At 61.6% G+C, this 56,385-nt stretch carries 55 protein-coding genes (2 of these 55 only partly in view); 28 read left to right on the forward strand and 27 right to left on the reverse strand.

The features are described from left to right. Positions 1–925: the 5' portion of a Rieske 2Fe-2S domain-containing protein gene (locus KI237_RS14370; protein ID WP_212800376.1), read on the reverse strand. The gene continues 161 nt to the left of window position 1, outside the view; only the first 925 of its 1,086 coding nucleotides appear in the window; the start codon lies at positions 923–925; its stop codon lies off the left edge, out of view. A 17-nt stretch (positions 926–942) separates the two neighbouring features. On the opposite strand from KI237_RS14370, the gene KI237_RS14375 reads away from it, so the two are divergent. The 4 genes from KI237_RS14375 to KI237_RS14390 all read left to right on the forward strand — a co-directional run bounded on the left by KI237_RS14375 (position 943) and on the right by KI237_RS14390 (position 3,306). Next, positions 943–1,230, forward strand: coding sequence for a hypothetical protein (locus KI237_RS14375; protein ID WP_212800377.1), 288 nt, complete (start codon positions 943–945; stop codon positions 1,228–1,230). Then, positions 1,205–1,630 carry a GlcG/HbpS family heme-binding protein gene (locus KI237_RS14380; RefSeq protein ID WP_212800378.1) on the forward strand — a complete coding sequence of 142 codons (426 nt, stop codon included), beginning with the start codon at positions 1,205–1,207 and terminating at the stop codon, positions 1,628–1,630. The genes KI237_RS14375 and KI237_RS14380 overlap by 26 nt, the downstream gene beginning before the upstream one ends. Positions 1,631–1,812: 182 nt before the next feature. Beyond that, positions 1,813–2,649: an AraC family transcriptional regulator gene (locus KI237_RS14385; protein WP_212800379.1), complete on the forward strand. Its 837-nt coding sequence runs from the start codon at positions 1,813–1,815 to the stop codon at positions 2,647–2,649. Positions 2,650–2,703: 54 nt separating this feature from the next. After that, a complete protein-coding gene (locus KI237_RS14390) occupies positions 2,704–3,306 on the forward strand; it encodes a LysE family translocator (protein ID WP_212800380.1) in 603 nt (200 codons plus the stop codon). 136 nt (positions 3,307–3,442) lie between these two features. On the opposite strand, the gene KI237_RS14395 is transcribed toward KI237_RS14390, so the two are convergent. Then, complete coding sequence (locus KI237_RS14395; protein ID WP_212800381.1) at positions 3,443–4,390, reverse strand: class I SAM-dependent methyltransferase; 948 nt, start codon at positions 4,388–4,390, stop codon at positions 3,443–3,445. A gap of 107 nt (positions 4,391–4,497) precedes the next feature. Continuing rightward, complete coding sequence (locus KI237_RS14400; protein ID WP_212800606.1) at positions 4,498–5,181, reverse strand: murein L,D-transpeptidase catalytic domain family protein; 684 nt, start codon at positions 5,179–5,181, stop codon at positions 4,498–4,500. Positions 5,182–5,343: 162 nt separating this feature from the next. Here KI237_RS14400 and KI237_RS14405 point away from each other — a divergent pair, with 162 nt between their 5' ends. Then, on the forward strand, positions 5,344–6,906 hold the full coding sequence (locus KI237_RS14405; protein ID WP_212800382.1) for a L,D-transpeptidase family protein: 1,563 nt from the start codon (positions 5,344–5,346) through the stop codon (positions 6,904–6,906). Positions 6,907–6,908: 2 nt separating this feature from the next. Here KI237_RS14405 and KI237_RS14410 read toward each other — a convergent pair whose 3' ends face one another. Next, the gene (locus KI237_RS14410) at positions 6,909–7,538 is read right to left on the reverse strand and encodes an NAD(P)H-dependent oxidoreductase (protein WP_212800383.1); all 630 of its coding nucleotides are present in this window, start codon (positions 7,536–7,538) and stop codon (positions 6,909–6,911) included. Positions 7,539–7,634: 96 nt separating this feature from the next. On the opposite strand from KI237_RS14410, the gene KI237_RS14415 reads away from it, so the two are divergent. The 4 genes from KI237_RS14415 to KI237_RS14430 all read left to right on the forward strand — a co-directional run bounded on the left by KI237_RS14415 (position 7,635) and on the right by KI237_RS14430 (position 12,443). Further along, on the forward strand, positions 7,635–8,258 hold the full coding sequence (locus KI237_RS14415; RefSeq protein ID WP_212800384.1) for a TetR/AcrR family transcriptional regulator: 624 nt from the start codon (positions 7,635–7,637) through the stop codon (positions 8,256–8,258). Between the two features lie 606 nt (positions 8,259–8,864). Further along, positions 8,865–11,426: a nitrite reductase large subunit NirB gene (nirB, locus tag KI237_RS14420; protein ID WP_212800385.1), complete on the forward strand. Its 2,562-nt coding sequence runs from the start codon at positions 8,865–8,867 to the stop codon at positions 11,424–11,426. Continuing rightward, positions 11,426–11,812: a nitrite reductase small subunit NirD gene (gene nirD, locus KI237_RS14425; RefSeq protein WP_212800386.1), complete on the forward strand. Its 387-nt coding sequence runs from the start codon at positions 11,426–11,428 to the stop codon at positions 11,810–11,812. The genes nirB and nirD overlap by 1 nt, the downstream gene beginning before the upstream one ends. Before the next feature lie 190 nt (positions 11,813–12,002). Then, positions 12,003–12,443: a CBS domain-containing protein gene (locus KI237_RS14430; protein WP_212800387.1), complete on the forward strand. Its 441-nt coding sequence runs from the start codon at positions 12,003–12,005 to the stop codon at positions 12,441–12,443. A 16-nt stretch (positions 12,444–12,459) separates the two neighbouring features. On the opposite strand, the gene KI237_RS14435 is transcribed toward KI237_RS14430, so the two are convergent. The 4 genes from KI237_RS14435 to KI237_RS14450 are packed head-to-tail and all read right to left on the reverse strand — an operon-like array spanning position 12,460 to position 17,082. Then, positions 12,460–12,927 carry a response regulator gene (locus tag KI237_RS14435; protein ID WP_212800388.1) on the reverse strand — a complete coding sequence of 156 codons (468 nt, stop codon included), beginning with the start codon at positions 12,925–12,927 and terminating at the stop codon, positions 12,460–12,462. Next, complete coding sequence (locus tag KI237_RS14440) at positions 12,924–15,236, reverse strand: ATP-binding protein (protein ID WP_212800389.1); 2,313 nt, start codon at positions 15,234–15,236, stop codon at positions 12,924–12,926. Before KI237_RS14440 ends, KI237_RS14435 begins: the two co-directional genes overlap by 4 nt. Then, the gene (locus KI237_RS14445) at positions 15,233–15,901 is read right to left on the reverse strand and encodes a response regulator (RefSeq protein ID WP_212800390.1); all 669 of its coding nucleotides are present in this window, start codon (positions 15,899–15,901) and stop codon (positions 15,233–15,235) included. Before KI237_RS14445 ends, KI237_RS14440 begins: the two co-directional genes overlap by 4 nt. Next, a complete protein-coding gene (locus KI237_RS14450) occupies positions 15,898–17,082 on the reverse strand; it encodes a sensor histidine kinase (protein ID WP_212800391.1) in 1,185 nt (394 codons plus the stop codon). The genes KI237_RS14445 and KI237_RS14450 overlap by 4 nt, the downstream gene beginning before the upstream one ends. A 173-nt stretch (positions 17,083–17,255) precedes the next feature. Here KI237_RS14450 and KI237_RS14455 point away from each other — a divergent pair, with 173 nt between their 5' ends. The 4 genes from KI237_RS14455 (at position 17,256) to KI237_RS14470 (ending at position 21,949) form a co-directional block, all read left to right on the forward strand. Next, positions 17,256–17,777, forward strand: a complete 522-nt coding sequence (locus KI237_RS14455) for an SgcJ/EcaC family oxidoreductase (RefSeq protein WP_212800392.1) — start codon at positions 17,256–17,258, stop codon at positions 17,775–17,777. A 227-nt stretch (positions 17,778–18,004) separates the two neighbouring features. Further along, positions 18,005–18,514, forward strand: coding sequence for a sigma-70 family RNA polymerase sigma factor (locus KI237_RS14460; RefSeq protein ID WP_212800393.1), 510 nt, complete (start codon positions 18,005–18,007; stop codon positions 18,512–18,514). After that, on the forward strand, positions 18,514–19,458 hold the full coding sequence (locus KI237_RS14465; RefSeq protein WP_212800394.1) for a FecR domain-containing protein: 945 nt from the start codon (positions 18,514–18,516) through the stop codon (positions 19,456–19,458). Before KI237_RS14460 ends, KI237_RS14465 begins: the two co-directional genes overlap by 1 nt. Positions 19,459–19,525: 67 nt before the next feature. After that, positions 19,526–21,949: a TonB-dependent receptor gene (locus tag KI237_RS14470; RefSeq protein ID WP_212800395.1), complete on the forward strand. Its 2,424-nt coding sequence runs from the start codon at positions 19,526–19,528 to the stop codon at positions 21,947–21,949. 36 nt (positions 21,950–21,985) lie between these two features. Here KI237_RS14470 and KI237_RS14475 read toward each other — a convergent pair whose 3' ends face one another. From KI237_RS14475 to KI237_RS14485, 3 genes are all read right to left on the reverse strand, one after another. Then, on the reverse strand, positions 21,986–22,387 hold the full coding sequence (locus KI237_RS14475; RefSeq protein WP_212800396.1) for a hypothetical protein: 402 nt from the start codon (positions 22,385–22,387) through the stop codon (positions 21,986–21,988). 249 nt (positions 22,388–22,636) lie between these two features. Continuing rightward, positions 22,637–23,116, reverse strand: coding sequence for a nuclear transport factor 2 family protein (locus tag KI237_RS14480; protein WP_212800397.1), 480 nt, complete (start codon positions 23,114–23,116; stop codon positions 22,637–22,639). 45 nt (positions 23,117–23,161) lie between these two features. Then, positions 23,162–23,725 carry a TetR/AcrR family transcriptional regulator gene (locus tag KI237_RS14485; RefSeq protein ID WP_212800398.1) on the reverse strand — a complete coding sequence of 188 codons (564 nt, stop codon included), beginning with the start codon at positions 23,723–23,725 and terminating at the stop codon, positions 23,162–23,164. Positions 23,726–23,845: 120 nt separating this feature from the next. Here KI237_RS14485 and pssA point away from each other — a divergent pair, with 120 nt between their 5' ends. The 11 genes from pssA (at position 23,846) to KI237_RS14540 (ending at position 35,859) form a co-directional block, all read left to right on the forward strand. After that, entirely contained in the window at positions 23,846–25,189 is a 1,344-nt protein-coding gene (gene pssA, locus KI237_RS14490; RefSeq protein WP_212800399.1) for a CDP-diacylglycerol--serine O-phosphatidyltransferase, read from the forward strand. Between the two features lie 11 nt (positions 25,190–25,200). Continuing rightward, on the forward strand, positions 25,201–26,217 hold the full coding sequence (locus KI237_RS14495; RefSeq protein ID WP_212800400.1) for an AraC family transcriptional regulator: 1,017 nt from the start codon (positions 25,201–25,203) through the stop codon (positions 26,215–26,217). A gap of 254 nt (positions 26,218–26,471) precedes the next feature. Further along, positions 26,472–27,443 carry an NAD-dependent epimerase gene (locus tag KI237_RS14500; protein WP_212800401.1) on the forward strand — a complete coding sequence of 324 codons (972 nt, stop codon included), beginning with the start codon at positions 26,472–26,474 and terminating at the stop codon, positions 27,441–27,443. A 32-nt stretch (positions 27,444–27,475) separates the two neighbouring features. Further along, on the forward strand, positions 27,476–28,219 hold the full coding sequence (locus tag KI237_RS14505) for a glycosyltransferase family 2 protein (protein ID WP_212800402.1): 744 nt from the start codon (positions 27,476–27,478) through the stop codon (positions 28,217–28,219). A 1-nt stretch (position 28,220) separates the two neighbouring features. Continuing rightward, entirely contained in the window at positions 28,221–28,514 is a 294-nt protein-coding gene (locus KI237_RS14510; protein ID WP_003202020.1) for a lipid-A-disaccharide synthase N-terminal domain-containing protein, read from the forward strand. 67 nt (positions 28,515–28,581) lie between these two features. Next, positions 28,582–30,039 (forward strand): ArnT family glycosyltransferase, encoded by a 1,458-nt coding sequence (locus KI237_RS14515; protein ID WP_249410753.1) that lies wholly within the window; start codon positions 28,582–28,584, stop codon positions 30,037–30,039. Between the two features lie 250 nt (positions 30,040–30,289). Next, the gene (locus tag KI237_RS14520; RefSeq protein WP_212800403.1) at positions 30,290–31,954 is read left to right on the forward strand and encodes an AMP-binding protein; all 1,665 of its coding nucleotides are present in this window, start codon (positions 30,290–30,292) and stop codon (positions 31,952–31,954) included. Positions 31,955–31,970: 16 nt separating this feature from the next. Beyond that, positions 31,971–32,732 carry an SDR family NAD(P)-dependent oxidoreductase gene (locus KI237_RS14525; protein ID WP_212800404.1) on the forward strand — a complete coding sequence of 254 codons (762 nt, stop codon included), beginning with the start codon at positions 31,971–31,973 and terminating at the stop codon, positions 32,730–32,732. Positions 32,733–32,744: 12 nt separating this feature from the next. Next, positions 32,745–33,935 (forward strand): acetyl-CoA C-acyltransferase, encoded by a 1,191-nt coding sequence (locus KI237_RS14530; RefSeq protein ID WP_212800405.1) that lies wholly within the window; start codon positions 32,745–32,747, stop codon positions 33,933–33,935. Positions 33,936–33,944: 9 nt separating this feature from the next. After that, a complete protein-coding gene (locus tag KI237_RS14535; RefSeq protein ID WP_212800406.1) occupies positions 33,945–35,072 on the forward strand; it encodes an acyl-CoA dehydrogenase in 1,128 nt (375 codons plus the stop codon). Positions 35,073–35,085: 13 nt separating this feature from the next. After that, the gene (locus KI237_RS14540; RefSeq protein ID WP_212800407.1) at positions 35,086–35,859 is read left to right on the forward strand and encodes an enoyl-CoA hydratase; all 774 of its coding nucleotides are present in this window, start codon (positions 35,086–35,088) and stop codon (positions 35,857–35,859) included. Between the two features lie 525 nt (positions 35,860–36,384). Here the strand turns inward: KI237_RS14540 and KI237_RS14545 are convergent. The 11 genes from KI237_RS14545 to KI237_RS14595 all read right to left on the reverse strand — a co-directional run bounded on the left by KI237_RS14545 (position 36,385) and on the right by KI237_RS14595 (position 47,179). Then, complete coding sequence (locus KI237_RS14545; RefSeq protein ID WP_212800408.1) at positions 36,385–37,536, reverse strand: acyl-CoA dehydrogenase family protein; 1,152 nt, start codon at positions 37,534–37,536, stop codon at positions 36,385–36,387. Between the two features lie 3 nt (positions 37,537–37,539). Then, a complete protein-coding gene (locus KI237_RS14550) occupies positions 37,540–38,646 on the reverse strand; it encodes an enoyl-CoA hydratase/isomerase family protein (protein ID WP_212800409.1) in 1,107 nt (368 codons plus the stop codon). Positions 38,647–38,780: 134 nt separating this feature from the next. Further along, entirely contained in the window at positions 38,781–39,488 is a 708-nt protein-coding gene (locus KI237_RS14555) for an HPP family protein (protein ID WP_212800410.1), read from the reverse strand. A gap of 176 nt (positions 39,489–39,664) precedes the next feature. Beyond that, entirely contained in the window at positions 39,665–41,044 is a 1,380-nt protein-coding gene (locus KI237_RS14560) for a UDP-glucose dehydrogenase family protein (RefSeq protein ID WP_212800411.1), read from the reverse strand. Between the two features lie 93 nt (positions 41,045–41,137). Beyond that, positions 41,138–41,872, reverse strand: coding sequence for a metal-dependent hydrolase (locus tag KI237_RS14565; RefSeq protein WP_212800412.1), 735 nt, complete (start codon positions 41,870–41,872; stop codon positions 41,138–41,140). A 3-nt stretch (positions 41,873–41,875) separates the two neighbouring features. Then, complete coding sequence (locus KI237_RS14570; protein WP_212800413.1) at positions 41,876–42,772, reverse strand: fatty acid desaturase family protein; 897 nt, start codon at positions 42,770–42,772, stop codon at positions 41,876–41,878. Beyond that, on the reverse strand, positions 42,769–43,410 hold the full coding sequence (locus KI237_RS14575) for a hypothetical protein (RefSeq protein ID WP_249410733.1): 642 nt from the start codon (positions 43,408–43,410) through the stop codon (positions 42,769–42,771). The genes KI237_RS14570 and KI237_RS14575 overlap by 4 nt, the downstream gene beginning before the upstream one ends. Positions 43,411–43,651: 241 nt before the next feature. Then, complete coding sequence (locus tag KI237_RS14580) at positions 43,652–44,572, reverse strand: LysR family transcriptional regulator (protein ID WP_212800415.1); 921 nt, start codon at positions 44,570–44,572, stop codon at positions 43,652–43,654. Positions 44,573–44,746: 174 nt separating this feature from the next. Continuing rightward, positions 44,747–45,307 (reverse strand): hypothetical protein, encoded by a 561-nt coding sequence (locus KI237_RS14585; protein ID WP_212800416.1) that lies wholly within the window; start codon positions 45,305–45,307, stop codon positions 44,747–44,749. Positions 45,308–45,347: 40 nt separating this feature from the next. Further along, positions 45,348–46,139: a putative hydro-lyase gene (locus KI237_RS14590; protein WP_212800417.1), complete on the reverse strand. Its 792-nt coding sequence runs from the start codon at positions 46,137–46,139 to the stop codon at positions 45,348–45,350. A 92-nt stretch (positions 46,140–46,231) separates the two neighbouring features. Then, on the reverse strand, positions 46,232–47,179 hold the full coding sequence (locus KI237_RS14595) for a LysR family transcriptional regulator (protein ID WP_212800418.1): 948 nt from the start codon (positions 47,177–47,179) through the stop codon (positions 46,232–46,234). A 253-nt stretch (positions 47,180–47,432) separates the two neighbouring features. Between KI237_RS14595 and KI237_RS14600 the strand changes: the two genes are divergently transcribed. From KI237_RS14600 to KI237_RS14610, 3 genes are all read left to right on the forward strand, one after another. Beyond that, positions 47,433–48,716 carry an MFS transporter gene (locus KI237_RS14600; RefSeq protein ID WP_212800419.1) on the forward strand — a complete coding sequence of 428 codons (1,284 nt, stop codon included), beginning with the start codon at positions 47,433–47,435 and terminating at the stop codon, positions 48,714–48,716. A 120-nt stretch (positions 48,717–48,836) separates the two neighbouring features. Next, on the forward strand, positions 48,837–50,075 hold the full coding sequence (locus KI237_RS14605) for an OprD family porin (protein WP_249410734.1): 1,239 nt from the start codon (positions 48,837–48,839) through the stop codon (positions 50,073–50,075). Positions 50,076–50,318: 243 nt separating this feature from the next. Continuing rightward, a complete protein-coding gene (locus KI237_RS14610; protein ID WP_212800420.1) occupies positions 50,319–50,891 on the forward strand; it encodes a histidine phosphatase family protein in 573 nt (190 codons plus the stop codon). Here the strand turns inward: KI237_RS14610 and KI237_RS14615 are convergent. Continuing rightward, on the reverse strand, positions 50,866–51,561 hold the full coding sequence (locus KI237_RS14615; protein ID WP_212800421.1) for a class I SAM-dependent methyltransferase: 696 nt from the start codon (positions 51,559–51,561) through the stop codon (positions 50,866–50,868). The two genes, KI237_RS14610 and KI237_RS14615, sit on opposite strands and share 26 nt — an antisense overlap. Before the next feature lie 63 nt (positions 51,562–51,624). Then, on the reverse strand, positions 51,625–52,254 hold the full coding sequence (locus KI237_RS14620; protein WP_212800422.1) for a LysE family translocator: 630 nt from the start codon (positions 52,252–52,254) through the stop codon (positions 51,625–51,627). A gap of 155 nt (positions 52,255–52,409) precedes the next feature. Between KI237_RS14620 and KI237_RS14625 the strand changes: the two genes are divergently transcribed. Further along, positions 52,410–53,792, forward strand: a complete 1,383-nt coding sequence (locus KI237_RS14625) for an XAC2610-related protein (RefSeq protein ID WP_212800423.1) — start codon at positions 52,410–52,412, stop codon at positions 53,790–53,792. Between the two features lie 154 nt (positions 53,793–53,946). Here KI237_RS14625 and KI237_RS14630 read toward each other — a convergent pair whose 3' ends face one another. The 3 genes from KI237_RS14630 to KI237_RS14640 form a co-directional block, all read right to left on the reverse strand. After that, positions 53,947–55,512, reverse strand: coding sequence for a M10 family metallopeptidase C-terminal domain-containing protein (locus KI237_RS14630; RefSeq protein WP_212800424.1), 1,566 nt, complete (start codon positions 55,510–55,512; stop codon positions 53,947–53,949). Between the two features lie 179 nt (positions 55,513–55,691). Then, positions 55,692–56,216, reverse strand: coding sequence for a hypothetical protein (locus KI237_RS14635; RefSeq protein ID WP_212800425.1), 525 nt, complete (start codon positions 56,214–56,216; stop codon positions 55,692–55,694). Positions 56,217–56,338: 122 nt separating this feature from the next. Continuing rightward, positions 56,339–56,385, reverse strand: partial view of a TerC family protein gene (locus KI237_RS14640; protein ID WP_212800426.1) — the final stretch only. 1,501 nt of this gene lie beyond the right edge of the window; the window shows 47 of its 1,548 coding nt (coding positions 1,502–1,548); the start codon falls outside the window, past its right edge — the gene reads right to left on this strand; its stop codon occupies positions 56,339–56,341.

Genomic DNA, 56,385 nt, shown 5'->3' on the forward strand with positions numbered 1-56,385 from the left:
AATTGCGCTGTTGGCGTTCGAGCATTTCCAGGTCTTCACTGAAAATCTTGCCTTGGCCTTCGCGAATCGACGCAGTGAGGGCTTCATCCTGCGGTTGGAAGTGCCGGGCCATGCCCCAGAAGTACCAGATCGAAGTCTCGGTCTCCGGCGTGATGAAATCCACCACGATGCTCGACGCCTTGAATTGCGGTGCGGCGTGATAACCGCCGTTGCCGGCATGGGCTACGCCGACTTCGATCAGTACATGGCTGGGCGGGGTGAAACGGCAGATCTGCCAGCGATCCACCGGCACGTCATCGGCCAGGTTATTGCCGCGTAATGCCATGCGCCAGAACGGCGGGGCCATGATGTTTTCCATGTGCCGGGCAGTGACCACTTCATCACCGTCGACCGTGGTTACCGGCGGTGCCTCGTCGATTTCCTTCTGGCCGATGCTTGAGGCGTGAACGTAGGTTTCGTGGGTCAGGTCCATCAGGTTGTCGATCATCAGGCGATAGTCGCACTGGATATGGAACAGGCCGCCACCGTAGGCCCATTCATCGCTTTCGGCCCATTCCAGATGATGGATCAGCGCCGGGTCGGCCAGCGCCTGGTCACCGGCCCACACCCAGATGAACCCATGCCGTTCCTGCACCGCATAGGTCTTGTTGCAAGGAAAGCCTCGTACCCGTTGCCCCGGCATCTCGACGGTCTTGCCGTCGCAGCCCATCACCAAACCGTGATAGCCGCACACCAGGTTGCCGTTTTCGACATAGCCCAAGGAGAGCGGGGCGCCGCGATGGGGGCAGAAGTCTTCCACCGCCGCGACCTTGCCTTCATGCCCCCGGTAAAAAACCATCTTTTCACCACAGATCTGGCGACCCAGGGGCTTGTCGACGATTTCATCGGGGGTGCAGGCAACGTACCAGGCATTTTTGGGGTACATGAGGGATCTCCAGGCGGATGTTGTTCTTGTCTGTGGATCCATTAACACTCTTAACTAATTTCGTTGTCAACGGTTTTGCGGTGAAAATGGATGGTTGGTTGCATCAATGGATCCATTGGCGGGCTGTTGGTGCACGCTCAGAACCGATAGGGCGCCGACACCCGGGCTTCAATGAACCGCAGCAGGTGCGCTATGGTTCGCAGAGCGAAGTATTCCTCGACCTGCTGGGGCGGGTGCCTGATTGTCTCGGGCTTGCTGTTGCACAACACGGAGTGATCCATGAAAACCAAAGCGGTACTCACTGAGCAGGATGTTGCGCAGTTGCTGGTGGCGGCCAAGGAGCTGGCGCACCAGCGTCAATGGGCGGTGTCGGTCTGCGTGGTGGACGACGGTGGTCATCCCCTTGGGCTGTTGCGCCTGGACGAGGCCTCGCCGCTATCGGCCTATATCGCCACCGAAAAAGCGCGCACGGCCGCCATGGGACGGCGCGACAGCAAGGTCTTCGAGGACATGATCAATGGCGGTCGTTACGCGTTTCTCAGCGCTCCGCACCTGCAAGGCATGCTTGAAGGCGGCGTGACCATTCGTCATGACGGCCAGTGCATTGGTGCCATCGGGGTGTCTGGGGTCAAGGCTGAGCAGGATGCTGAATTGGCTCGTTTGGCGGTGGAGACGGTATTGCCGGCGATCACTCCGGATGCCTGAGGCGGCCACAAACCTGTGGGAGCGAGCTTGCTCGCGACAGCGGTGGAGCGTCACAGATGCATCTACAGACCTTACACCACCGCGAGCAGACCCGGACTCCACAAGGTTTGCACAAATCTTCCAGATACTCAGCTCATCAGCAGTTAATCTGCCAAGAGCACATTCACCAAGCAGGATAGGGCATGACCACGCGCAACTGGATCGATCTCAAGCAGGACGCCACGTCCGGTATCGAGACCGTGCGCGCACATTTCGAGGGGCATGCCTATGATCCCCACTGGCATGACAGCTATCTGGTGGGCGTGACCGAGCAAGGCGTGCAGCAGTTTCATTGCCGCCGCCAGCAGCACAACAGCACGCCGGGCAAAGTGTTCCTGCTTGAGCCCGGCGAGCTGCATGACGGCAACGCCCCTCACGACCACGGGTTTACCTACCGCACGTTGTACCTGGAGCCTCAATGGCTGGAGCGTGAATTGCGTTCCTTGTTTGACGTGGCGCCGGACAACGCGCAACTAGGGTTTGCCGCGACGCTGACGGACGATGCGCGGCTGGCGAGTGCCACGGCCATGGCCTTCCAGAGCCTGCACGAGCAGGAGATCCGCATCGTGCGCCAGACGGCCCTCGATACGCTGTTGGCCAACCTGACCCAACACCTGCACTGGCGGGCGCGCATCAACCCGGATCCGCGGCTGCCATTGGTGGCGCAGCAGGCCCGGGATTATCTGCACAGTCACTTAAGCGATGACGTCGGACTGGATGACTTGGCGCAAGTCACCGGTGTGGATCGTTTCCGCCTGACCCGGGCGTTCAAGGCGGCTTTCGGCCTGGCACCCCATGCCTATCTGATCCAGTTGCGCCTGGCTCGCGCCCGGCGCCTGCTGGCGCGTGGCGAGAGTGCCGTGGCGGTGGCGGCCATGCTCGGTTTTGCCGACCAAAGCCACTTGGGCCGCTGGTTCCAGCGCGCCTATCGCCTGAGCCCGGCGGACTATCGCAAGCGCTGCTCAATTGTTCCAGACTGACCACGGCTTCATGGGGATGATCAAGCGATCGATCAATCACCGAGATGTTGCTCCATGGACCAGTTACTGCCGTTTGCCTTGTTCGCGTTTGTCGCCTCCATCACCCCGGGCCCGACCAATATCCTGGTCTTGAGCCATAGCTCGCGCTTCGGCCTGGCAACCACCGTGCCGATCATCCTCGGTGCCTGCGCGGCGGCGGCCTTGCTGGTGCTGTTGGTCGGCACCGGGTTGGGAGACGTGCTGGTGCGCCATGCCACGATTCAGACGCTGCTCTCATGGGCGGGCATTGCCTGGTTGAGCTGGATGGCCTGGCAGATTTTCAGCGCACCGGCCGAGGCCATCGACCCGGACCGACCGGTCGAAGGCCCGCGGCTGGGCCTGGCGGGGGCTGCCGGGTTGCAGTTGGTGAACCCGAAAACCTGGATGATGGCGTTGGCGGTGGTCAGCGTTTTCGCGGGGACGGAGGCCGACCGCACCGTGCGGGTCCTCTGGCTGTCCCTGGCATTCTTTGCCATTTCGATCCCGTGCATGACCGTCTGGGCCTACCTTGGCCGCGGCGCTGCACGGTTCTGCCGTTCCGCCGTGGCGATGGGACGGTTCAATCGGGTCATGGCGGTGATGCTGCTGGTATCGGCGTGGTTGACCTTGGTGGTCTGACGTCGGGATCGTTGTAGGAGCTGCCGAAGGTTGCGATCTTTTGATTTTGATTTTGATCTTTCGCTCTAGACTCAATTGGCGTTGGAAAGATCGCAGCCTCGTTGCACTCGACAGCTCCTACACAGGCCAGGCCAGGTCAGTGCTCAGGGGCTGACTTGAAGACCAGGGCCTTGAGGCCACACGCCAGATCGATATCTGGAAATTCCGGCGGATTTTCCAGGCGTTTCTCGAAGACCAGCCCCGGCGCTTGCTGGGTAACGCCGTCGATGAGGAAATCCGCGCCGGTGGCCGGGTCGTTGCTGCAGGCCAGGACGGTACCGTGCGCCATCAGCAGTTCCGGCAGGCGGCGCAGCACCCGCTGATAGTCCTTGGTCAGCAGGAAGCTGCCTTTCTGGAAGGTCGGCGGATCGATGATCACCAGGTCGTACGGGCCACTGTTGATCACCTTGCCCCAGGACTTGAACAAGTCGTGGCCGAGGAAGCTCACCTGGCTCAGGTCGTGGCCATTCAATCGATGGTTGTCGCGACCTCGGCTCAGGGCCGCCCGGGACATGTCCAGATTGACCACATGCTGCGCGCCGCCTGCGATGGCCGCCACCGAGAAACCGCAGGTATAGGCGAACAGGTTCAGTACCCGTTTGCCCTCGGCGTTGGCCCGGACCCAGTCGCGGCCATAGCGCATATCGAGGAACAGGCCGTTGTTCTGCTTCTTGCCCAGATCGATCCGGTAACGCAGGCCGCCTTCGGTCAGGGTCCATTCATCAATGGGCTCGCCCACCAGCCATTGGGTGAGGCTTTGCGGCAGGTAGCGGTGCTGCACTGCCAGGGTATGGGCCTGGCTGTGTTGCCAGGCCGGCGACTTAGTGAGCGCCAGGAGTGTCGCGCTCAAATCGTCCAGGTACGTGGGTTCCGGCTCCTTGAACAGCGAGACCAGCACCACCCCTTGCAACCAGTCGACAGTGATTTGCTCCAGGCCGGGCCAGCAGCGCCCGCGGCCATGAAACAGGCGCCGGGTTTCTGCTGGCACCGACTCCAGGGCTGTCAGCAAATGGGCGTGAAGGGTTTGGAGGGCTACGCAATTCATTCAGGCAACGCCAGGGATTCGAAAGGCCGGCATTTTAACCACAGACCCACCCGACGCAATCCCTGTGGCGAGGGAGCTTGCTCCCACTCGGCTGCGAAGCAGACGCATCAACCACCACTGGTAGCCAAAATACTGGCAACCTGTTGCGGTTGGCAGTTGAGATACGCCGAACGCTTGAGCCAACTTGGGTCCGGGTACCAGGAAAACATGAATTGACCGCCCTTGAGCTTGTCGATCACCTGGCGCGCTACCTGGGGGCGTACGGCAGGGCAGCCCTGGCTGCGCCCGATACGTCCCTGGCGCACGCTCCATAACGGGTTCACGTAGTCAGCGGCATGGATCACGATTGCCCGATCACGAGCCTGGTCATTGAAGCCCGGCTCCAGGCCGTCCATGCGCAGCGAATAGCCGTGGGTGCCCTGGTAGCTTTCCTGGGTGCGAAACAGCCCAAGGCTGGATTGGTAGCTGCCCAGGCGATTGGAAAATTGCGTGGCGAAATTTTCCCCGGATTTCTGCCCGTGGGCCACCAGGTCACGCAATACCAATTTCTTCTGGCGCAGGTCGAAAATCCACAGGCGGCGGGCCGTGGAGGGTTGCGAGTAGTCGATGACCGCCAGGTGGCGGGCCTGGCTGGCACCATTGGCGACCGCGCATTGCATGGCGCTCAAGGCACTTTTGAGCGCCAGGGGATTGAGTTCCGGCGCTGCGTGGGCGAGGCTGTTGTAGAGCGTTTGCGAATTCGTCTTCTTTTCGGCCAGTGCCGGGCTGCAAATGATGCCCAGGCCCAGCATGACCAGACAGCATCGGCGCAAAAAGCCCTGTACAGGCGAAGCGTTTCCAGCGTGGTGTTCGTTCGCGGCATCCCGTCCGATTTCGTTTGTTTGCATGATGGCGGGTCGTACCTGTCGCAAAATTCACCGTCAACGAGACGGCCATGGAGTGGAGTAAAGCAGTTGTTCAAAAAGTCCGCATGTTACCTGAGCCTTTTATTGCTCACTGCGCCATTGGTCGCGACAGCCGAAGACAGCGATCCGGCGCTCGTGCAGACCACGCTGGCGCAATGGGCGGTCGCGTGCCCGGACGTCGCGGCGGGTGCCGGCTTTCCGACGGCGCTCGACTTGCAGGCGTTCTATCAGCAAAACGCAGGCCAGCTGGTCTGGACGGACGACGAGCGACGGATGGCGTTGCAGGTCCAATTGCAACAACTGGCCGACGACGGCCTGGATCCGACCCGCTATAACCTGCCGGTCGAGGGCGCAGCCCAAGGTCCTCATTGCGCCGACATCGCCATCAGCCAACGCTACCTGCAAGCCTTGAATGACCTGCGTTTCGGCTATTTGTCCCAAGACCGGCTGGAACCGGTATGGAAAGCCGCACCGCCGCCACAGGATCACCAGGCCGTGGTGCTGGCCATCGCCGGGCTGGGCCTGCAGAACGTCGCCAGTGCCTTTGAGCAGGCCAGGCCGAACCTGGACCTTTATCGCAACCTGCGCGGCCTTTATGCCCGGCTGCGGCAACAGCCTTTATCCGACTGGCAACCTGTGCCCGGAGGGCCGCTGCTGCAACCGGACAAGCAGGACGCCCGCGTACCCGCCCTGGCCCAGCGACTGTTCAACGAAGGTTACTTGAGTACGCCACCGTTGGTGACCGACGAGCACTACAGTCCCACGCTGGTGGATGCGATGAAGAGCTTCCAGCTCCAGCACTCGCTGCAGGCCGATGGGGTGGTGGGACCGTGGACTGTGACCGAGCTGAACATCAGCCCGGCCATGCGCCGCGAGCAGCTGCGCATCAACCTGGAACGCATGCGCTGGCTGGCCCAGGACGTGGAGGCCGATAGCGTGCTGGTCAACGTGGCGGCGGCCCAACTGACGGTTTACCAAGGTGGCGCGCCGGTCTGGCAAACCCGCGCTCAGGTGGGCCGTGCGCAACGGCAGACACCGTTGCTCAAGTCGCACATCACGCGACTGACGCTCAACCCGACCTGGACCATCCCCCCAACCATCATGCGCGAAGACAAACTGCCTGAGATCCGCCGCGATCCGGAGTTTCTCAACCGCTATAACCTGCGGATCCTCGACAGCAATGGCCAGCCGTTGCTGGCAGAGGATATCGACTGGGAACACCCGGGCAACCTCATGCTGCGCCAGGACCCAGGTCCGAAGAACCCGTTGGGTAAAATGGCGGTCCGCTTTCCCAATCCGTTTTCGGTGTATCTGCATGACACCCCGAGCCAGGCGCTGTTCAGCAAAGGCCCGAGAGCCTTCAGTTCAGGCTGCGTGCGGATCGAGCAAGTAATGCACCTGCGCGACCTGCTGGTAAGCCCGGCCGAACGCACACGCACCGACACATTGCTTGCCAGTGAGTTGACCCATGAATTCAGGCTGGCCCGGCCCGTGCCGATCTTGCTGGGGTACTGGACGGCCCAGGCGGACAGCCAGGGCCAGGCGGTGTACATCCCGGATATCTATGGGCGTGACGCGACACTGGCTGCCGCCCATGGGCGCGCGTTCTGAGCTCAGGCGCATGCAGTCGCGCGCGCACGCGTGCTTTCGTCGAGCGTGGCGAACAAGCGCTGGCCGATAACGCTAGCGGCCTGCAAATGCTGGTGCGGGTCGGCGGTTTCCGATTCGAGCAAACGTTGGGAACTCACCACGCGGGCGCCGCAGTAATCGAAAATGCCATGGTCGATCTGCGTGGTCATCGCCTCGCCGTAGCCGTGGCGCTGGAAGCTGTCGGCATCAGCGCCACCGACTGCCACCAAGTGCACCCGCAAGTGCCGCAGTTTCTGGATAAAGGGCTTGTCGAGACTGAAGTCGAACGCCCAACCGTTGGAGAACACCCGGTCGATCCAGCCCTTGAGCAGCGCCGGCATGGACCACCAGTAAATCGGATAGACCAGCACCAACGCGTCGGCACGATCGATCCTCGCTTGCTCGGCCAGCACATCCGCAGGCGGCGAGGCTTCGCGGCGGTGAACGGCATGGTCGGCGAGGCTGAAACGCGGATCGAAACCTTCGGCGGCCAAGTCGGCGATCTCGAACGTATCGGCGGGGTTGGCGCGGGTGATGCCCTCGGCGATTTTTCCGGCCAGGCTGTGGGTGAGGGAGCGCGGGTCGTGATGAGCCACAACGATGAGTGCATGCATGGCGAAACTCCTTCTGGTCACGAGGTCTTGAAGACAGGTATGCTTAAGTTACGGTTAGTAAGTTACGGTTAGTAAGTTACGGTTGGTATAGTTAGCATGTCAAGCACCGAAGAACATTTGCAGCCTTCACCTCGTCGTCGTTTATCCCGGCCTGACCGGCAGCGCCAATTGCTGGAAGTCGCCTGGCGACTGGTGCGCGAGGAGGGCAGCGACGCTTTGACGCTGGCGCGGCTGGCGGATCAGGCGGGGGTGACCAAGCCCATCGTCTACGACCACTTCATCACTCGGTCCGGGTTGCTGGCGGCGCTGTACCAGGATTTCGATGCCCGCCAGACCGCGCTGATGGACGCAGCCCTGGACGCCAGCGACGCGACCCTGCAAAGCCGGGCGGCGGTGATTGCTTCTTCCTACGTCGAGTGCGTGCTGTTGCAGGGCCGAGAGATCCCCGGGGTGATCGCGGCATTGACCAGCTCGCCGGAGTTGGAACGCATCAAGCGCGAATACGAGGGGATTTTCCTCGACAAGTGCCGCGCCGTGCTGGAGCCGTTCGCTGGCACGAAGGGCGTCAGCCAGGCTGGCTTGCGAGCGATGCTAGGGGCGGCGGAAGCACTGTCCAATGCCGCCGCCACCGGGGAAATAAGCGCTGCCGAGGCGAAGGAAGAGCTACTGGTCAGTATCGTTGCGATGGTCACCAGGACCGTCGACACCTCTTCAAGCTGAGCCACCGCTATCGCGAGCAAGCTCGCTCCCACAGGAAATTTCGATTCATTGTGGCGAGGGGATTTATCCCCTCGCCACAGATTCATCTTCTCAAGTGAACAGCATTGCGCTCCCACAGGAATATTTACGGTGAACACTGTGAAAATCCGGGTGGGCGGTGGTTCAGGATTCTTGCCGACAGGTTTTAAAGGCTGCACTTTTATGAAGCCGCAAGCGGGCTGATCGCACCATCGCAAGGCAGTTGTCGGTGCTTGGGAAACGGTGGCAGGCGCCGGTCAGCTTGCGGTGGCTGAGCTGGCGTCTTCGCGCGCAGGCCCGCCCCCACAGGGGATTAGCAGTAAATGCGCATCCGTGAATAGCGGGGATGGATGAGGTTTGGCACGCTCGCTGCAAGAGGCTATTCAGGCCCGCCGCGAACACAGTCGAGTGGGCAGCCCCGTCGGTCAACGAAGATCGAGTGCCAGCAGGTCGGGGGACAACAGTAGGTCAGGGCGCAGTCGCCGGGCCGATACCGCACAGAACAGGCAAAGACGCCTGGAACCGCAAGGTTTCAGGCGTCTTTTTTTTGCTTTCAAAATCGTGATGGGCTTTTGTCGGGTGCTTTTTATGAATTCCAACGTTGCTTCTCTGAACAAGCTGCAAACGCTGATCGTGATCGGCAATGGCATGGTCGGCCATCACTGCGTCGAGCAACTGATCGAGCGCGGTGCCCTCAATCATTACCGTGTGCATGTGTTCAGCGAAGAGCCGATGCGTGCCTACGATCGTGTGCACCTGTCCGAGTACTTCTCGGGCCGCGATGCCGAGTCCTTGGCCCTTGGCGAAGCTTCGTTGTACCAGACCCCCGGCGTCACTTTGCACCTGGGTGTGCCGGTGCTGGACATCGACCGTGACGCGCATCAGGTGGTGACCGCCCATGAGCGCCTTCACTACGACAAACTGGTACTCGCCACCGGTTCCTACCCGTTTGTGCCACCGATTGAAGGCGCTGAAGGCGATTCGTGCCTGGTCTATCGCACCCTTGCGGACTTGGACGCGATCCGCGCTGCCGCCAGCAACGCCCGTCGTGGCGTGGTGGTCGGTGGCGGCCTGCTCGGCCTGGAAGCGGCCAACGCTCTCAAGACCCTGGGCCTGGAGGCCCACGTGGTGGAATTCGCCCCTCGACTGATGCCGGTGCAACTGGACCCACAGGGCGGCTTGGCCCTCAAGGCCCGTATCGAGAAGCTGGGGGTCGGCGTGCACCTGTCCAAGGGCACCCAGTCCATCAGCGCCGGTGAGCAGTACCGTTATCGGATGAACTTCGGCGACGACGATTTCCTGGAAACCGACCTCATCGTGTTTTCCGCCGGCATCCGTGCCCAGGATGCCTTGGCTCGCCAAAGCGACCTGCAGATCGGCCCGCGCGGTGGCGTGGTGATCGACGATCATTGCCAGAGCAGCGACCCCGACATCTACGCCATTGGCGAATGCGCGGCCTGGAACGGCAGCATTTTCGGCCTGGTCGCCCCGGGCTACCAAATGGCCCGCAATGTCGCGGCCCGACTGTGCGGTGAAAGCGCGCAAGCCTTCACCGGCGCCGACATGTCCACCAAGCTCAAGTTGCTGGGTGTGGACGTTGGCTCCATCGGCGATGCCCATGGCAACACGCCGGGTTCGCGCAGCTTCCAATTCATCGACGAAACCAGCGCCAGCTACCGGCGACTGGTGGTGGACGCCGACGGCAAGCGCGTGATCGGCGCGGTGCTGGTGGGTGATAACAGCTACTACGACACCTTGCTGCAATACATGCAGAACGGCATCGCCTTGCCCAAGGACGCTGCCAGCCTGATCCTGCCCTCGTCCGAAGGTGCCCCGACCCTGGGGCCGGCGGCGTTGCCCGACACCGCGACCCTCTGCTCGTGCCACAACGTCACCAAGGGCTCGATTTGCTCGGCCATCGACGGCGGCTGCACCGATCTTGGCCAGCTCAAATGCGACACCAAGGCCGGCACCGGTTGCGGCGGTTGCGCGGCCCTGGTCAAGCAAGTGTTCGAGCATGAGTTGACCGCCCGTGGCGTCAGCGTCGACAAGAGCCTGTGCGAACATTTCGCCTACACCCGCCAGGAGTTGTATGCGCTGGTGCGGGTGGAAGGCATCATCAGTTTCGCCGAGCTGCTGGCCAAGCACGGCCGCGGCCACACTGGCTGCGACCTGTGCAAGCCGGCGGTGGGCTCAATCCTGGCGTCGTGCTGGAACCAGCCGATCATGGACCCGTCCCTGGTGCCATTGCAGGACACCAACGACACCTTCATGGCGAACATGCAGAAAAACGGCACCTACTCGGTGGTACCGCGTATTGCAGGTGGGGAAATCACCGCCGACAAGCTGATCGCCATCGGTGTGGTCGCCAAGAAATACGACCTCTACACCAAGATCACTGGCGGCCAGCGCATCGACCTGTTCGGCGCCCAGTTGCACCAGTTGCCGGACATCTGGGCCGAGCTGATCGAAGCCGGTTTCGAAACCGGGCATGCCTACGGCAAATCCACGCGCACGGTGAAATCCTGCGTGGGCAGCACCTGGTGCCGCTACGGCGTGCAGGACAGCGTGCAGATGGCCCTGACCATCGAGGATCGCTACAAAGGCCTGCGCTCGCCGCACAAGCTCAAGTTCGCGGTGTCCGGTTGCACCCGCGAGTGCGCCGAGGCCCAGAGCAAGGACGTCGGCGTGATCGCGACCGAGAAGGGCTGGAACCTCTACGTGGCCGGCAACGGCGGCATGCGCCCGCGTCACGCCGAGCTGTTCGCCACGGACCTGGATGACGCCACGTTGATCCGCTACATCGACCGTTTCCTGATGTTCTACATCCGCACCGCCGACAAGTTGCAACGCACCTCGGTCTGGCGCGAAAGCCTGGAGGGCGGCCTGGAATACCTCAAGGACGTGATCATCAACGATAGCCTGGGGTTGGGCGCCGAGCTCGAAGCGCAGATGCAACTGGTGGTCGACCGTTACGAATGCGAATGGGCCAACGCCCTCAAGGATCCGGACAAACTCAAGCGTTTCCGCACCTTCGTCAACGACGGGCGCGGCGATCCGGATGTTCATTTCGTCCGGGAGCGCGGCCAGCGCCGGCCGGTTCACGCCCACGAACTCCACCTGATTCCCGTTACCGAGGAGGTGCTCTGATGAGCCTGTCAAACGTCGTTCGTATTCCTGTGCGCGATGTCGCCCAAGAACCCTTGCAATGGCGGGCCCTGTGCAGCCGCGAAGACCTGGTGCCCAACTCTGGCGTGGTCGCCTGGCACGACGGCAGCCAAGTGGCGTTGCTGTACCTGCCCGAGCATCCGGACAAGCCGCTGTACGCCATCGACAATCGCGACCCCAAGTCTGGCGCGAACGTCATCGGCCGCGGTTTGTTGGGCAGTATCAAGGGTGAGCTGGTGATTGCCTCGCCGATGTACAAGCAGCATTTCCGCCTGGAAGACGGCCACTGCCTGGAATACCCGGAACAAAGCCTGCGGGTATGGCCGGTGCGGCTCAATGGCGATGTGGTGGAAATTGGCGAAGACTGATCGGAGCCATCGGGTGACTTGAAAACCGCATGAAGACCTGTGGGAGCGAGCTTGCTCGCGATGGCGTTGGGTCAGCAGCATCAGCATTGACTGATACACCGCTATCGCGAGCAAGCTCGCTCCCACAGGATAACGCCTTAACTGACAGGCATTGGGTCAAACATGCCTTAGCTGAATGTGGGGATGAACAATGAAAACCGCTGCTCAACTGGTGAGACTCAAGAGTGTGCAGAACCAGCAAGTCCACAGCATCGCACCGGAGCAGACGGTGCTCGAAGCGCTGCAGATCATGGCCGAAAAAAATGTCGGCGCGCTGCCGGTGATCGAGGACGGCCAGGTGGTGGGGGTGTTCAGCGAACGGGACTACGCGCGCAAGATGGTGCTCAAGGGGCGTTCATCGGTGGGTACGTCAGTGCGCACCATCATGAGCACTCCGGTGGTCACCGCCGACAGCCAGCAGAGCATCGACCGCTGCATGGAAGTCATGACCGACAGCCACTTGCGGCACCTGCCAGTGCTGGATAACGGGCAGTTGATCGGCCTGCTGTCCATTGGTGACCTGGTGAAAGAGGCGATTGTCGAGCAGGCGGACTTGATCCGGCAGTTGGAACACTACATCCGCGGGCATTGACGGAGCGCTCCCCAGGTCAAACCGGGCCGGAGACGGGACGGTGCTGGCGCAACAGTTCGATCTGCTGGGACGGGATCAACTCGCGCAACGCCTTATAGAGCGCACGGGTTTCCAGCAGGTTCCAGATGCGCAGCATGGTTTCCAGCGCGTCCAGGGGTTTGCTGATGAAATCCCGGGCGCCGAGGGCCAGGGCCCGCAGGCGCGTGTCTCGGGTCGCGTCGGCAGTCAGCACCAGGATCGGCAGGTAATCATTGGCCGGAATGCGCCGGTTGAGTTGCTCCAGCACGGCAAAGCCGTCGAACGCCGGCATGTGCAGGTCGAGGATAACCAGGTCCGGCTCGAAGCTGTTGAACAGATCGAGCGTGCGCAACGGTTCGGTGCTGCTCAGCACGTTGTGCAACCCTTCGCGGGCCAGCAGTTGTTCCATCAGGTCCAGGTTGGGGCGCTGATCGTCGACGATCAGAATGCGCAAGTCGCGATTCATGCGGGCTCCGGTAGATAGTGCTCGAGGTGGCCCAGGAAGGCCTGGATATGAATAGGTTTGGTCAGGATCGCCGTGGCTCCGGCCTCACGCAGGGCCCGGTGGGTCAGGTCGCTGGCATCGGCGGTGATCATCAGCACCGGCGTGGCGGCGGTGGCCGGGGACTGGCGCAGGCGCCGCAAGACCTCCAGGCCTTCGAGGTCGGGCAGGCTGACGTCCAGCAGGATCAGTTGCGGGGTGTGCTGGCGAGCGAGGTCCAGGCCCATCTGGCCTTGCATGCTTGACAATAACTGGATGCCAGGACGGCGTTGCATCAAGGTTTCGATCAGCGCCAGGCTCGACAGGTTGTCTTCGATGCACAGGACTTTGCCATGATAGTCCACGGGCGACCGCGTCACCGCCAGGGCGGCAATGGGTGGCAAATGCGCGCCAACCACCTGGGTGCCGGGCAGTTGCAAGGTGAAACAGCAGCCGTGTCCGGGCTCACTGTGGACCTGCAGGTTGCCTTGCATCATTTCCAGCAGGCTCTTGCTCAAGGACAACCCCAGGCCAGTGCCTTCGACCTGGGGATCGGCGCCCAGGCGTTCGAAGGGCTTGAACAGTTGGTCCAATTGTTCCGGGGCAATGCCATGACCGGTGTCGTTGACGGCGACGCTCACCTGTTGGGCCTGGACGCTGACTTCGATGCGCACCTCACCGCCGGGACGGTTGTACTTGATGGCGTTGGACAGCAGGTTGAGCAGCACCTGCACCAGGCGCTGGCGGTCCGCGAGCACGCCGCTGTCGTCGGGCAGCGCTGGCAGCTCGGCCAAGTGGATCCCGGCGTCGGCGGCCATCGGTGAAACCAGGGTCAAGGCTTCGTGCAGCACCGTCGACAGGGCGATCGGTTCGATGTTCAGCGGCAAGCGCCCGGCCTCGATCCGGGCAATGTCCAGCACCTCGTTGATCAATGCCAGCAAGTGCTGGCCGGCGCGCAGGATATGGCTGACCTGGGGGCGTTGGCCGGCCGTGGAATCCATGTCCAGCAATTGAGCGAAACCGAGAATGGCGTTCAATGGCGTGCGCAGCTCGTGGCTCATGCGCGAGAGAAACTCGCTCTTGGCCCGGCTGGCGCTTTCGGCCTCTTCGCGGGCGGTGCGCAGGGCGATCTCGGCAGCGCGTCGGTCGGTGATGTCGCGGGTGATCTTGGAAAACCCCCGCAGGGCGCCGGTGCCATCGTATTGGGCCGTGATGACCACGCTGGCCCAGAAGCGGCTGCCGTCCTTGCGGCAACGCCAGCCTTCTTCCATGTAATGACCGTCGCGGGTGGCTTCGCGCAGGGCCATGTCCGGGTGCGCCGGGCATTCCTCGGCCAAGTAGAACAGGGAAAAATGCCGGCCGAGGATTTCCTGCTCGGTGTAACCCTTGATCCGTTCGGCGCCGGCGTTCCAGGTGGTGACATAGCCTTGGGCATCGAGGGCGAAGATCCCGTAGTCCTTCACGCCATCAATGATCAGCCGCAAGCGTTCCTCGTTGTCGCGCAGGGCCCGCTCGCGCTCGGCGAGCAACTGTCCGGCCTCCACCAGGCGCGTGCCGAGCTGGCCGATTTCATCCTGCTCCGGCGGTTGCGGCAACAAGGGTTGGCCCAACGCCAGGCGCTGGGCGTTACCTTGCACCTGCTGGACCCGGGCGACTATGCCCTTGGACAGGAACAGCACCGCGACAATGGCCCCCAGCAGGCCGCATACCGCCGCCAGCAAGGTGGCGAACAACAGGCGCATGCGCGTGGCCGAGGCGGCGGCGCTGCGGTCGGCGAGCAGGGCGTCCTCGCGTATGCGCATGGCGCTGATCTGCTCGCGCAGCACGTCCAGCACCTGTTTGTTTTCGATCAGGATCGCGGTGATGGTCTCGGGGTCGTCCAGCTTGCCGTTGCGCAAAGCGAGCAGACCGTCGAGTTTGTCGGCGATCAGCGGGGTGATGGTCTTGAGGTGCTCGCGCATCCTGGCGTCGCGAATGTTGTGGTCCAGGCGCTGCAACGCGGCATGGATCAGCGGCGTAGCCTGCTCGTAGCTGGGCAGGAAGTCTTCGCGCCGGGTGAGCAGGTAACCGCGCACGCTGGCCGCGGCCTCGGCCAACAGGGTATGGACTGTCTGGATATCACCCTGGACCAGCAGCACCCGGCGCACGTCCTCTTCGGCCCGTGCGGTCTGGCGTTCGGTGATATAGATCAGCACCAGCGACAGCAGCAGGACCACCAGGGGCAGGGAAATCACCACCAGGGCCTTGCCCCGCAAGGGCAGGTCGGCCCAGCGGCGGGCGGCGAGAAACCTCATGGCCATTGCCCGGTAGGTTGCGCCACCAGGCCCAGGGCAACGCCGCGCACGGCGGCCTGGGTGCGGTCGGCGGCGCCCAGTTTGCCGATGACACGCTCGACGTGGGCCTTGGCCGTGCCGGGCGCGATGCCCAGCTTTTCGCCGATTTCACGGTTGCTGAAACCGCCGGCCACCAGCCCCAGGACCTGGCGTTCCCGGGCGGTCAGGGCCTGGACTTGAGTGGCACCATTGGCACCGCGCTCGGCCATGCGGCGCAGCAGGCGCGCGCTGACCGAACTGTTCAACGCCTCTTCGCCCTGGGCGACCCGTTTGAGGGCATCGAGCACTTCATCGCGGCTGGCGTCCTTGAGCAGATAGCCGACCGCGCCCGCACCGATGGCGGCTTCGAGGTGGTCGGGGCTGTCATCCATGGTGAAGATCACGACTTTGATTGCTGGCTGGCGCTGCTGCAGGATCCGCGCGGCGCCCAAACCGTTAAGGACCGGCATGCGGATGTCGAGAATCGCGATGTCTGGCTGTAGCCGCTCGCACAGGTCGAGGGCTTCCTGGCCATCGCGGGCCTGGCCAACGACCTCGAATCCCGGGTTGCCGGCGAGCATGCTGATAAATCCGGTGCGGGTGACCTCGTGGTCATCGGCCAGCAGCAGGCGCAAAGGTCGGTTCATGGGTGTTCTCCGTGGGCCGGTAGCGGCACGCTGGCCAGCAGTCGGGTGCCGCCACCGGGCTGGCTGCAACAGCTCAGGTGACCGTCCAGCAAGTGCGCGCGTTCCTGCATGGCGGCCAGCCCCAGATGGCAGCTGCCGTTGGTCTCGATAGGCTGCTCCAGGGCAAAGCCACGGCCATCGTCCTCCACTCGCAGGCAGGCGTGGCCATCGTCCACCGCCAACCCCAAGCGCACGTGACTGGCCTGGGCGTGCTTGAGAATATTGTTGATGCCTTCCTGGGCAATGCGAAACAGGGCGATTTCCGTGTTGCCCGGCAAACGCGCGGTGCTGTGTTCGACCCAGGTCACCGTCAGGCTCGCGTCGCGCAGGCGATCGGCCTCCTTGTCGACGGCTTTGTACAGGCCGAAATCATCCAGCACGTGGGGGCGCAGGCCGCTGATCAGTTGCCGGCCTTCGCCGACGCAGCCTTGGGCCAGGTCGAGGATGCCTTGCAACTCGTTCGCCAGTGCGGGCGGTAGCGACGGACAGCGACCGGCAAAGCCCTGCAAGCGCTGATGCAAACCGGCAAGGTTCTGTGCCAGGCCGTCGTGCAGGTCGTAGGCCATGCGCTTGCGTTCGTCTTCCTGGGCGCTGAACAAACGGTGGACCAACTCGGACATGGTCCGCTCGCGGGCCTGGAGTGCTTCGAGCAGACGGGTGTTTTCCAGGTGCGCCGCCAACAGCGTTGCCAGCAATTGCAGGGATTCGATGTCTTCGTTGTCCGGCACGCCGAGAGCCACGCTGTTGCCCAGCAACAACGCCCCGAACGCTACGCCGTCGGAGGCACGCAACGGCACCCGCAAGACCTGGGGCAGGGCACTGCCAGGCGATTCCAGCCATTGTGGGCCGGGCGTTTGTGGCTGGGCCAGGTTGGCGAGCCACTCGAGTCGTTCCGCGCTGCCATGGTTGGCGAGGGTGCGCAACGGGTGGTCCGGCGCCCACTCCAGCAGGAGGCCATGGTCCATGGCCATGAACGCGCACGCCCGTTGCAACGCACGCTGGCGCATGGTCGATAGGGGCAACTGTGTCAGTTCATGGCCGGTGCCCAGCAGCAGGCCCAGGCGTGCGGCACGACTTTGCGACTGGCGATATTGGCTGCGGATGGCCAGGGCACTGCCGGGGTCATGGGGTGGGCTTTGCATGGGGAACTCCAGCGTGGAAAAGGACCGGTCCGGTTCGCGGTGACGTCATTAGAACGTGTCGACAGCACCGGGCCTATCTGCCAAACGGCATAGGCGATTGGCACCGGTTGGCCGATGGCGAAGGCAGGGAAGGCCGGCAAAGTGGACCCATTGAAACTCAAAGGAACACTTTGATGAAAATGAAAACCTGCGCCATTGCTGCTTTATTCCTGCTGGCCGCGCCGCTTGTCCAGGCGCTTGAGGCTACGCCTTACGTGTATCGCACGGTGGCCGAGCAACCCAAGAATGTGAATGATCGTGAGATCGCCGCGCTGTTCGACCGCTGGAACGCCGCACTGCAAACCGGTAGCGCCACCGCCGTGACCGGCCTCTATGCGCCGGATGCGATTTTGCAACCGACTGTTTCCAACAAGGTGCGCAACACGCCGGCGCAGATCCAGGATTACTTCGAGCATTTCCTGGCCGGCAAACCGGTCGGGCAAATCAACTACCGGGAGATCCGCCATCTGGGCCCCGATGCGGCAATGGACAGTGGTGTCTATACCTTCACACTCACCCAGGTCGACGGTTCCAAGCGCGAAGTGCAGGCGCGCTACACCTTCCTCTATGAGCGCCTCGATGGCCAGTGGAAGATCATCAACCATCACTCATCGGCCATGCCTGAGGTGGCGAAGACCTTGCACGCCAGCCACTGATAACACTGCTCGCAAAAGACCTGCCTGTGTGGGAGTTCGCTCGCGATAGCGCAGTATCAGTCAGCATCCATGTTTCTGACATACCGCCATCGCGAGCAAGCTCGCTCCCACAGGGCCCTCCATCAATCCATCCCAAGGTTTAGACACATTTGCATAAAAGAGCTTGGATTAACGCGCGAACATTAATTAGAATCAGTCTCATTTAAGACCTTGCGCAGGCTCTGGACATGTGTGATGCAGTGACGCCGACGGAGCATTCCTTCCATGCGTTGTACCGTGACCACGGTAGCTGGCTGGAAGGCTGGTTGCGACGGCGCATGGGCAATGCCTGGGATGCGGCGGACCTGCGCCAGGATACCTTCCTGCGGGTGCTTTCCAGTACCCAGACATTGGCTGACCTGCAAGAACCCCGAGCTTATCTGCTGACCGTTGGCAAACGTCTGCTGAGCAATTTTTACACCCGGCGCAATCTGGAGCAGGCGTATCTCGACGCCCTGGTCAGCCTGCCTGAAGCCTGCGCACCGTCGCCAGAACAACGTTGGCTGCTGCTGGAAACCTTGCAAGCCTTGGACGAATTGCTCGATGGCCTGCCGCCCCTGGTGCGGCGGGCTTTTCTCTGGAGCCAACTTGAAGGCCTGGGTTATCGCGAGATCGCCGAACGCTTGCAAGTGTCCGAACGCACCGTAAAACGCTACATGGCCCTGGCCTATGAGCATTGCCTGTTGGCGGACTTCTGATGCGCTCGGCCCCTTCACCCGAAGCCCGTGAAGCGGCGCGGGCGGCGGCTCGTTGGTTGACCCTGATGGAGTTCGACGCCGATGCGTTTGACTCGGCGGCCCTGCAACGCTGGCGCGACAGCAGCGCTCATCACGAGGCGGCCTGGCAGAAGGCCCAGCGATTGCGCCAGCGGTTTGCCGGGGTGCCCGCGTCCCTGGGCATGGCAACCCTGGACCGTCCGACGCTGGCCAGGCGCGAGGTGCTCAAGCGCGCATTGGGCGTCGCTGCACTGGTCCCGACCGCTTGGTTGCTGGGGCGAGAGCTGCCGTTGGAGGCCTGGCGTGCTGATTTGCACACCGCCACGGGCGAGCAACGGCGCTGGTCGCTGGTTGATGGCAGTGCGCTGCAATTGAACACCGACAGCGCCGTCGACCTGGACCTCAAGGCGAGGCGGCTGGTGCTGGTACGCGGCGAGATGGCCCTCAAGCTCGCCGGGAGCACACCGCTGTCCGTTCAGTCACCCTATGGGCTCGTCACCATCACTCGTGGCGAGGTCTGCCTGCACCTGGGCGAGGGCGATTGCCGGGTGTCGGTGGTCAGCGGCTCGGCGCAACTGCAACCGCTGCGCGGGCCATCGCTCAGGTTGGAAGCGGGCCAGCAGGTCAACGTCCAGGCTTCAGGCGCGGGGCCAGTGGGGGCGTTCGACGTGGCGCAGTTGGGTTGGCGCGACGGCGTATTGGTTGCGCAGGACCAGCCCCTGGGGCATTTCCTGCGGGAACTGAGCCGCTATCGCCCCGGCCTGTTGCGTTGGGACGAAACCCTGGAAACCCTGCGAATCACCGGCAGCTTCCGCCTGGACAACACCGACCGAATCCTCACGCTGCTTGCCGCCAGCCTGCCGCTGGACGTGCACATGCGCACCCGCTACTGGGTCACGTTGACGCTTCGCAAAAATATGGCCTGAGGCCTGTCCCCTTTTTTTGTCTCGCTTGTCATTCAAGGCAACTGAACAAAAACGAGAGCGCTTTCCAATGTCCGCAGTTGCACTTTTGCGTTTGCGCCCGGCCCTTGCCGGCTGGCGTCCGCTGTTGAACCTGAGCCTCATGCTGAGCTTGAGCGCCAGCCCGTTCTTTATCTCATCGAGCCTGGCCGAAGAAGCCGATCGGCGCAGCTATCAGGTTCCGGCCGGCAGCCTCGGCGCGGCGTTGACCCGGTTTGCCGGGCTGGCGGGAGTCAACCTGTCGGTGGATCCGGCCCTGGTGAGTGGTCGCGACAGCGCCGGCCTTTCGGGTGAGTTTGGAGTGGAAGAGGGGTTTGCCCAGCTGTTGTCGGGCTCGGGCCTGCAATTGCAAACGGTGGGTGAGCAAGCCTATATCCTGACGCCAGCACCGCAAGGTGGCAGCCTGCAACTGGCACCCACCTCGATTCTTGGCGCCACGGCGTCGACGGACAGCCCGACGTATGCCGGTGGCCAGGTTGCTCGCAGTGGTTCGCAAGGCTTGCTGGGCTCGCGGGATTTCATGGAAACGCCGTTCAGCATGACCACTTACACCAGCGCGGCGGTCAAGAACCAGCAAGCGCGCACCTTGGGCGACCTGATCGCCAGCGACCCCTCGGTCCGCGCCACCAACCCGGCGGGCGGGCGCTATGAGCAGTTCACCATTCGCGGTTTCAGCCTGTTCAACAGTGATGTTGCGTACAACGGTCTCTACGGCATCTTGCCGACCTACACGATCGACATGGAGATGGCCGAACGCGTCGATATCCTCAAGGGCCCGAGCCAGCTCATCAACGGTGTTTCGCCACGAGGCAGCGTGGGAGGCGGGATCAATGTGGTGCCCAAGCGTGCCACCGACGAACCCATCACCTCGTTCACCGGCAGCTATGCCTCCAACGACCAGCTTGGCGGTGCCGTGGATGTCGGCCGGCGCTTTGGTGAGGATGACAAGTTCGGTATTCGTTTCAATGGCGTGAAGCAGGCGGGCGACACCGAATGGGATCACCAGAGCGTGGACCGCGAGATGGCGGTGCTGGGCCTGGATTTTCGCGGTGAGCGCCTGCGGCTCTCGACGGACATTGGCCGCACCGAGCGTAACACCGATGCGCCCCAGGAACGCGTGCAGGTCGGTGCCAATGCGCAAGTGCCACACGCCAGTGATGTGCGCGACAACTACGCCCAGTCCTGGAGCAAGGCACGCACCAAGGACACCTTCGGCACGGTGAACGCTGAATTCGATGTCAGCGATGCCGTCATGCTGTACGGCGGTGTGGGCGCGCGCAAAAGCGAGCACGACTTCCTTCGGCACAACGTTTCGGTCACCAACGACGCGGGTGACTTCACCGTCCAGCCCCGAGACTTTACCCGCGACGAAAATGTCCGTACGGCCACGGCCGGGGTGCGCAACTGGTTCCATACCGGCCCGGTGAGCCATGAGGTCAACCTGGCTGCCAGCTATTTCTACATGGACTTCGAAAATGGCGGCGCCCGTTACGCCAACGGTCGCAGCAACCTGTATGACCCGGTGCAGACCCCGACGCCGAGCAACCCGACGCGACAGGACGACAAGGTCTACACCGAGAACCGCTTCAGTGGCGTGGCGTTGTCCGACACCCTGGGGCTGTTCGACGATCGCTTGCTGCTGACCCTCGGTGCCCGATGGCAGCGGGTGAAGGTTGACGACTGGACGAACAACGTCAAGGGCGACACTGCCTACGATGAGGAAAAGGTTTCGCCGTCGGGCGGTATCCTGTTCAAGGCGACCGACAGGCTATCGTTGTATGCCAACTACATGGAGGGCCTGAGTCAGGGCAAGATCGCGCCGTCGACATCGGTGAATGAGGATGAGATTTTCCCGCCGTTCATCAGCCGCCAGGTCGAGGTGGGCGCCAAGTATGATGCCGGTCCGTTCGCCGTCACCGCCGCGCTGTTCCGGATCAAGCAGCCGGCCTATGCGACCGACGCGACGACGCGTGTCTTCGGCCCGAACGGCAAGCGAGAAAACACCGGCGTGGAGTTGAGTGTATTTGGCGAACCGCTGAAGGGAACCCGTCTGCTCGGCGGCGTGATGTACATCGACAGCGAGCTGACCCATACCACCAACGGCACCTTCGACGGCAACCGCGCACCGGCCACGCCCAAGTACAACGTCAACCTCGGCGCCGAGTGGGATGTGCCGACCGTACAGGGCTTGACCCTGACCAGCCGTGGCATCTACTCCAGCTCGCAGTACCTGGACCCGTCCAACACCAAGGAAATCGATGCCTGGGAGCGTTTCGACGTGGGCGCCCGCTACGCATTCAAGGTCGACGAAAAACACATCACCCTGCGGGCCAACATCGAAAACGTGGCAGACAAGCGCTACTGGAGTTCGGCCGGCGCGTCGGATGACAGTGAGCCTGGCTTGACGCTGTCGACCCCGCGCACTTACCTGCTTTCCGCTACGGTGGATTTCTAGGCCCAGGTGTCGCTCCAGGGAAGGAGCGGCCTGGGTTCAGATGTCGCGAAACAGATCGTGGGCATCCAACAGCCGCCAGGCAATTTCGGGGTGTTTTTCCAGGCCACGGCGGATGGCGGCGGGAATCGACTGGCGAATCTTGCGGCACAGGCCGGGTTGGTCCTGGAATTCGATGGCGATGCCGCGCATGGTCCGCACTTCGTTGTAACCGGGTTCCACGCTCAGGCGGATCCCCAGGTTCTCGTATAGGCGTTGCTGCAGGCGCTGGAGTTCGTCGAGGCTCTGGATGTTCTCCAGACGCTCGAGCAGGCGTTTTTCTTCCTGGCGATTCAGGCAAAGAATGCGCAGGTCACTGCCCGGTGCTTGCAGCAGCGCATCACGGCCACAATCACAGACGCCAGGCGGGCAGGGGGGACGAATCGGAATCGACGCGGTCATGGGCTCCACAAAATCTGCTGCACACCGAAACAGCGAGCTTATCGCCGGCCCAGGCAATGTGATGCCTGGCGGCAGGTGGGTCAAGCCTGTTGGAGGGGCCACTTGTCTGGCGCTGCTGTGTGCCCCACCGCTTTACTGTGGGCGAACTTGCTCGCGATGACGGCGGCAAATCCAGCAGGGATGCAAGTTGACCCACTGCTATCGCGAGCAAGCTCGCTCCCACAATAAAGCGGTGGGTAGCCGAGGGAGTTACAGCCCCAACTCAGACAACCCTGGATGATCATCCGGCCGGCGGCCCAGGGGCCAGCGGAACTTGCGCTCGCTTTCCTTGATCGGCATGTCATTGATGCAGGCGTAGCGGTTGTACATCAGGCCTTGCTCATCGAACTCCCAGTTTTCGTTACCGTAGGAACGGAACCAGTTGCCCGAGTCGTCGTGCCATTCGTAGGCGTAGCGCACGGCGATGCGGTTATCGGTGAAGGCCCACAGTTCCTTGATCAGTCGATAATCCAGTTCCTTGGCCCATTTACGAGTCAGGAACGCCTTGGCTTGCTCGCGGTTATGGGCGAATTCGGCGCGGTTACGCCATTGAGTGTCCAGCGTGTAGGCCAGGGATACTTTTTGTGGGTCACGAGCGTTCCAGCCGTCTTCGGCCAGGCGAACTTTCTCGATCGCCGATTCACGGGTGAACGGCGGCAACGGCGGACGAACTTCGGAAGCAGCAGACATGGCGGATCTCCAGTGAATTAACGCATTGCACAAGGGTTCAACAGGTCAGGCGTGCAGCAGTTTTTCAAGCATGTCCCGGGCGTCGTCAGCTGCGCTGTGGTCGCCCATGACCAGCGCCACGGTAATAGCGCCGTCAATCAGAATCAGGAGTTGGCGGGCCAGTGCGTCCGGGTTCTGGACACCTTGTTCGACGCACAGCCGGGTTACGTAGTCGAGCAACTTCTGTTTGTGCATCTTCGCCACCTGGCGCACCGGATCCTGTGGATCGCCGGTTTCGCCACTGGTGTTGATGAACGCACAGCCGCGGAAACCTTCGCTGTCGAACCAGCCCTTGAGCACGGTGAACAGGTTGAGCAGCCGTGCAGTCGGGGTCGGCGCCTTGTCCACCTCAGTGCTGAACCAGTGCATCCAGCGTTCGTCCCGCCGCCTGAGGGCGGCCACGATCAGGTCGTCCTTGTTGGCGAAGTAGCGATAGACACTTTTCCTCGAGACGCCGGCGGTTTTCACCAGAAGGTCCATGCCGGTGGCGGCGATGCCACTTCTATAGATCAACTTTTCGGCGACATCGAGGATGATGTCGCGTGTTTCATTCCCAGTGACTTCGTTCATGAGGCGAAAGTAGAATGATCGTTCTTCTTGGTCAAGTCTTTTTTCTTGAGGACAGGAAGACCCAACCCCCTCCATGGTGTAAGCTCATCCGTTCTTCGGAATCGACCTTTTGCGAGCCCTATGCCGTCGCTTTTCAAACGCTCCCTGCTGCCCAAGCTGCGCAGCTTTGCACTGACCGCCGACGCGGTGACCATCCTCGATGGCGCTGCCCAATTCCGCCGTTGCCTGCTGGAGAAAATCGCCCAGGCCACCCAGCGCATCTACATCGTCGCGCTGTACCTGCAACAGGACGAGGCCGGCCAGGAAATCCTCGATGCCCTGCATGCCGCCAAGGCCGCGCGTCCGGAACTGGATGTGGTCGTGGTGGTCGACTGGCTGCGAGCCCAGCGCGGTCTGATCGGCGCCAAGAAGCAGCCGGGCAACTCGGCGTGGTACCAGGAACAGACCCGTACCCATGCCAGTGAAGTGCCGATCTACGGTGTGCCGGTGCAAACCCGCGAGCTGTTCGGCGTGCTGCACTTGAAAGGCTTCGTGATTGACGACTGTGTGCTCTACAGCGGCGCCAGCCTGAATAACGTCTACCTGCACAAGTTCGACAAATACCGCTACGACCGTTATCACCTGCTGCAGAACACGGCGCTGGCCGATTCGATGCATCACCTGGTGCAGCACGGCTTGGTCACCTCCAGGGCCGTGCACCGCCTGGACCTGCCGAACCTGCCCAGCACCCGCAGCTTGCGCAAGGACATCGGCGACCTGCGCAGTCGCCTCAAGTACGCGACGTATGACACCAGCGCCGGCAGCCTCGACAAGAGCGGCCTGTCGGTAAGCCCGTTGCTGGGCGTGGGCAAGAACAATCCGCTGAGCCGGGTGATCGGTGAGCTGATCGCCAGCAGCCGCCAGCAATTGACCATTTGCACCCCGTATTTCAACCTGCCCCTGGCGGTGACCCGGGAGCTCAATCGCGCCCTGGCCCGTGGGGTCAAGATCGACATCATCGTCGGCGACAAGACGGCCAACGACTTCTACATTCCGCCAAGCGAGCCGTTCAAGATCATCGCGGCGTTGCCATACCTCTACGAAATCAGCTTGCGGCGCTTCGCCAAACGCCATCAGCGCGCTATCGACAGCGGCCAATTGAACCTGCACCTGTGGCGTGACGGGGACAACACCTATCACCTCAAGGGCATGTGGATCGACGAGCGCTACACCTTGCTGACCGGCAACAACCTCAACCCACGGGCCTTTCGCCTGGACCTGGAAAACGCGTTGTTGCTGGACGACCCCAAGGGCGAGTTACTCGCGCCGCGCCAGGCCGAGCTTGAACAGATCTACCGCCACACCCGCCGGATCGAACGTTACCTGGACCTGGAAACCCTGCCGGATTACCCCGACGCTGTGGCCAGGTTCCTGAAGCGGGTCAGCCGGGTGAGGATAGAACGGCTGCTTTACCGGATCCTGTGAACACCCGCGCCATGTCGAAAAAAGACACCATCTCCATCCAGTTGGTGCGTGAGGCGCTGCTGCAAAGCTGCGCCCCTGGCGCGGCTACCGCTGAGGTCCTGAGCAAGGTCGGCATAGACCCTGCGTTGCTCGACGACGCCCAGGCACGGGTCCCGGCCCATGCCTATGCGCGGCTCTGGCGTTTACTGGCCCGGCGCCTGGATGACGAGTTTTTTGGCATGGACCCGCGCAAGCTCAAGTCCGGCAGCCTGGCGTTTCTCTGCCAGTGCGCCATGGCCCAGCCCACGTTGGCGAGCGGTTTGACGGCGGGGCTGGGGTTTCTGTCGCTGATGCTCGAACACCTGCCGGCCCAGTGGGTGCGCCAGCAAAGCCTGGCGGAAATCGTACTGCTGGAAGACGATCAGGAACCGCGTCGGGCCTTCACCTATTTCACCTACTGGATGATCGTCCATGGCGTGGCCTGCTGGCTGGCCGGGCGGCGCATTCCCATTCTCTCCGTCGAACTGCGTTGCCCGGCGCCGGATTTCTGCGACGACTATCGGGTGATGTTTTCCCAGAATCTGCGCTTTGACCGACCGCGCACCCGAATGATTTTCGCGGCCGAATGCCTCGACCTGCCGATCAGGCGCAACGCGGATGAGCTCAAGCGCTTCCTGGCCCAGGCACCGGCCAACATTCTGGTCAAATACCGCGACCCGCAAAGCCTGGCCAGCCGGATCAGGCACGACCTGCGGCAGTTGCCTGCCGAACAGTGGCCGGAAACCGAGGCCCTGGCCCAGCAGTTGTGCGTCTCCGCGTCCACCTTGCGCCGCCGCCTGGCGGAGGAGGGCCAGACTTACCAAGGCCTCAAGGACAGCGTGCGCAAGGATCTGGCGATCACCTGGCTGGCCGAGCCCTCCATCAGTTTCGTCGAAATCGCCTCGCGCCTGGGCTTCGCCGATGCCAGCTCCTTCTACAAGGCGTTTCGCAAATGGTCCGGGTCCAACCCGGGGCACTACCGCAGCCTGATCCTCAACGACCCGGATTGATCCATCGGGCGGTCTCCAATCCTGTGCCTACCCACCCCCCTGTGGGAGCGAGCTCGCAATAGCAGCGGTTCAGCCGCCTGTTCATTGACTGCCAGCCCCTCATCGCGAGCAAGCTCGCTCCCACAGGGATTTCCACTGGGCACACTGGCACGCTCATAAAACTGTCATTTGTTTTTGATACAAGCCTGTGCAGGTGCCGAAAAGCCGGCCCATCCATCAGGGAAATGTATGCAAGTGACCGTTTTGGACCGCGTATGAGAGTACTGGTCACCGGCGTCGCAGGGTTCATCGGGTTTCATACCGCCAGGCGACTGTGCAGCGAAGGCCATCAGGTCATTGGCGTCGACAATCTCAACAGCTATTACAGCGTCGAGCTGAAACAAGCCCGGCTGGCGCTGCTGGCCGAATGTCGCAACTTCCGCTTCCAGCGGCTGGATGTGGCCGACAAACAGGCGCTGTTGGATGTGTTTGCGCAAAACTCATTCGAGCAAGTCGTTCACCTGGCGGCCCAAGCCGGTGTTCGCTACTCCATCGACAATCCCGACCTGTATGCGCAAAGCAACTTGGTGGGGTTCCTCAATGTGTTGGAAGCCTGCCGTGCCCATCGACCGGCGCACCTGATTTTCGCCTCGAGCAGCTCGGTGTATGGCTTGAACGACCGCCTGCCGTATGCCACGACCGACTCGGTCGATCAGCCGGTGTCTTTCTATGCGGCGACCAAGCGCGCCAATGAGCTGATGGCCCACGCTTACTCGCATCTCTACGGTATTCCCACCACCGGCCTGCGTTTTTTTACCGTCTATGGACCTTGGGGACGGCCCGACATGGCGCTGTTCAAGTTCACCGACGCCATCCTCAACGGTCGCCCCATTGACCTCTACAACAATGGCGCGATGTCGCGGGACTTCACCTATATCGACGACATCGTCGAAGGCCTGGTGCGCTTATTGCCGCTGCCGCCTGCCCATGAGTCGGGCGTGTGCAACAAGGTCTACAACATCGGATTCGGTGCGCCGGTGAAGCTCCTGCAGTTTGTCGAGTGCCTCGAGGAGGCTCTGGGCATCCCCGCGATAAAGCATTTCTTGCCGTTGCAACCGGGTGACGTGGTCGACACGTTTGCGGACACGCGCGAGCTGGAGGACCACGTGGGGTTTCGCCCGCAGGTCGCAGTGCCCGTCGGCGTGCAGTCGTTTGTCGATTGGTACCGCGACTATTACCGCGCTTAACCCCCCATTCCTCAGCTTTTTACTGGAGCGTCATGCACGAAACCCCTTATGTGTCGGTCCTGATTCCGGCAAAGAACGAAGCAGGCAACCTTATTCCACTGCTGGAAGAAGTGCGTGCGGCACTGGTCGATGAAGCTTTTGAAGTCATCGTGGTCGACGATGGCAGCACTGACGCAACCGCCGCTGAGCTGCGGACACTGCAAGCCAGCGGCTATCGCCAGTTGCGGGTGCTCAGCCACGCCCGTTCCCTGGGGCAGAGCACCTCGATCTACCACGCCGCCGAGGTGGCCCGTGGGCATTGGCTGGCAACCCTGGACGGCGACGGTCAGAACGACCCGGCCGACCTGCCGAACATGCTCGACCTGGTGCGCGGCTCCGAAGGCACACCGGCAGGCGTCAAGCTGGTGGCGGGGCATCGCGTCAATCGCCGGGACACGGCGAGCAAGCGTTGGGCCTCGCGATTTGCCAACAAACTGCGCGCCAGCCTGCTCAAGGACCAGACGCCCGACACCGGTTGTGGCATCAAACTGATCGAGCGCGAGGCGTTCCTGCGCCTGCCGTATTTCGACCACATGCACCGTTTTATCCCGGCGCTGATCCGCCGTCACAACGGCCGGATGCTGGTTCAACCGGTCAACCACCGTGAGCGCGGGGCAGGCGTTTCCAATTACGGCAACCTGGACCGGGCGCTGGTGGGCATTGTCGATCTGTTCGGGGTGTGGTGGCTGATCAAACGCACCCGCCTGGACGTCAACGCACAAGAAACCGAGGTTTGAAATGGGCAGAGAATCGTTGTGGTTGGCCGTTGGCTTCGGTGGTCAATTGGCATTCACCGGGCGTTTTGCCCTGCAATGGCTGTACAGCGAATACAAGAAGCGCAGCATGATTCCCGTTGGCTTCTGGTACCTGAGCATCATCGGTAGCGCGCTGTTGCTGGCCTATGCCATTTACCGCGAAGACCCGGTATTCATTGTCGGCCAGTCCTTCGGCTTTATCGTTTACTTGCGCAATTTGCAATTGATCGCCAAGCATCATGAGCAGGAAAACCCCGAACTGACCAAGAAGGGCTGAGCCGGTGCGGATACGATTATCTTCCTCGCGGCTCGAACTCCTTGTGTTTGTGGTATTGGCCTTGATCATGGTGGGCGCGGGCCTTGGCTGGCGCCAGCCGATGAACGTCGATGAAGAGCGTTTCCTCGGCGTGGCCCTGGAGATGCTGCAGAACGGCTCATGGTTCATTCCCCATCGCGCCGGTGAAATCTACGCCGACAAACCACCGCTGTTCATGTGGACGGTGGCGCTGTTCGTGCAACTGACCCACCTGCCCAAAGTTGCCTTGTACTTGCCCGCACTACTGGCAGGTGCCGTCACCACCGCGTGCCTGTATGACCTGGGCCGGCGCTTGTGGGGGCGACGCGTGGGGGTGACCGCTGCGCTGTTGTTTCTCGCCACCTATCAGACCTACAGCATCCTGCGCACCGGGCAGATCGATGGTTTTCTTGCGCTCTGGAGCATCCTGGGGATCTATGGCTTGTGTCGGCATGTGTTGCTCGGCCCGGCTTGGCGCTGGTACTACGTGGCCTGTGCGGCGATGGGGTTGGGGGTCATCAGCAAAGGCGTGGGGTTTCTGCCGGTGCTGCTGCTGATTCCCTATGCCTATGCGCTACGCAAAGGTTGGAAAGGGGTGGTGGCCATGCCTGGCCAGGCAGGACGCTGGTGGCTGGGGCTGATCGTAGCATTGGCCGCCATCGCATTATGGCTGGGGCCTCTGTTGCTGATTGTCTGGCAGGGCAGTGCCGACAGCCTGGCGTACGCCCAGGAAATCCTGTTCAAGCAGACCGCTGGGCGTTATGCCAACGCATGGGAACACCGCGAACCATTCTGGTATTTCTTCGTCCAGGTGATTCCCAAGTACTGGCTACCGCTTGTGTTCATGCTCCCCTGGCTGGTGCCGGCCTGGCGCAAACAATTGCTCAAGCATGACGGTCGGGTGCTGGTGCTGCTGGGGTGGGTGGTCTTGGTGCTGTTGTTTTTCAGCCTGAGCAGCGGTAAGCGCAAGCTGTATATCTTTCCCGCGTTACCGGCGTTGATTCTGCTGGTGGCGCCACTGGTGCCGTGGATGCTGCGCCGCTGGTTTGGTTCGCGGCCGAGGGGCCGGGCGGTCTTCAATGTGCTGGTTGCGCTTTGGCTGTGCGCCTGGTTTGTTCGCGGTTTTATCGAGCCCCACCGGGAAGGCATTAACCCCCACCAGACCTTGATGCGCGATGTCGCGCGACTGACTTCAAATGCCGAGCTGGTGCTTGTGGGATGGCGTGAGGGGCATTGGCTGTTCGCCCAGCAACCCATCGTGCATTTCGGCTTTTATAACGGCGACTCCCTGGAACAATCCGCCACCTGGCTGCGCAGCCACCCGCAGGCCTTCGCCCTGGTGCCCGCCCGGGACCTGGCCCGTTGTTACGACCCGCAAAAAGCGCGCCGGGTCGGCAATACCTCAAGGGCCGAGTGGTTCCTGGTGGGGGCAGATGCGGACAACCAGCGCTGCCAGTCGCCGGCGCCGCAGAAGGTGTATTCGTTTGCCTGGCAGCAGCCCTTGTAGCGGCTGAAACACCGTCATCGCGAGCAGGCTCGCTCCCACAGTGGATTTGTGGTGGTCTTCGATCTTCTGACCGCCCAAGAACCCATGTGGGAGCGAGCCTGCTCGCGATGAGGCCCTAAAGAACACTACCCCCCTGAACCATGGCCAAACCAGTCAAGCAACTTGAAAGCTTTGACCATTGCCGCCACAGCCCTTCGGCGCGAGTATTTGCCTTCCCCCAACCAATAAAAACCACAGAGGGATGCTGGTCATGCGCGATTATTCGTCCGCCACGTCGCAGTTCGATTACCTGCACACTGTCAACGCCGCACTGCACGGCTCGCTCGAGGCACTCAATGCCTGTGTCGAGTGTTGCGACCGGCATGCGTTGCCGGGGCGCATCGCCTTGTTCTGGGAGGGCCGTGACGGCAGCGAAGCCACCTGGACTTATCGCGACCTGCAGGACAATGCCGCGCGCATGGCCAATTTCCTGCGCGCACAAGGCGTCGGCAAGGGCGACAAAGTGGCCGGCCTGCTGCCGCGCACCGCTGAACTGCTGATCGTGGTACTTGCCACCTGGCGTATCGGGGCGGTGTATCAACCACTGTTCACCGCGTTCGGGCCCAAGGCCATCGAACACCGCCTCGGCAGCTCGGGGGCGCGCGTGGTCGTCACCGATGCGGTCAACCGTCCCAAGCTCAACGAAGTTGCCGGTTGCCCCACCATTGTCACGGTTGGCGGCGAAAAGGGTCAGGGCATCGTGCGTGGCGACTACAGTTTCTGGGCCGAGGTGGCGAACCATTCCAACCAATGCGAACCGCTGATGCTCACCGGCGAAGACCCGTTCCTGCTGATGTTCACCTCCGGCACCACGGGGCCTGCCAAGGCGCTGTCGGTACCGCTCAAGGCCATCGTTGCGTTCCAGAGCTACATCCGTGACGCGGTAGACCTGCGCCCTGAAGACGCCTTCTGGAACGTCGCCGACCCGGGCTGGGCCTACGGCATCTATTTTGGTGTGACCGGGCCGCTGGCGATGGGGCATCCGATTACCTTCTACGATGGCCCGTTCACGCTGGAAAGCACCTGCCGGGTCATCAACAAATACGGCATCACCAACCTGACCGGCTCGCCCACGGCCTATCGCCTGTTGATTGCCGGTGGCGAGCAGTTCGCCCGGTCGATCAAGGGCAAGCTGCGCATCGTCAGCAGCGCCGGTGAGCCGTTGAACCCGGAGGTGATCCGTTGGTTCGCCGATAACCTGAACGTGGTGATCCACGATCATTACGGCCAGACCGAACTGGGCATGGTGCTGTGCAACCACCATGGGCTGGAACACCCGGTGCACCTGGGTGCGGCCGGTTTTGCTTCGCCGGGCCATCGGATCGTGGTGTTGGATGAAAACCAGCGCGAGCTGGGCGTAGGCCAGCCGGGCATTCTCGCGCTCGATCGCCGCCAGTCGCCGATGTGCTGGTTCGCCGGTTACGAGGGCGGGCCGACCAAGGCCTTCGTCGGTGACTACTACTTGAGTGGCGACACCGTGGAGCTTAACCCGGACGGCAGCATCAGCTTCGTGGGCCGCAGCGACGACGTGATTACCACCTCCGGCTACCGGGTCGGCCCGTTCGACGTGGAAAGCGCGCTGATCGAACACCCGGCCGTGGTGGAAGCGGCAGTCATCGGCAAGCCCGATCCGGAACGCACCGAGTTGGTGAAGGCTTTCGTGGTGCTCAACGCCCAATACCGCGCCGCGCCAGAATTGGCCGAGGAGTTGCGCCAGCACGTGCGCAAACGCCTGGCCGCCCATGCCTATCCTCGTGAAATCGAATTTGTCAGCGACTTGCCCAAGACCCCAAGCGGCAAGTTGCAGCGCTTTATCTTGCGCAATCAGGAAATCGCCAAGGCTCAAGAGGCCGCGGCGCATAACGCTTCAGCTTGAATCCAAGGAAACCATGATGCAGATCGACAACAAGATTTTCCTCGTCAGCGGCGGTGCTTCCGGCCTCGGCGCGGCCACCGGCGAGATGCTGGTCAAGGCCGGCGCCAAAGTGATGCTGGTGGACCTCAATGCCGAAGCCGTGGCTGCCCAGGCGCAGAAACTGGGCTGCCAGAGCGTGGTGGCGGATATCAGCAACGAGGCGGCGGCTGAAGCGGCGGTCAAGGCCACGGTGGATGCGTTCGGCGGCCTGAATGGCCTGGTGAACTGCGCCGGCATCGTGCGCGGCGAGAAGATCCTCGGCAAGAACGGTCCCCATGCCCTGGCAAGCTTCAGCCAGGTGATCAACGTCAACCTGATCGGCAGCTTCAACCTGCTGCGCCTGGCGGCTGCGGCCATTGCCGAAACCGAGGCCAACGCCGATGGCGAGCGCGGGGTGATCATCAATACGGCGTCGGTGGCGGCCTTTGATGGACAGATCGGCCAGGCGGCTTACGCCGCATCCAAAGGCGCCATCGCCAGCCTGACATTACCGGCCGCCCGTGAACTGGCACGCTTCGGCATCCGCGTGATGACCATTGCCCCAGGCATTTTCGAAACCCCGATGATGGCCGGCATGACCCAGGAAGTGCGCGATTCCCTGGCGGCCGGCGTGCCGTTTCCGCCGCGCCTGGGCAAACCCGCCGAGTATGCGGCGCTGGTCCGGCATATCATTGAAAACAGCATGCTCAACGGTGAGGTGATCCGTCTCGACGGTGCCTTGCGCATGGCAGCCAAATAATCAGGAGGATTCATGATGTCCAACGATCCTATTGTCATCGTCAGCGCCGTCCGTACGCCCATGGGCGGTTTCCAGGGCGAACTGAAAAGCCTCAGCGCCCCGCAGCTGGGTGCCGCTGCCATCAAGGCCGCCGTGGAGCGTGCCGGCATCGCACCCGACGCGGTTGAAGAAGTGCTGTTCGGTTGCGTGCTTGCCGCAGGCCTGGGCCAGGCACCGGCGCGTCAGGCCGCGCTGGGCGCCGGGCTCGACAAGTCGACCCGCTGCACCACGCTCAACAAGATGTGCGGTTCGGGCATGGAAGCGGCGATCCTGGCCCATGACATGCTCATCGCCGGCAGCGCCGAAGTGGTGGTGGCCGGCGGCATGGAGAGCATGTCCAACGCGCCGTACCTACTCGATCGGGCCCGCAGCGGTTACCGGATGGGCCATGGCCGGGTGCTTGACCACATGTTCCTCGACGGCCTGGAAGACGCCTACGACAAAGGTCGGCTGATGGGCACCTTCGCCGAAGATTGCGCCGAAGCCAATGGCTTGAGTCGCGAGGCTCAGGACGCCTTCGCCATCGCCTCAACCACCCGCGCCCAGCAGGCGATCAAGGACGGCAGTTTCGATGCCGAGATCGTGCCGTTGCAGGTCATGGTCGGCAAGGAGCAAGTGACCGTGCGCCACGACGAGCAGCCACCCAAGGCCCGGATCGACAAGATCGCCTCGCTCAAACCGGCGTTCCGTGAGGGCGGTACGGTGACGGCAGCCAATGCCAGTTCCATTTCCGATGGCGCTGCGGCACTGGTGCTGATGCGCCAGAGCCAGGCGGCCCAGCGGGGCCTTAAGCCCCTGGCGGTGATCCACGGTCACGCGGCGTTTGCCGATACTCCGAGCCTGTTTCCCACCGCACCGATCGGTGCCGTGAAGAAGCTGATGCAAAAGACCGGTTGGTCGCTGGATCAAGTCGACCTGTTCGAAGTCAACGAAGCCTTTGCCGTGGTGGGCCTGGTGACCATGAGCAAGTTGGAAATTGCCCATGACAAGGTCAACGTCCACGGTGGCGCCTGTGCGCTGGGCCACCCGATTGGCGCATCTGGCGCGCGGATTCTGGTAACCCTGTTGTCAGCCCTGCGTCAGAAAGGCTTGAAGCGCGGCGTTGCGGCGATTTGCATCGGCGGCGGCGAAGCCACGGCCATGGCCGTCGAATGCCTGTATTAAGGAATCACCATGCTCCCGACTGAAGAACAGACCCAAATCCGCGACATGGCCCGGCAGTTCGCCCAGGAACGCCTGAAACCGTTCGCCGCCGAATGGGACCGTGAGCACCGTTTTCCCCGGGAAGCTATCGCTGAAATGGCCGAACTGGGCTTTTTCGGCATGCTGGTGCCGGAGCAATGGGGCGGTTGTGACACCGGTTACCTGGCCTATGCCATGACCCTGGAGGAAATCGCCGCCGGCGACGGCGCGTGCTCGACCATCATGAGCGTGCACAACTCGGTGGGCTGCGTGCCGATCCTCAAGTTCGGCAACGATGAGCAGAAGGCGAAATTCCTCACGCCCCTGGCCAGTGGCGCGATGCTTGGTGCCTTCGCCCTGACCGAGCCCCAGGCCGGTTCGGACGCCAGCAGCCTCAAGACGCGGGCGCGGCTGGAGGGTGATCATTACGTGCTCAACGGTTGCAAGCAGTTCATCACCTCCGGGCAGAACGCCGGGGTGGTGATTGTGTTCGCGGTGACCGATCCGAGCGCCGGCAAGCGTGGCATCAGTGCGTTCATCGTGCCGACCGATTCGCCGGGCTACAGCGTGGCCCGGGTCGAAGACAAACTCGGCCAGCACGCTTCCGACACCTGCCAGATCCTCTTCGAGGAGGTGAAGGTGCCGCTGGCTAATCGCCTGGGTGAGGAGGGCGAGGGCTACAAGATCGCCCTGGCGAACCTGGAAGGCGGACGGGTGGGCATCGCAGCGCAGGCGGTGGGCATGGCTCGTGCGGCATTCGAGGCGGCCCGGGACTATGCGCGTGAGCGCTCCAGTTTCGGCAAGCCGATCATCGAGCACCAGGCCGTGGCGTTCCGCCTGGCCGAAATGGCGACCCAGATCGCCGTTGCCCGGCAAATGGTGCACTACGCCGCCGCCCTGCGAGACAGCGGCCAGCCGGCGTTGGTGGAGGCCTCCATGGCCAAGCTGTTCGCCTCGGAAATGGCTGAAAAAGTCTGCTCCATGGCGTTGCAAACCCTGGGCGGCTACGGTTACCTCAACGACTTCCCGCTGGAGCGCATTTACCGCGACGTGCGAGTCTGCCAGATCTACGAAGGCACCAGCGACATTCAGCGCATGGTCATTTCGCGCAATCTTTGAACAGGAGTCCTGCATGAGCTACGAAACGATTTTATTGGAGATCAAGGACCGCGTCGGCCTGATCACCCTCAACCGTCCCCAGGCATTGAACGCCCTGAATGCGCAGATCGTCAGCGAACTGAACCAGGCGTTGGACAGCCTGGAGGCTGATCCGAAGATTGGCTGCATCGTGCTGACCGGCTCGAAAAAAGCCTTTGCCGCCGGTGCTGACATCAAGGAAATGGCCGAGCTGACCTACCCGCAGATCTACCTGGACGACCTGTTCAGCGACAGCGACCGCGTGGCCAACCGCCGCAAGCCAATCGTCGCGGCGGTGAACGGTTTTGCCTTGGGCGGTGGCTGCGAGCTGGCGTTGATGTGTGACTTCATCCTGGCCGGCGACAACGCCAAGTTCGGCCAACCGGAGGTCAACCTCGGCGTGCTGCCGGGCATGGGCGGCACCCAGCGCCTGACCCGCGCGGTGGGCAAGGCCAAGGCCATGGAAATGTGCCTGACCGGGCGCTTCATCGATGCGGTGGAAGCCGAGCGCTGCGGCATCGTCGCGCGGATCGTACCGGCTGATGAACTGTTGGACGAGGCACTGAAGACTGCAGCGTTGATCGCCTCCAAGTCGCTGCCTATCAGCATGATGGTCAAGGAAAGCGTCAACCGCGCCTTTGAGGTCAGCCTGTCCGAAGGCGTGCGCTTCGAGCGCCGGGTATTCCACGCCGCGTTTGCCACGCACGATCAGAAGGAAGGCATGGCGGCATTCGTGGCCAAGCGTGCGCCGGAGTTCCAGGACAAGTAACGCGGCGTTTCCATTGACGCCATCGCGAGCAAGCTCGCTCCCACAGTGGATTTGGGGTGTACGCAATGTGGATGTACACCGCCGGCCCCTGTGGGAGCGAGCCTGCTCGCGAAGAGTCCGGTACATCCAGCATCTCAGTGATTGATCCAACGCTTTCGCGAGCAAGCTCGCTCCCACAGTGGATTTGGGGTGTGCGCAATGTGTATGTACACCAGCGGCCCCTGTGGGAGCGAGCCTGCTCGCGAAGAGGCCGGTACATCCGGCATCTCAGTGATTGATCCAACGCTTTCGCGAGCAGGCTTGCTCCCACAGTGGATTTGGGGTGTACGCAATGTGGATGTACACCACCGGCCCCTGTGGGAGCGAGCTTGCTCGCGAAGAGTCCGGTACATCCGGCATCTCAGTGATTGATCCAACGCCATCGCGAGCAGGCTTGCTCCCACAGTGGATTTGGGGTGTGCGCAATGTGTATGTACACCGCCGGCCCCTGTGGGAGCGAGCTTGCTCGCGATGCTTTTTCAGGCCTCACACCAGGTAGTTTTTCAACTCGCGGGCGATGACCATGCGTTGTATCTCGCTCGACCCTTCGTAGATCTGGGTAATCCGCGCATCGCGGTAGTAGCGCTCTACCGGATAATCCTCGAGATACCCGTACCCACCATGAATCTGTATGGCCGAGGAGCAGACTTTCTCGGCCATTTCCGAGGCAAACAGCTTGGCCTGGGAGGCCTCTGACAGGCACGGCTTGCCAGCGCTGCGCAGGCGGGCGGCGTGGAGGATAAGCAGGCGGGTGGCGTTGATGCGGGTGTGCATGTCGGCCAGCAGGTTGGCGATGCTCTGGTGCTCGATGATCGGTTTGTCGAACTGAACCCGATCGCGCGCGTAAGCCAGTGCCGCCTCAAAGGCAGCACGGGCGATACCCAAGGCTTGCGCAGCAATGCCGATGCGGCCGCCTTCCAGGTTGGACAGGGCGATGGCCAGGCCTTTACCGCGAGCCCCCAACAGATTGGCCTCGGCAATGGTGCAGTTGTTCAAGGTGACCGCGCAGGTGTCCGAGGCGCGGATGCCCATTTTGTGTTCGGTGCGGTCAACGATGAACCCCGGCGTATCGGTGGGCACCAGGAACGCCGAAATGCCTTTCTTGCCCAGCTCCGGGTCCGTCACGGCAAACACGATCGCCAGTTTTGCTCGCTTGCCATTGCTGACGAACTGCTTGGCACCGTTGATGACCCACTGGCCATCGCGTAATTCGGCCCGTGTGCGCAGGTTGTGGGCTTCGGAGCCGGCCTGCGGCTCGGTCAGGCAGAAGCAGCCAATGGCCTGGCCACTGGCGAGGTCGGCCAGCCACGTCTGCTTTTGTTCGTCGGTGCCGAAATTCAGTACCGGCCCGCAACCCACCGAATTGTGAATGCTCATCAGTGCGCCGGTAGCACCGTCGCCTGCGGAGATTTCCTCCACGGCCAGGGCATAGGCGACGTAATCGACGTAGGTACCGCCCCATTCTTCTGGCACCACCATCCCCAACAGGCCCAGCTCCCCCATCTTCGCCACCAGGCCATCGTCAATCCAGCCGGCCTTTTCCCACGCCTGGGCGTGGGGGGCGATTTCACCACGGGCGAAGTCCCGGGCCATGTCGCGGATCATCACTTGTTCTTCGGTCAGTTCGAGGTCATGCATGGCTCAGTTCCCGTGGTCGTCGAAGCCGTCGAAGAAACTCGCCACATGGTCGGCGTCCAACGCCTCCAGGGTCGGAGGGTTCCAACGCGGGTTCTTGTCTTTGTCGATCAGCAAGGCGCGCACGCCTTCGATCAGGTCACCGCGTTCGAACCATTGCCGGTCCAGATGCAGTTCCAGGGCAAAACATTCTTCCAGGCTCAAATGCCGACCGCGCCGCAGCATTTCCAGGGTCACGGCTGTGGCCAGGGGAGAGCGGCTGTCCAGCAGGTCGGCGGTCTTTATTGCCCATTCGTGGCTGTTGGCGACGGTGACCTGGCGCAACTGCTCGACCATGCTCGGCACGTCGGGCAGGCCAAAGAAATGGTCGATGGCGGGCCGCAAGTCGGCCAGGGGCGGGGCAGGCAGTTGTTGCACGCCGAGTTTGGCCAGCAGGCTTTGCAGATCCTTGAGTGGCGTATCACCCCACTCCAGGCGATCGAGGCGCGCGTCGAGCTGTTCAAGCTTGCGACTGTCCAGATACCAGTCGGCCAGCCCGCAATACAAGGCGTCGGCCGCGCGGATCTGCACGCCGCTGACGCCCAGGTAAATACCCAGTTCGCCAGGAATGCGCGGCAGGAAGTAACTGCCGCCCACGTCCGGAAAATACCCGATGCCGACTTCCGGCATGCCCAGGCGGCTGCGCTCGGTCACCACCCGCAGGTCGGCTCCTTGTGCCAACCCCATGCCGCCGCCCAGCACGAAGCCGTCCATCAGGGCGAGGACGGGTTTGCGGTAGTGATGAATCGTCAGGTCGAGGGCGTATTCCTCGACGAAGAAATCTTCGTGCAAGGTGTCGCCCTGCGTGTGGCTGTCGTACAACGAACGGATATCACCGCCGGCGCAAAACGCCTTCTCGCCCGCACCACGCAGCACCACGGCGCGGATCTGTGGGTCGAGAGCCCAGGTATCGAGTTGTTGCTGCAAGCTGCGCACCATGCCCAGGGTGAGGGCATTGAGGCCGGCGGGGCGGTTCAGGGTCAAATGGCCAATGTGATTGCGAACTTCGACCAGCACCTCATAGGCCGCGGTGTCGATGGTTGGCGCGGCGTGTGATGAAACCTGAGCTGTCATCGCTAACTCCCTGCTTTTGTTCTTCTTTATGAATTGTGTCGCGCGTACCCATTCAGGATCGTATCAGTGCAAATTTGCATTGCACAACCCGAATACGTGCAGGTCCTTCCTGCATATTTATAGCAGCCACAGGCTCAACCGCGACCAGAGAGAACCTCCGTGATGCTGCGGCGCTTGGCATTACGCTCGCTGGCGTGGATCAATTGCTCAAGGTCTTCCGGCGTGACGTCAAAGAATGCTTCCATTTGCGCCAAGGCCAGTTTCAGGTCTTCAGCCGTGATCGCCTGCCGATCGACGGGCGAGTGGTCAGCCGGTATGACAGCCACCGGTTCGCTGGCTCGCTTCGGATAGCGCACCCGCGTCAGATTGTTATAGGCCAGCGCAAAGGCCAGCAGCCCGGAACCGGCCAGCATGGCCGCACCGACGACCTGCCAGTCCAAGGCAATGATAGACGGGGCGGCCAGCACCAGCGTCGCCGCCAGGGCGCCTGCCGGCGGGTGCAGGCAGCGCAGCCAGCACATCAACACCAGCGCCATGCCCGCTGCCAGGCAGGCGCTACCCAATGTGCGGCCCAATACATGGGCCACCAGCAGCGCCACGAGCGACGCACACAGGTAGCCGCCAACAATCGACCAGGGCTGGGCGAGGGCACCCGATGACACCGCAAACAACAGCACCGCCGAGGCGCCGAGAGGACCGATCAGGTGTTGCGCCACCTCAAGGCCAAACACCTGGCCACATAGCCAGACGCTGAACATCGTCCCCAGCGCCATGCCGATGGCGGCGCGGCTCCATTCGGTGGGACGGGTATTGATAGCGGCGGGAAACCAGCGAGAGAACATTAAGCGCAAATCCAAAAAACGAACAAAAAAAGGGGCTTACGGGGGAGTCCCAGAAAGCCCTTTAAGTGTTCCAACAGTTGGGGGAGGAACGGTGCACAGTGTGCCGTTCACAGCCCTTGCTTACAAATTCATATAAATGCTGGTTGAGTGCATTAATTTTGAGGTAACGCCACAGCTCATGCGCTTCTCGAAACAGGGAACCACGTTTGCTGGGCAATGGGCAGGTTGCGCGACTGCCCGCGGCCCATCGGGAAATAGGTGAAACCCTTGTCGGCCATGCGCTCCGGATCGAACAGGTTACGACCGTCAAAAATCACCGGAGTCTTGAGCCGTTGCTGGATCAGGTCGAAGTCCGGCGCCTTGAAGGGCTGCCATTCGGTGCAGATGACCAGCGCGTCGGCCCCCGGCAACACCGATTCCGGTGTGCCCATCAGCATGAGTCGGGGCTCGTCGGGGTAGAGCAATTGCGTCTGCTGCATCGCCTCCGGGTCGAACGCGCGGACGCTGGCGCCCGCGGCCCAAAGCGATTCCAGCAAGGTACGGCTCGGTGCGTCGCGCATGTCGTCGGTGTTGGGCTTGAAGGCCAGGCCCCACAGGGCGAAGGTCTTGCCGCGCAGGTCGCCCTGGTAGAACGCATTGATTCGCTCGAACAGCTTGTGTTTCTGCCGCCCGTTGATGGCTTCGACTGCTTGCAGCAGGTCGCTGGAGCAATGAGCCTGCTCGGCCGTGTGGATCAAGGCACGCATGTCCTTGGGAAAGCACGAGCCGCCGTAGCCGCAACCCGGGTAAATGAAGTGATAGCCAATGCGCGAGTCAGCGCCGATGCCCAGGCGCACGGACTCGATGTCGGCCCCCAGGTGCTCGGCCAGTTCGGCGATCTGGTTGATAAAACTGATCTTGGTCGCCAGCATGCCGTTGGCGGCGTATTTGGTCAGCTCGGCGCTGCGCAGGTCCATGAACAGGACCCGGTCGTGGTTGCGGTTGAACGGGGCGTAAAGGTCGCGCATGATTTCGCGCACTTCATCGCGCTCGCAGCCGATCACGATGCGATCCGGACGACGGCAATCGGCGACCGCCGAGCCTTCCTTGAGAAATTCGGGGTTGGAGACAATATCGAACTGCAGCAGGCGACTGGCCTTGAGCAGGCATTTTTCGATGTGCGCCCGCAGAACGTCGCCGGTGCCCACCGGCACGGTGGACTTCTCCACCACAATGAGCGGTTGCTCGCGGTAGCGGGCGACGGCCTCGCCGACAGCCAGGACCTGGGTCAAATCTGCGCTGCCATCGTCCCGGGAAGGCGTGCCCACCGCGATAAACAGCACCTGGCCGTGCTGCACGGCGAGCTGTTCGTCGCAGGTGAAATGCAAACGGCCAGCCTCCAGGCCTTCACGCACCAGCGCGGCCAGGCCCGGCTCGTAAATGCTTACCTGGCCTTGGCGCAGGCTGTCGACCTTGCGCTCGTCTATGTCCATGCACACCACGTCATGGCCCACTTCGGCCAACACGGCGGCTTGTACCAAGCCCACATAGCCACTTCCGAATACACTGATTTTCATGGTGGATTCCTTGGATCATTCCGAGCGAGCGACATGCACAGTCAGCGTTCGCCGCGGTGCGCTCGGTCCAGAGTAAGTCGGGGATGTTGCAGTTCACTTACAGCCCGGCGCTATATTCGTTTTCAGTGGAAGAAAGTAGGCGGCCCATCCGCTTGCCAGCAGCACCAGGTTCGCGCCATCGCGCAGCAGCAGGCGCCCCATGGCCCGTCGCAGCTGCCTGGCGCTGACGCGGCCGCGGGCAATGTCCCCGCGAGCAAAACCATGCAGATGCCGCAGGACATCGAAGGTCATCAGCGCCGATGCGGCCAAAAAATAGAAAATCCGCTGCCAATAGGGGACACCCAGCGCCTGGAGCAGATCGGCGGTGACGTGCTGATGAGCCACTTCTTCGGCGCAGTGCCAGCGCCACAGGCGTGTTTGCGGCGAGGCGCGGGTAGAAAGCAATCCACCACGGCGCAAGGCAATCCGCGAGGTGACGGCCGTCACATGCTCGAACGCCGCGGCCAGGGATAGCTGGGCATGGAGTGACAGTTTGGCACGCAGGGCATCGAGGTCCTTTTCGATCTCGCGTTCGTATTTCTTGACTTCAAAACCCTGCTTTTCCAGTTGTTGGTTGTAGAGGCGATGGGCTCGCTGGTGGGCGCGTTCCTCGGCCACGAAGTTGCGTGACTGGTCAGCCAGTGTCGAGGTTGGCGGCAACTGCAAAGCGGATGACTCCACCACCGAAATCACAAATTGTTCGCCGGCAGGGAGCAGCACCGAAAAGGCATCGAACAGGTAGGTCCTGATCGGTGTGTCGTTCCAGAAGGGCTCGCAGTTGTTTTTCATGGCTTATTTCCAGAGTCGGGGACCGAGTCGCATCCATGTCGCAACGAACGTGGGCAGCTCTGTCGTTCCACCGGGCTTGTCTTGGGCGAGCACCCTCGATTGTGCGTACGCGTGGAACCAGCGGGTTACCGGCGCATGATGGTGGGTGCGATGCAGTGAACGATGCAGGATCAGCCAGGAGAGGGCCTTTGGCAGGCGCACGTCCGTGGTGATTTCACAGGGCGGGCGGCGCGGGCCTTGGGCCGCGATCCGTACACCATAGTGCTCGGCCTGCGTCAGCCAGAAATCCATCCAGGCAAACAGGCAATAAGGGAGTAGATAGACGCAGACGACCAGGCGAGGCACCTCATAGAGACCGAACGCCAGCGCCCCCGCCAAAACGACGATCAGGGCGTTGTTCCAGCGCCAGCGCCAGGCTGCGTTCGGCGGCAGGTAGCGGCGGGAGATCCTGTTGGTGGAGATCGCCACCCAGAGTTGCTCTGCGGCGCCCAGCAGGCTGATCCAGCGGGTCGGCCAGGTCTGTTCGTACATCAAGCCTTCGGGATCATCGGTCTGGCAGGTCTTGCGGTGGTGTTCGAGATGGAAGTAGCGGTAGCCCACGAAGTTGGCCGCAAAAATGCCCGCCGCGAACACGCCCACTGCGTCATTGAGGCGTGTGCCCACGAGGAACTGGCGATGCACGCCTTGATGCTTGATCTCCTGGACGCCGATCATCAGGATCGCCTGGAGCACGATCAGGGGGGCGACAGCCAGCCATACGAATGCCTCGTGCGTCGCCAGCCAGGCAATCGCGGCGGTATTCAGGACGCACAGCACCATGAACAGGTAGCTGGGAAGGTTGCTGTCCGATGAAGGCAAGGTTCCTTCACGCGCAGCGGCTACAGCCTGGGAGGTGTTCACAGGCACACGAAGACCAGTTTTTTCATGCGTTGCAACCAGGGCAACGGAACTCTCTTCCAGATGAACGAAAGGCCCGACAGCGGCACTTTGCCCTGGATCAGCACGCCGACATCCAGCGAAGGCTCATGGGGGAAGTAGTTGTCTTTGATGGCGACAATCTTGCGAAAGCCTTTTTTGAAGTAGTACCGCAACTGTGGGTCCAACGGCAGCCCCTGGCGTTTACTCAGGATGTAGTACGCCACCGTGAACCCCGGGTTTTTCGAGCGCCAATCCCTGAGGCCCGGGACAGGGGATCCCAGATAGATGACCGACCAACCTTGTTTCAGCGCGTAGGGCCAGAAGAACTCGAAAATCGCATTGGCCGCCTTCGGGTCGACGCTGCTCAGGCTGATGCCAAACAACGCATCCGTTCTGGCCGATTCGTCACCGTGCTGTTGGCTCACGCAGTCTGCCCAGGTCGGGCACTGGCGAATATGATCGTGCCGGGTCGGTTTCATGAACAGCGATGCCCGGGCGGTGCCGCTGCGTGTGCAAAACGCACCGACACTCAGGGCAGGGAATGCGGCGATTCGGGAGGCCAGCATGGCGGCATCGGCACGCTGATCGTCCGTCCATTTCTTTTGTTCGAGTTCAAGCAACGAGGGGATGTCTGCACACGACAGGAACCGAACACAGATTTCACGCTCACGGGACCTGTCGCTATTCTGCGCGTCATGCCTGTGTTCCCAATGATTCGGCGTTGTAGTCGGCGCGTCGGGCGCTCTGTTTTTCAGGAATGTTTGCATCAGGCAGACGGCTCACCGATCGTGGGACGGGATCAATCGGTGCCCACGGTATGTCACCGGTGTGAATATCTGATGACGAAATGAATGGGGCGGCTCAGTTCATATCGAGTCGGTACCCGGCCGGTAATTGTGCGACAAATTCGCTGACCACTTCGCGGGTCAGGCTGACGATATCTTCCACCCGTTCCATTCCCGCGCCGGTCCGCCAACTGGCCACGATGTCCATGACCGATGGCAGCGGCACACCGTCCACCAACGTCAATGTGCCGTGGGCCAGTTCGCCGACGACCAGCGCCGCGGGCATGGCGCCAATGCCAAAGCCGTCGCGAACCAGGCGGGTAATCGCCGAGGCCGAGTTCACGCAGTTGATGCGTGGCGAGACGATGTTGGCCGAATGCAGCAGGTTGAGAATGTCCTGGTGGGGGCGTGAGTTGCGCGAGAATGTCACGATGCGTTCCTGGGACAAGTCCTCCAGCGACGCATAGGTGCGGTCATAGGCAGAGCCGGTGCGCACCACCCAGTGCATCGGGTAACGGGTCAGCAGTGCATTGCGCACGCTGTCCAGGCGCAGGATGTCGGTCTGGAAAATGATGTCCTGGTAGCCTTTTTCCAGTTGCGAGCACAGGTTGCTCGCGGTGTCGGCCGACAATTCGATTTCCAGGGCCGGGTAACATTCCATCAGGCGTGTCACCAAGGGGCTGAGCCAGGTGTGGATCACCGTATCCATCGCACCGATGCGGATCCGGCCGCGCACCTGGCGCGGATCCTTGATCACGGCTTTCATGCTTTGCATGGTATCCATGATGCGCTCGGCGTACTCCAGCACGCGCTGGCCTTCGGAGGTCAGCGACACACCTTTGGAATCGCGCACGAACAGGCGCACGCCCATTTCGTCCTCCAGGGCGGCGATCCGACTGGAAATGGACGCCTGGGTGGTGAACAGCTTTTCCGCGGTGAGGCGAAAGCTCTTCAGGCGGGCGACCCAGACGAAGGTTTCGAGAAACTTGATGTTCACTTGGGCGGTTCCTTGGCGCTGTCATGGGAGCATGGAAACGGTGGCCTGGGGGAGTATCCCCACCTGTGGGAGCAAGGCTTGCCCGCGATAAGGCCAGCGCGGTCTCCCTGTGACCGAGGCGTCTGCATCGCGAGCAAGCTTTGCTCCCACGGATAAATCCCCTCGCCACAAGGATCAGTGCCTGACGCTGCTTTCTTCATTGATTGGATTCATCACGAATTGGATCACGTCCTGAAACGCGCTTGAGTCCGGCGCGTTATCAATAATCGCCTCAGGCCGGCACCATGGATAATCCAACTTCGATGCCCAGGCCATGATCATCGGCAAATCAGTCGCCGGCAGGGTCTTCATGTGTTCGATGGTGATGGTCAGTCGCTTGGCCAGTCTCGACGCCGGATCGAACTGCCAGTCATACAGGCCACAACCGACGCGTGCCTCGCCGCTGTTCTTGTCGGACATTGCCACCAGCCATTTGCACTGGAACGCCTCGGCGTTTGCCGGTGGCGGGGCGGCCAGGCAGAACGTATAGACGTTTTCGTAGGTCTGGCCAAAGCGACTGACCAACACCTCGCCAATGGCGGTACGGCCTTCAACGTGGTCGGGAAACGTGATGGAGCCGGTGCGCACCACCATGTGCAGGATAGCATTCGGCGTGAAAGCCTGGTCCAGCAGGTGAGGGCGGTTGCTGTCCTTGGCGCTGATGTACTGTTGAATCGATCGCTGAGCGGTGTTCATCGTGTGTCCCTTCAAGTTGAAAAACAGCCTCGTCCGAGGTTTACAAATCACTGTTGCACAAGTCCGTCACCAGCATGCAGCCCGGGGCGTGGGTGATGCATAGCGGTGGACGCGAGGCCTGGACCACCGATTGGGGTGTCACGCCGCAGGCCCAGAATACCGGAATCTCGTCCGCTTCCACCGGCACGGCATCGCCGTAATCCGGCGCGTCCAGGGATCGGATGCCGATCAGTGACGGATCGCCGATGTGCACCGGGGCGCCGTGAACGTTGGGCATGCGCCCGGTAATCTGGATCGCCTGGATCGCCGCGGCGGCTTTCATCGGCCGCATGGTCACCACCATTTTGCCAGACAGGCGAGCGGTGGGGCGTGTGTCGATGTTGGTCTGGAACATCGCGACATTGAGCCCCAACTCGATGTGCCGCAAACGGATGCCGGCCTCCAGCAGGGGTTGTTCGAACGAGAACGAGCAGCCGAGAGCGAAGGCCACCAGGTCGTCCTGCCACAGGTGTTCGATGTCCAGCGGCGCTTCACTCAACTCGCCGTGGCGGTAGACGCGGTACTGAGGCACCTCGTGGCGGATATCGATGGCGGCGCCCAGGTTGCGGAAGAACGGATCACCTGGCTCGGTCACATCAAGCACCGGGCAGGCCTGGCGATTGAGTGTGCAGTAGCGCAGGAATTCATTGGCCCAGTCGCCGGGCAGAATCACGATATTGGCTTGCACGCGGCCCTGGCCCAGGCCACTGGTATGGCCCTGGTATTGGCCGGCGGCGATGTTTTGGCGCAGGGCCAGGGGTGTGCATTGCTGCAGTTGTTCGAAGGACATCATGACGGGGCTCTCCAAGCGTTCGTTCGCTACTTTGAGAACACCGTGGCGATGACGTCCAACAAGGAATATTGCTACCCCGTGACAACTAAAAGTTATTCAAGAGCTGGTTGGCTGTTCAGCCCGGGAGCCGCCACAATGCGTTGCGGCCCGACATCAACGGCGTATTGGCTGACCACCTGGCGACTCATCTGGACGATGTTCTCGATCAGTTCCAGGCCGACACCCGCGCGCCACGAGGCGACGACGTCGAGCTGGGGCAGGGCGGTGCCGGGTTCGAGCTGGATCAATTCGCCGCTGGCCAGGGGCTTGGCCACCAGCGCGGCGGGCAGGGCGCCAATGCCGAATCCGTCGCGAATCAATCGGGTCATGGCCGACACCGAGTTGACGCAACTGACCCTCGGCGCCGTTACCCCATGGGCGTACAACAGGTTGAGCACATCCTGGTGCGGTCGCGAATGCTTGACGAAGGTGATGATGCGCTCGCCGGCCATCTCCAGCAGCGACGCATAGGGGCGAGCATAGATCGACTGGCTGGCGGCGATCCAGTGCATGGGGTAGTGACCCAACTCCAGGTTGCGCACGCTTTCGTGGCGGACCAGATCGGTCTGGAACACGATGTCCAGGTAGCCTTTTTGCAGTTGGTCACAGAGATTGCGCGCGGCATCGGCGGTGATTTCGATTTCCACGGCGGGGAAGGCTTGCATCAGCATCGACATCAACGGGCTGAGCCAGGTGTGGATCACCGTATCCATCACGCCGATGCGCACCAAACCTTGCTGCGGGCTGGTGGTGTCCAGTGACTGCTTCAACGCCCGCTGCACTTCGAGCATCTGTTCGGCGTAGTCGAGCACCTTGAGGCCTTCGGGTGTCAGCGAAACCCCGCGTGAATCGCGCACGAACAGGCGCAGGCCCAATTCCTCTTCCAACGAAGCGATCCGACTGGAGATCGCTGCCTGGGTGCTGAACATCTTCTCGGCGGTGAGGCTGAAGCTCTGTAGCCGGGCGACCCAGACAAAGGTTTCGAGGAATTTGAGGTTCATGAAGGCTCTCTGGGGGCGTGTGGTTCTTATGATTGCAATTGTTACTCCAGATCGGGCCTTCGGGTGCATCAAATTTTCTTATGTCCGATCTTGTATTTTTCCCGTTTGACGCCTTGCTGATTCGCCGCAAAGAATCCGCTCCACGACGCAGCCACTGCGTCCGCATCCCCAACGACAACGCCTTCACAAAAAAATAACGAGGCGTGTCCGTCATCTTCGCTTGCTGCCGCAGGAACCTTCCATGGAAAAGACCATGACTGACTGCGTAACCACCGGGACAGGGCGCACGGGCCCGTTCAGTTGGTACGGCCCCCTGTCGAAAAATGAAAAACGTACATTCTGGAGCTGCAAGATCGGCTATGCCCTGGACGGCATGGATACGCAGATGCTGAGTTTCGTCATCCCGACCCTGATCGCGACCTGGGGGATTTCCAAGGGGGATGCCGGCTTGATCGGTACCTGCACGCTGCTGGCCTCGGCGGCCGGCGGTTGGATCGCCGGGATCCTGTCCGACCGTATCGGCCGGGTACGGACCCTGCAATTGACGGTCCTGTGGTTCGCATTCTTCACCTTCCTGTGTGGGCTGGCGCAGAACTACGAGCAATTGCTGGTGGCCCGGACTTTGATGGGCTTTGGCTTCGGCGGTGAATGGACTGCGGGGGCGGTGTTGATCGGCGAGGTGATCCGCTCCAGGGACCGTGGCAAAGCGGTGGGCATGGTACAGGCCGGATGGGCGCTGGGCTGGGGGCTGACGGCGCTGTTGTATGCCGGACTGTTCAGTTTCCTGCCGCCGGAAGACGCCTGGCGGGCATTGTTCATGATCGGCCTGGTACCGGCGTTGTTCGTGCTGGTGGTCCGTCGACTGGTCAAGGAGTCGGACACCTTCGAACATGCGGTGCGCGAGCGCCAGGCCAAGCCGGAACTGGGCTCTCGCTGGGCCTTCTTCGAGATCTTTGCCCCACGGATGCTCAGCACGACGTTGCGTGCTTCGCTGTTGACCACCGGTGCGCTGGGCGGCTACTACGCCATCACCACGTGGTTGCCGACCTACCTGAAAACCGAGCGTGGCCTGAGCGTGCTTGGTACGGGCGGTTATCTTGCGATGGTCATCGTCGGTTCCTACGTCGGCTATGTGACCAGTGCGTTGCTGACCGATGCCATCGGCCGCAAGAAGAACTTCATCCTGTTCGCCATTGGGTCCATGGCAATCGTCCTGGCCTATACCCAACTGCCTATCGATAACACCTGGATGCTCTGGCTGGGCTTTCCACTGGGTTTCTTCGCCTCGGGCATCTTCGCTGGCATGGGCGCGTTCCTGACCGAATTGTTTCCCACCCGTATGCGCGGGTCGGGGCAGGGCTTCTGCTACAACGCCGGGCGTTCCATTGCGGCGCTGTTCCCATTGTTCATCGGCGCGTTGAGCAACACCTTGCCCATCGGCACCGGGATCGGCGTGTTCGCCGCTGGCGCCTATGGCGTGGTGATCCTGGCGGCATTGAGCCTGCCAGAAACTCGCGGCAGAGAGCTCGAGTCCTGACCACCCGTGACGTCCGCGCATAGCGCGGACGCCGCAACAACCCTTAAAACAACAACCATCGGACGCGATTACAACGCCCCCGAGAGGGTTCGCTCGCGTCCATAAAAGAAGGAGCATGACATGGGGCATTTCACATCCACCTGGTTTTATACCCCCGCCGGTACGTTGCTGGGCTTGAGCCTGATCGGCGTGCCGAACGCCCAGGCCGACTTCATTGCCGACAGCAAAGGCAGCCTGGAGGCCCGCAACTTCTACTTCAACCGCGACTTCCGCCAAGAGGGAGCACGGGACAAAGCCGAAGAATGGGCGCAGGGATTTCTGCTGCGGATGGAGTCGGGATACACCGCCGGGACCGTGGGTTTGGGCCTTGATGCCTTGGGCATGGCCGGTTTCAAACTGGACTCCGGGGGCGGTACGGCAGGCACCAACCTGTTGCCGGCGGATTTGTCTGGCGGCTCGCAAGACCGCTATGGCGAACTGGGCTTGACTGCCAAAGTCCGTGTGTCCAACAGCACCTTGAAGCTGGGAACCTTGCAGATCAAGGACCCTGCGGTGAGCTCCAACGACACGCGCCTGTTGCCAGGAACGTTCAAGGGCGGCTTGCTGAGCGTGCAGCAAATTGATCGTTTGAAGCTGACCGCAGGGCAACTCACGCAGATCAATTTTGTCGACTCCACTGACTATCAGGACATGACTGCCAACCGCATCGGCGGCAGCAGCGACAAGTTCCAGTTCGCCGGGGCGGATTATCAGTTCCTGCCGAACCTCACGGCGCAATACCGCTATAGCCTGTTGGAAGACATCTACCAACAGAACTACCTCGGTTTCGTCCACACCCTGGATCTGGGCGCAGGCCAGTCGTTCAAGAGTGACGTGCGCTATTCGCGCAGCACCGAAGACGGCAGTTTTCGCGAACTCGACAACCAGGCCTTCGGCGCCATGTTCACCTACAGCCTGGCGGGCCATGCGTTGGGCCTGGGCTACCAGCGCATGAGCGGCGACGATCCGTTCCCGTACATCGGACGCAGCGATCCCTACCTGGTCAACTTCGTGCAGATCGGCGACTTCGCCAACGTCGACGAGCGTTCCTGGCAAGCCCGTTATGACTACAACTTTGCGGCCATTGGCGTACCCGGGTTGACCTTCATGACTCGCTACATCACTGGCGACAACGTCCAGCGCAGCGCACCGGGCGAAGGTCAGGAATGGGAGCGCAATACGGATATCGCCTACGTGGTGCAAGACGGCACGTTGAAAGGGCTGGGCTTGAAATGGCGCAACGCAACGGTGCGTTCGAATTTTGGCAACGACCTGGATGAGAACCGGTTGATCGTCAGCTACACGATGGCGCTTTGGTAAGCCCCCGCAGAACGCTGTAGGAGCTGGCGAAGCCTGCGATCTTTTGATCTTTCGCTTGAGATTTAAGTGTTTTCTGAGAGATCGCAGCCTCGTTGCACTCGACAGCTCCTACGCAAGCTCCTGCAGTCGTGCGGGAGCAAGCTTGCTCGCCACGATATCTACCAAACTCGATGAGCGGCGTCGTTACGTGTATACAGGTGCGCTTCGAAAGGGATTTTCAAGACAAACAAGGGAGCTGTCGCTGTGATTTACCTGATACGCCATGCCACGCCGCTGATCGATTACAAACCCTGCAATGCGCATTCAGCCAAGCTGTTACTGGATGAATACAATCAGACCTCGTCTATCGATGAGAGTGAAATTGCCGCATTTTTAAGTCAGCCGGACTTGTCCAAAGTTCTTTTGGCAAGCGAAGCCAACATCATCTCCTCTCCCGTCAACAGAGCCTACGCGACGGCATGCCAGCTATTCGAAGCCACACGTATTCAACAGGATGCTCGACTACGTGAATACGACCTGCGGTTAAGCCGCATTCCCGTCTTGAAAATGGGTTTGAGGCATTGGTTCGCGTTGCACAGGATCCTGTGGTTGCTGGGGATTTCCCTGGGGGCTGCCAGCCGAAAAGCCGAACACCAGCGGGCGCTTGGTGTCGCCGATGAGCTTTACAACAGCTGCGGCGAACCGGGGAAGATCACGATCGTTGTCTCTCACGGCATGTTTCTCAGAACTGTCAGGAAAACCCTGCAAAAGCGCGGACTGCAGGCGCGCAGGGTTTATCGCTCCGGGTGTTTTACCGTCGAGTCGCTAACGCCATGATGGGGATTTGCTCGGCCACCAGCAGTAAAGACTGCGGCACCGGGCTTTGTGGATGCTGAGGTTCCTGCAGGACCACCAATCGGAAACCGGCCATGTCCAGGGCATTGAGCCAACTGGACAAGGTGCGAAAGTACCACGGCATACGTTGCCATTGGCCCTTGAAGCCATCGAAGGTTTCTTCTCGCCAACCGTCCTGATAATCGCCCGCCGCCACGGTCCATGGATGCAGCGTCTGAACCACCAGCGCGCCGCCGGGGCTGAGCAGGGCATTCATCGCCGCGAGCAATGGGATGATGTCCTGGTGCAACAGGGCGAAATTGGCGCAGATCAGGTCATAGTCACTGCCGATGTCCACCTTCGCCTCCACCAGCGCGTCATAGCTCGCCAGATGCACCGGCGAGGAACCTGCCGCGCGCGCCGCATCGACCAGCGTCGCGTCGCCATCCACACCGACCACATCGATGCCCCGTTCAGCCAGGGCCCGCAACAGCCAGCCTTCGCCGCAACCCAGATCGAGCACGCGCTCGGGCTGACGGCTCTGCACCGCCAGTAGCATGGCCTGGTCCGTGACCGTCAGCCGGCTTTCGATGGCACCCGTGCGGATGGCTTCGATCCAGGATCGAGCATTGTGGTGCCAGCTTTGAAGGAGGGTGGTTTCCGGGGACGACATTGATCCAGCTCCGCAATGGATTGGCTAAGCATAGGCCAATCGCTGGCGCAGGAAAGCCAGTGGTCAAAGCGGGCGGTCAAGAAACAACAGGCGTGCCGCCAGCGCTGCCATGACCCCGGCAAAACCATACGTGCCCAGACGCCTTGAAAGCCCACCGTTTGCCAGTTTCGCCCTGAGTTGAGCGGCGCAAACACCCAGCAGCGTATGGAAGACGAGTGCAATCAGGGCCAGCAGCGCGCCCAGGAAGATCAACTGCACGCTGACGCCTCCCGCCTTGACGTTGACGAACTGGGGCAGGAACACCATGAAGAACAGCAGTGCCTTGGGGTTCAAGAGGCTGTTGAGGGCGCCTCGGCAGAAGATCTTCCACAGTGAAGCTGCCTGGAGCTGACTGTCCTGAGTCGCTGCTGGCGTTCTCAGTGCTTGCCAGGCAAGCCACAGCAGATAGCCGGCCCCGGCCAGGCGCAGGATGTCGAACGCCGGCGCCCAGCTCATCACCAGCGCACCAATGCCGGCGCTTACCATCATCGTCATCAGCACGTCCGAAAAGGAAATGCCAAGGGCGGCCGCAACGCCGGCACGCCAGCCGTGGGCCAGCGCATGGCTGGTGACGAAGGCCATGTTGGGTCCCGGAACGATCAGTAAAAGCACGACAGCAACCACGAACAGGTAGAGATTGGCGGTATCCGGCATGGGGATCACTCCGAGGGATGAGCCACGACAGTAAGCGAATCACGAGGAGGGCGTCAGTTACAGTCCGGGCCAATCTGATAGCAACAGTCGTTTCTCGCGCTGCGTCATGGTAATCGCTAAACTGCTGGCCCGAATTTCAGCAAGGAAGTGGTTGGATGCGTTCGCTCATCAGCAGTGTGCTTCTTTCCATGACGCTGGTAGCCCCGGCCATGGCCGAGCCCAGGGCGTTTTCGGTGAATGATCGCAGCGGCCAATACCTGGTCGAAGTGTTGTTCCCGGAGCCGCCGCAAGACCCGCATCAACTGGCGCACGCGTTCATCACCCTTCGCGACAACACCACCCACGAAGCCCTGCAGCAATTGCAGACGCCCGCCGGCAATGTGCCCGTGGACCGCAACGGCAAGGTCGATAACTGGCTACTCGGCCCCCAGAGCCTGTTGTATTTCGACGACTTCAACTTCGATGGCCGCCTGGACTTGGCGATTCGTAACGGCAACAATCCCGACGCGAGCTACAAACCGGCGTTCGACGTCTACCTGCAAGCCCCGAAGAAAACCCAATGGATCCTCAACCCTGCGCTGACCGGCCTGGCAAAGGAGGACAGCAAAGGCATGTTCTCCGTCAGCCCGCTGGACGGCATCCTGCTTTCGCAAACTGACCGCGACTGCTGCTGGACTCGCGCCACCCACTGGAAAATGCACGGCGACGAGTTGGTCTTGCTTTACTCAGAAACCGAGGAGCAAATCCAGCCGACCGAGCCAGGCGAAAATACCAGCATGCCCAGCGGCTACACGCTGCGCACCACCGGCGCATTGAAAGATGGCCAGTGGCGCGAACAATCAAGCCTGGAAGGTCCGGAAAAGGAGGATCCAGTGATTCTTGCCGGAACCCTCGACGCCAAGGCCCCGGTAGAACTCTGGTACCAGGCCCAAGGTGCCGTGATCATTGGCGAGGTGCGCCACACCCAGGCTGGCACTGGCGAACCGATCAAACTGCTGGGGATTCGGGAAGACGCCGACGACGACCTCATCAGCCTCCACGAATACGCCGATGACGGTCGTCAAACCGGTACCTGGCTGATCTCCCGGGAAACAGTCGAACCTTATCCTTTCACCGGCACCTGGGTCAGCGGCGCCAAGGGCGACGACCGCCAATTGAAAGTCCTGCTGCATGATGAAGAACGGGAATTGGACGGCGACAAAATCGACGACGTCGACGCTGACCTGCGCAGCGGCCATTACCAGATGCGCCAGGATGCCCTGGGGCGCGACGCGGATCTGGATTTGAAGATCCTGCCGGACCGCGACGCCAACGGAAAAGAAGTCGCCGAATTCAGCGTGACCTTGAAGGGCAGCATGACCGAGCATCACACCGTACCGATGGAAAGCGAAAACCTGATCATCGTACGCGAGCCGCAAGCGTCCGAGAAAAACGGTCCTTATCACATTCAACTGGTGAAAGGCTTTGCGGTCATTGGGTACAACGCTGGGCCGGATTCGCCGGACAGGCTGGCTGGGGTGTATTTGAAGCAGCGTTGAGCACGGCATCAGGGTGGAGGAAGGTGGGGCTCAGTCCTGGCGTGCCCCATACCCTGATCGAATCCCAGTTCGATGGCCGATATGGCGACCCAGCAAGCCGCCGACATGATGGATGGCTAGGCAAGGAAAGAGTCTGCAGTCAAAGCCTCTCAGGTCACGTCAGGTCATAGCTGTGTGAATCCACGCTGCCTATCAGCGTCAGTTCCACGTGTTCAGGCGCGTAAAGCTCGACTTGGCCCTTGGCAGCATCGAAGCCGGAGCGGGCGGTATCGCTTGCCGCGCTGAATATCAGGTTGCTGTCGTTGAGCTGTGCGGCAAGGTTGCCGTCGAGCACCAGCTCGAAGCGTTGGCCGTCGGCATTGGCCTCGAAATTCTTCAGGTACGTACGGGTATCGTCTGCGTTAGTTCCGATCGCCAGGGTGCCATCGTATCCGTTCCCGATACCCGTAAAGCCCAGGGCACTGAGGTCGATGTGATCCTCACTGGGGTTGAAGTCGAGTATGCGGTCACTGCCGCTGCTGTCAGCGGTGCGAAAACTGTCGGCGACGTTGGCGTAGTTGAATACATCGCTTCCCGCGCCACCGGATAGCAGGTCACGACCGAGATTGCCCTGTAGCACGTCGTCCCCTGAAAGACCGCGCAGGATTTCGTCAGTACCCAAGCCTTGCAATTCATCATGGCCAGAGGAGCCGGTAAGTCTTGTGTTGCCATCGGCGCTACCAAACGTGGTGTCCAGGCTGCCATCGGCATTGAGCCGAACTGCAGCATAGTCGCTGCCTCCGTTGGCAAAAGTGCTTCCGCCGAGCAAAATTTTTCCATCGCTCTGCAGGGTGATTTCGTTGGCCGCCGCCGACACACCGGGCAAGTCGATGCTGACCAATCCTTGATTACCGAAACTGATGTCGGGGCTGCCATCGGCGTTGAGCCGCAGCGCGGAAAAGTCATCGAAAGCGACGGTGCTGGCGACTATTATTTTGCCATCGTCTTGTACAACCACATGGCCGTTGTAGCTGGCAAAGCTGGTGAGCGCGACGACGCCATTATCGCCAAAGTGGCTGTCCAACTCCCCGTTGGCATTGTATTTGAGCAGGCTGTTGTCAAAGTCGGTGGCGCCTTGGACCAGCACGCTGCCATCCTTCAGGACGGTGATGCCCTGCATGAACGCAAACGTCCCCTGGGCTTGCAAAGTCAACACACCATCCGTGCCAAAGGACAGGTCCCGCGTGCCGTCGGCAAGCAGTTGCGCCACTTTCAACGTATTGCCCTCGATTGCACCGACCAGCAAGCTGCCGTCGGCGTTGACGTCCACTAGCGGCGCGGAGCCGAACCCGCTGGACAGGCTGGCTTGGGCATTGCTGTTGAACGCGGTATCGGCTTTACCGTCTGGCCCCCATCGTTGGACGATCGGGGTGTCATCATGGCCTTCGTGAGCCGTCACCACGGCGCCATCGCCCTGGACTTGAAGGCTGTATGCCTTGTCGAGGGGGATTTGCTTGTGAATCACCAGCCGACCTGCGTTGCCGTAGGTCGTATCCAAACGACCATCGGCGTAGAGGTGGGTCAGGGAAAAATCCTTGCCGTCATCCAGGTCATCGCTGTGGTAACTGAAGCCGGCGATCAGCACTGAACCGTCGGGCTGTAAGGTCATGTCCTGGACATTATCGGTGTGCCCGGCGATATCGACGATCATGATCCCCGGGGCGCTGTAAGTGCTGGCCATGTCTCCATCCTTCAAAAATATCCTGAAGGAATTACTCTAGCCTGGAACCACTGGTGCGCCAGACCAATGGATAAACGGCGCATCTGGCAACCGACTAACGGTCACCAGTAATCCGCCGCCGGCCTGACGGTCCTGAATCAATTGCTATCCAAAAACAACAGAACACCTGAGGATTTGTGTCAGGGGTAGACCTGTTTCTTGGTGTCCCGGTCAAGCACATAGGAAGTCACGCTGATCTGCATTTGCTCGCTCCCAGAGACGCCTATCATCGCTGTCGACGATGACCAGGTGGCCAGGTAATGCTTGCCGGCTTCCAACCTGAGGTCCGGGGCACCAAAGCCGCACTTGCCTCCACCTGTACCCAGCTTATTCATCGAGACCCAGCACCATTCCAAAGAGTGCGAGCCTGGCGTCAGCCGAATGGCTTGGTAACCGAAGTAATCCAGAATGGAATACTTTCCTGCATAAGGTAGGGGCTGGCCATCAACTCGGACTGCGAGGAGCAGGCGGTGGAACGGTATACCGAGATCCCGATATTGCATCGTCTCGAAGTAGATAACCGGGGCATCGGCCACGCCATCGGACAAGTCCAAGACCCGGAGGGCAGGATCATCTAAATTTCCGACAAAAGATTTGTACTGATAGTTGGAGCAAGCAGATAACAGCAATAGGGCCGCAGCCGCGCCCAATAGGCGAAACGTCATCGATTCCTTCCTGGAGGTGACATCAGAGGGCGCACAGTTTAACGGCATCCAACTGTGGTTGGACAAGCTGTAACTGGGATAGCGAGAATAAACAAGGCCGCAAATGCGGCCTCGTTCTGCACTTATTCCTTGCGCAACAGCACCCTGGACACCCGACGCTCTTCAACCG

This window comes from Pseudomonas sp. St316, from assembly GCF_018325905.1.
Classification (GTDB): Bacteria; Pseudomonadota; Gammaproteobacteria; order Pseudomonadales; family Pseudomonadaceae; genus Aquipseudomonas.

What these genes read in the sequence shown, in the direction of transcription:
- KI237_RS14400 (WP_212800606.1), bottom strand. Translation starts at nt 5,181, where the DNA reads ATGCTGGGCCTGGGCATCATTTGCAGCCCGGCACTGGCCGAAAAGAAG.
- KI237_RS14430 (WP_212800387.1), top strand. Translation starts at nt 12,003, where the DNA reads ATGAAAACCGCTGCTCAACTGGTGAGACTCAAGAGTGTGCAGAACCAG.
- KI237_RS14535 (WP_212800406.1), top strand. Translation starts at nt 33,945, where the DNA reads ATGCTCCCGACTGAAGAACAGACCCAAATCCGCGACATGGCCCGGCAG.
- KI237_RS14440 (WP_212800389.1), bottom strand. Translation starts at nt 15,236, where the DNA reads ATGAGGTTTCTCGCCGCCCGCCGCTGGGCCGACCTGCCCTTGCGGGGC.
- KI237_RS14595 (WP_212800418.1), bottom strand. Translation starts at nt 47,179, where the DNA reads ATGAACCTCAAATTCCTCGAAACCTTTGTCTGGGTCGCCCGGCTACAG.
- KI237_RS14590 (WP_212800417.1), bottom strand. Translation starts at nt 46,139, where the DNA reads ATGATGTCCTTCGAACAACTGCAGCAATGCACACCCCTGGCCCTGCGC.
- KI237_RS14615 (WP_212800421.1), bottom strand. Translation starts at nt 51,561, where the DNA reads ATGTCGTCCCCGGAAACCACCCTCCTTCAAAGCTGGCACCACAATGCT.
- KI237_RS14500 (WP_212800401.1), top strand. Translation starts at nt 26,472, where the DNA reads ATGAGAGTACTGGTCACCGGCGTCGCAGGGTTCATCGGGTTTCATACC.
- KI237_RS14410 (WP_212800383.1), bottom strand. Translation starts at nt 7,538, where the DNA reads ATGCATGCACTCATCGTTGTGGCTCATCACGACCCGCGCTCCCTCACC.
- KI237_RS14495 (WP_212800400.1), top strand. Translation starts at nt 25,201, where the DNA reads ATGTCGAAAAAAGACACCATCTCCATCCAGTTGGTGCGTGAGGCGCTG.
- KI237_RS14520 (WP_212800403.1), top strand. Translation starts at nt 30,290, where the DNA reads ATGCGCGATTATTCGTCCGCCACGTCGCAGTTCGATTACCTGCACACT.
- nirD (WP_212800386.1), top strand. Translation starts at nt 11,426, where the DNA reads ATGAGCCTGTCAAACGTCGTTCGTATTCCTGTGCGCGATGTCGCCCAA.
- KI237_RS14560 (WP_212800411.1), bottom strand. Translation starts at nt 41,044, where the DNA reads ATGAAAATCAGTGTATTCGGAAGTGGCTATGTGGGCTTGGTACAAGCC.
- KI237_RS14390 (WP_212800380.1), top strand. Translation starts at nt 2,704, where the DNA reads ATGGACCAGTTACTGCCGTTTGCCTTGTTCGCGTTTGTCGCCTCCATC.
- KI237_RS14450 (WP_212800391.1), bottom strand. Translation starts at nt 17,082, where the DNA reads ATGCAAAGCCCACCCCATGACCCCGGCAGTGCCCTGGCCATCCGCAGC.
- KI237_RS14565 (WP_212800412.1), bottom strand. Translation starts at nt 41,872, where the DNA reads ATGAAAAACAACTGCGAGCCCTTCTGGAACGACACACCGATCAGGACC.
- KI237_RS14375 (WP_212800377.1), top strand. Translation starts at nt 943, where the DNA reads ATGTTGTTCTTGTCTGTGGATCCATTAACACTCTTAACTAATTTCGTT.
- KI237_RS14635 (WP_212800425.1), bottom strand. Translation starts at nt 56,216, where the DNA reads ATGACGTTTCGCCTATTGGGCGCGGCTGCGGCCCTATTGCTGTTATCT.
- KI237_RS14625 (WP_212800423.1), top strand. Translation starts at nt 52,410, where the DNA reads ATGCGTTCGCTCATCAGCAGTGTGCTTCTTTCCATGACGCTGGTAGCC.
- KI237_RS14530 (WP_212800405.1), top strand. Translation starts at nt 32,745, where the DNA reads ATGATGTCCAACGATCCTATTGTCATCGTCAGCGCCGTCCGTACGCCC.
- KI237_RS14550 (WP_212800409.1), bottom strand. Translation starts at nt 38,646, where the DNA reads ATGACAGCTCAGGTTTCATCACACGCCGCGCCAACCATCGACACCGCG.
- KI237_RS14385 (WP_212800379.1), top strand. Translation starts at nt 1,813, where the DNA reads ATGACCACGCGCAACTGGATCGATCTCAAGCAGGACGCCACGTCCGGT.
- KI237_RS14510 (WP_003202020.1), top strand. Translation starts at nt 28,221, where the DNA reads ATGGGCAGAGAATCGTTGTGGTTGGCCGTTGGCTTCGGTGGTCAATTG.
- nirB (WP_212800385.1), top strand. Translation starts at nt 8,865, where the DNA reads ATGAATTCCAACGTTGCTTCTCTGAACAAGCTGCAAACGCTGATCGTG.
- KI237_RS14600 (WP_212800419.1), top strand. Translation starts at nt 47,433, where the DNA reads ATGACTGACTGCGTAACCACCGGGACAGGGCGCACGGGCCCGTTCAGT.
- KI237_RS14485 (WP_212800398.1), bottom strand. Translation starts at nt 23,725, where the DNA reads ATGAACGAAGTCACTGGGAATGAAACACGCGACATCATCCTCGATGTC.
- KI237_RS14620 (WP_212800422.1), bottom strand. Translation starts at nt 52,254, where the DNA reads ATGCCGGATACCGCCAATCTCTACCTGTTCGTGGTTGCTGTCGTGCTT.
- KI237_RS14380 (WP_212800378.1), top strand. Translation starts at nt 1,205, where the DNA reads ATGAAAACCAAAGCGGTACTCACTGAGCAGGATGTTGCGCAGTTGCTG.
- KI237_RS14555 (WP_212800410.1), bottom strand. Translation starts at nt 39,488, where the DNA reads ATGTTCTCTCGCTGGTTTCCCGCCGCTATCAATACCCGTCCCACCGAA.
- pssA (WP_212800399.1), top strand. Translation starts at nt 23,846, where the DNA reads ATGCCGTCGCTTTTCAAACGCTCCCTGCTGCCCAAGCTGCGCAGCTTT.
- KI237_RS14515 (WP_249410753.1), top strand. Translation starts at nt 28,582, where the DNA reads ATGGTGGGCGCGGGCCTTGGCTGGCGCCAGCCGATGAACGTCGATGAA.
- KI237_RS14605 (WP_249410734.1), top strand. Translation starts at nt 48,837, where the DNA reads ATGGGGCATTTCACATCCACCTGGTTTTATACCCCCGCCGGTACGTTG.
- KI237_RS14630 (WP_212800424.1), bottom strand. Translation starts at nt 55,512, where the DNA reads ATGGCCAGCACTTACAGCGCCCCGGGGATCATGATCGTCGATATCGCC.
- KI237_RS14540 (WP_212800407.1), top strand. Translation starts at nt 35,086, where the DNA reads ATGAGCTACGAAACGATTTTATTGGAGATCAAGGACCGCGTCGGCCTG.
- KI237_RS14585 (WP_212800416.1), bottom strand. Translation starts at nt 45,307, where the DNA reads ATGAACACCGCTCAGCGATCGATTCAACAGTACATCAGCGCCAAGGAC.
- KI237_RS14505 (WP_212800402.1), top strand. Translation starts at nt 27,476, where the DNA reads ATGCACGAAACCCCTTATGTGTCGGTCCTGATTCCGGCAAAGAACGAA.
- KI237_RS14525 (WP_212800404.1), top strand. Translation starts at nt 31,971, where the DNA reads ATGCAGATCGACAACAAGATTTTCCTCGTCAGCGGCGGTGCTTCCGGC.
- KI237_RS14470 (WP_212800395.1), top strand. Translation starts at nt 19,526, where the DNA reads ATGTCCGCAGTTGCACTTTTGCGTTTGCGCCCGGCCCTTGCCGGCTGG.
- KI237_RS14455 (WP_212800392.1), top strand. Translation starts at nt 17,256, where the DNA reads ATGAAAATGAAAACCTGCGCCATTGCTGCTTTATTCCTGCTGGCCGCG.
- KI237_RS14475 (WP_212800396.1), bottom strand. Translation starts at nt 22,387, where the DNA reads ATGACCGCGTCGATTCCGATTCGTCCCCCCTGCCCGCCTGGCGTCTGT.
- KI237_RS14545 (WP_212800408.1), bottom strand. Translation starts at nt 37,536, where the DNA reads ATGCATGACCTCGAACTGACCGAAGAACAAGTGATGATCCGCGACATG.
- KI237_RS14395 (WP_212800381.1), bottom strand. Translation starts at nt 4,390, where the DNA reads ATGAATTGCGTAGCCCTCCAAACCCTTCACGCCCATTTGCTGACAGCC.
- KI237_RS14415 (WP_212800384.1), top strand. Translation starts at nt 7,635, where the DNA reads ATGTCAAGCACCGAAGAACATTTGCAGCCTTCACCTCGTCGTCGTTTA.
- KI237_RS14460 (WP_212800393.1), top strand. Translation starts at nt 18,005, where the DNA reads ATGTGTGATGCAGTGACGCCGACGGAGCATTCCTTCCATGCGTTGTAC.
- KI237_RS14445 (WP_212800390.1), bottom strand. Translation starts at nt 15,901, where the DNA reads ATGAACCGACCTTTGCGCCTGCTGCTGGCCGATGACCACGAGGTCACC.
- KI237_RS14465 (WP_212800394.1), top strand. Translation starts at nt 18,514, where the DNA reads ATGCGCTCGGCCCCTTCACCCGAAGCCCGTGAAGCGGCGCGGGCGGCG.
- KI237_RS14480 (WP_212800397.1), bottom strand. Translation starts at nt 23,116, where the DNA reads ATGTCTGCTGCTTCCGAAGTTCGTCCGCCGTTGCCGCCGTTCACCCGT.
- KI237_RS14435 (WP_212800388.1), bottom strand. Translation starts at nt 12,927, where the DNA reads ATGAATCGCGACTTGCGCATTCTGATCGTCGACGATCAGCGCCCCAAC.